This is a genomic window from Rhodococcus koreensis, assembly GCF_900105905.1.
Lineage (GTDB): Bacteria > Actinomycetota > Actinomycetes > Mycobacteriales > Mycobacteriaceae > Rhodococcus_F > Rhodococcus_F koreensis.
In genome coordinates this window covers 5,956,713-6,014,383 of sequence record NZ_FNSV01000005.1, presented here as the reverse complement: position 1 = coordinate 6,014,383, position 57,671 = coordinate 5,956,713, and the positions used below count along the sequence as shown (strand labels likewise).

The 57,671-nt window shown below is 67.8% G+C and carries 49 protein-coding genes and 1 riboswitch (2 of these 50 cut by a window edge); of the genes, 28 read left to right on the top strand and 21 right to left on the bottom strand.

All coding sequences use genetic code 11. From position 1 onward, the window contains the following. From BLV94_RS31900 to BLV94_RS31875, 6 genes are all read left to right on the top strand, one after another. On the top strand, window positions 1–232 hold the final stretch of the coding sequence (locus BLV94_RS31900) for a CaiB/BaiF CoA transferase family protein (RefSeq protein ID WP_072936926.1). Its footprint begins 953 nt before the window's first position; 232 of the gene's 1,185 nt are visible here — the last part of the coding sequence; the start codon falls outside the window, past its left edge; its stop codon occupies window positions 230–232. Window positions 233–298: 66 nt separating this feature from the next. Then, window positions 299–1,447: an acyl-CoA dehydrogenase family protein gene (locus tag BLV94_RS31895; protein ID WP_072936925.1), complete on the top strand. Its 1,149-nt coding sequence runs from the start codon at window positions 299–301 to the stop codon at window positions 1,445–1,447. Between the two features lie 2 nt (window positions 1,448–1,449). Then, on the top strand, window positions 1,450–2,214 hold the full coding sequence (locus BLV94_RS31890; protein WP_072936934.1) for an SDR family NAD(P)-dependent oxidoreductase: 765 nt from the start codon (window positions 1,450–1,452) through the stop codon (window positions 2,212–2,214). A gap of 54 nt (window positions 2,215–2,268) precedes the next feature. Further along, the gene (locus BLV94_RS31885) at window positions 2,269–3,426 is read left to right on the top strand and encodes a thiolase family protein (protein ID WP_072936924.1); all 1,158 of its coding nucleotides are present in this window, start codon (window positions 2,269–2,271) and stop codon (window positions 3,424–3,426) included. A gap of 85 nt (window positions 3,427–3,511) precedes the next feature. Then, window positions 3,512–4,495: an NAD(P)H-dependent flavin oxidoreductase gene (locus BLV94_RS31880; RefSeq protein ID WP_072936923.1), complete on the top strand. Its 984-nt coding sequence runs from the start codon at window positions 3,512–3,514 to the stop codon at window positions 4,493–4,495. A gap of 216 nt (window positions 4,496–4,711) precedes the next feature. Then, window positions 4,712–5,170 (top strand): SRPBCC family protein, encoded by a 459-nt coding sequence (locus BLV94_RS31875; protein ID WP_072936922.1) that lies wholly within the window; start codon window positions 4,712–4,714, stop codon window positions 5,168–5,170. Between the two features lie 5 nt (window positions 5,171–5,175). Here BLV94_RS31875 and BLV94_RS31870 read toward each other — a convergent pair whose 3' ends face one another. From BLV94_RS31870 to BLV94_RS31840, 7 genes are all read right to left on the bottom strand, one after another. After that, window positions 5,176–5,928, bottom strand: a complete 753-nt coding sequence (locus BLV94_RS31870) for an SDR family NAD(P)-dependent oxidoreductase (RefSeq protein WP_072936921.1) — start codon at window positions 5,926–5,928, stop codon at window positions 5,176–5,178. Beyond that, complete coding sequence (locus tag BLV94_RS31865) at window positions 5,925–6,233, bottom strand: YciI family protein (RefSeq protein ID WP_072936920.1); 309 nt, start codon at window positions 6,231–6,233, stop codon at window positions 5,925–5,927. Before BLV94_RS31865 ends, BLV94_RS31870 begins: the two co-directional genes overlap by 4 nt. A 1-nt stretch (window position 6,234) precedes the next feature. Then, complete coding sequence (gene chcC2, locus BLV94_RS31860) at window positions 6,235–7,968, bottom strand: 4-oxocyclohex-2-ene-1-carboxylate 5-dehydrogenase (protein WP_072936919.1); 1,734 nt, start codon at window positions 7,966–7,968, stop codon at window positions 6,235–6,237. A 172-nt stretch (window positions 7,969–8,140) separates the two neighbouring features. Next, a complete protein-coding gene (locus BLV94_RS31855) occupies window positions 8,141–8,902 on the bottom strand; it encodes an IclR family transcriptional regulator (protein ID WP_072936918.1) in 762 nt (253 codons plus the stop codon). A gap of 18 nt (window positions 8,903–8,920) precedes the next feature. Beyond that, on the bottom strand, window positions 8,921–10,273 hold the full coding sequence (locus BLV94_RS31850) for an MFS transporter (RefSeq protein ID WP_072936917.1): 1,353 nt from the start codon (window positions 10,271–10,273) through the stop codon (window positions 8,921–8,923). 167 nt (window positions 10,274–10,440) lie between these two features. After that, window positions 10,441–11,718, bottom strand: a complete 1,278-nt coding sequence (locus BLV94_RS31845) for a hypothetical protein (RefSeq protein ID WP_072936916.1) — start codon at window positions 11,716–11,718, stop codon at window positions 10,441–10,443. A gap of 96 nt (window positions 11,719–11,814) precedes the next feature. After that, window positions 11,815–12,462: a TetR/AcrR family transcriptional regulator gene (locus BLV94_RS31840; protein ID WP_072936915.1), complete on the bottom strand. Its 648-nt coding sequence runs from the start codon at window positions 12,460–12,462 to the stop codon at window positions 11,815–11,817. A gap of 76 nt (window positions 12,463–12,538) precedes the next feature. On the opposite strand from BLV94_RS31840, the gene BLV94_RS31835 reads away from it, so the two are divergent. The 3 genes from BLV94_RS31835 to BLV94_RS31825 all read left to right on the top strand — a co-directional run bounded on the left by BLV94_RS31835 (window position 12,539) and on the right by BLV94_RS31825 (window position 16,460). Continuing rightward, the gene (locus BLV94_RS31835; RefSeq protein ID WP_072936914.1) at window positions 12,539–13,432 is read left to right on the top strand and encodes an SDR family oxidoreductase; all 894 of its coding nucleotides are present in this window, start codon (window positions 12,539–12,541) and stop codon (window positions 13,430–13,432) included. A 30-nt stretch (window positions 13,433–13,462) separates the two neighbouring features. Then, complete coding sequence (locus tag BLV94_RS31830; protein WP_072936913.1) at window positions 13,463–14,956, top strand: flavin-containing monooxygenase; 1,494 nt, start codon at window positions 13,463–13,465, stop codon at window positions 14,954–14,956. 151 nt (window positions 14,957–15,107) lie between these two features. Next, window positions 15,108–16,460, top strand: coding sequence for an MFS transporter (locus BLV94_RS31825; RefSeq protein WP_072936912.1), 1,353 nt, complete (start codon window positions 15,108–15,110; stop codon window positions 16,458–16,460). Window positions 16,461–16,481: 21 nt separating this feature from the next. Here BLV94_RS31825 and lpdA read toward each other — a convergent pair whose 3' ends face one another. Next, a complete protein-coding gene (gene lpdA / locus BLV94_RS31820; RefSeq protein ID WP_072936911.1) occupies window positions 16,482–17,855 on the bottom strand; it encodes a dihydrolipoyl dehydrogenase in 1,374 nt (457 codons plus the stop codon). 34 nt (window positions 17,856–17,889) lie between these two features. Next, window positions 17,890–18,819: a lipoyl synthase gene (gene lipA, locus BLV94_RS31815; RefSeq protein WP_072936910.1), complete on the bottom strand. Its 930-nt coding sequence runs from the start codon at window positions 18,817–18,819 to the stop codon at window positions 17,890–17,892. Between the two features lie 293 nt (window positions 18,820–19,112). Beyond that, window positions 19,113–19,204, top strand: a riboswitch (glycine riboswitch). A 122-nt stretch (window positions 19,205–19,326) separates the two neighbouring features. Between lipA and gcvP the strand changes: the two genes are divergently transcribed. Genes gcvP through BLV94_RS31790 form a run of 5 tightly spaced genes read left to right on the top strand, consistent with a single transcriptional unit; the run spans window position 19,327 to window position 26,512 of the window. Next, the gene (gcvP, locus tag BLV94_RS31810) at window positions 19,327–22,308 is read left to right on the top strand and encodes an aminomethyl-transferring glycine dehydrogenase (RefSeq protein ID WP_072936909.1); all 2,982 of its coding nucleotides are present in this window, start codon (window positions 19,327–19,329) and stop codon (window positions 22,306–22,308) included. Beyond that, the gene (gene gcvT / locus BLV94_RS31805; RefSeq protein WP_072936908.1) at window positions 22,305–23,420 is read left to right on the top strand and encodes a glycine cleavage system aminomethyltransferase GcvT; all 1,116 of its coding nucleotides are present in this window, start codon (window positions 22,305–22,307) and stop codon (window positions 23,418–23,420) included. Before gcvP ends, gcvT begins: the two co-directional genes overlap by 4 nt. A gap of 37 nt (window positions 23,421–23,457) precedes the next feature. After that, window positions 23,458–23,862, top strand: coding sequence for a glycine cleavage system protein GcvH (gcvH, locus tag BLV94_RS31800; RefSeq protein ID WP_072936907.1), 405 nt, complete (start codon window positions 23,458–23,460; stop codon window positions 23,860–23,862). Beyond that, window positions 23,859–25,127 (top strand): serine hydroxymethyltransferase, encoded by a 1,269-nt coding sequence (gene glyA / locus BLV94_RS31795; protein ID WP_072936906.1) that lies wholly within the window; start codon window positions 23,859–23,861, stop codon window positions 25,125–25,127. Before gcvH ends, glyA begins: the two co-directional genes overlap by 4 nt. A gap of 2 nt (window positions 25,128–25,129) precedes the next feature. Beyond that, window positions 25,130–26,512 carry an L-serine ammonia-lyase gene (locus BLV94_RS31790; protein WP_072936905.1) on the top strand — a complete coding sequence of 461 codons (1,383 nt, stop codon included), beginning with the start codon at window positions 25,130–25,132 and terminating at the stop codon, window positions 26,510–26,512. Window positions 26,513–26,552: 40 nt separating this feature from the next. On the opposite strand, the gene BLV94_RS31785 is transcribed toward BLV94_RS31790, so the two are convergent. The 3 genes from BLV94_RS31785 to BLV94_RS31775 form a co-directional block, all read right to left on the bottom strand. Further along, the gene (locus BLV94_RS31785) at window positions 26,553–28,061 is read right to left on the bottom strand and encodes a carboxyl transferase domain-containing protein (protein ID WP_072936904.1); all 1,509 of its coding nucleotides are present in this window, start codon (window positions 28,059–28,061) and stop codon (window positions 26,553–26,555) included. Beyond that, window positions 28,061–29,257, bottom strand: a complete 1,197-nt coding sequence (locus BLV94_RS31780; RefSeq protein WP_072936903.1) for a CaiB/BaiF CoA transferase family protein — start codon at window positions 29,255–29,257, stop codon at window positions 28,061–28,063. The genes BLV94_RS31785 and BLV94_RS31780 overlap by 1 nt, the downstream gene beginning before the upstream one ends. 153 nt (window positions 29,258–29,410) lie before the next feature. After that, the gene (locus BLV94_RS31775) at window positions 29,411–30,775 is read right to left on the bottom strand and encodes an SLC13 family permease (RefSeq protein WP_072936902.1); all 1,365 of its coding nucleotides are present in this window, start codon (window positions 30,773–30,775) and stop codon (window positions 29,411–29,413) included. 193 nt (window positions 30,776–30,968) lie between these two features. On the opposite strand from BLV94_RS31775, the gene BLV94_RS31770 reads away from it, so the two are divergent. The 3 genes from BLV94_RS31770 (at window position 30,969) to BLV94_RS31760 (ending at window position 34,256) form a co-directional block, all read left to right on the top strand. Further along, window positions 30,969–31,664 (top strand): FadR/GntR family transcriptional regulator, encoded by a 696-nt coding sequence (locus BLV94_RS31770; RefSeq protein WP_072936901.1) that lies wholly within the window; start codon window positions 30,969–30,971, stop codon window positions 31,662–31,664. 156 nt (window positions 31,665–31,820) lie between these two features. Beyond that, window positions 31,821–32,249 carry a RidA family protein gene (locus tag BLV94_RS31765; RefSeq protein ID WP_072936900.1) on the top strand — a complete coding sequence of 143 codons (429 nt, stop codon included), beginning with the start codon at window positions 31,821–31,823 and terminating at the stop codon, window positions 32,247–32,249. A gap of 36 nt (window positions 32,250–32,285) precedes the next feature. After that, a complete protein-coding gene (locus tag BLV94_RS31760) occupies window positions 32,286–34,256 on the top strand; it encodes an oxidoreductase (protein WP_072936899.1) in 1,971 nt (656 codons plus the stop codon). An 11-nt stretch (window positions 34,257–34,267) separates the two neighbouring features. Here BLV94_RS31760 and BLV94_RS31755 read toward each other — a convergent pair whose 3' ends face one another. From BLV94_RS31755 to BLV94_RS31745, 3 genes are all read right to left on the bottom strand, one after another. Continuing rightward, complete coding sequence (locus BLV94_RS31755; protein ID WP_072936898.1) at window positions 34,268–35,758, bottom strand: PucR family transcriptional regulator; 1,491 nt, start codon at window positions 35,756–35,758, stop codon at window positions 34,268–34,270. A gap of 15 nt (window positions 35,759–35,773) precedes the next feature. Then, entirely contained in the window at window positions 35,774–37,264 is a 1,491-nt protein-coding gene (locus BLV94_RS31750; protein ID WP_072936897.1) for a PucR family transcriptional regulator, read from the bottom strand. 64 nt (window positions 37,265–37,328) lie between these two features. Next, a complete protein-coding gene (locus tag BLV94_RS31745; protein WP_072936896.1) occupies window positions 37,329–38,294 on the bottom strand; it encodes a quinone oxidoreductase family protein in 966 nt (321 codons plus the stop codon). Between the two features lie 201 nt (window positions 38,295–38,495). Here BLV94_RS31745 and BLV94_RS31740 point away from each other — a divergent pair, with 201 nt between their 5' ends. The 3 genes from BLV94_RS31740 (at window position 38,496) to BLV94_RS31730 (ending at window position 41,226) form a co-directional block, all read left to right on the top strand. Beyond that, window positions 38,496–39,881 carry an LLM class flavin-dependent oxidoreductase gene (locus BLV94_RS31740; RefSeq protein WP_072936895.1) on the top strand — a complete coding sequence of 462 codons (1,386 nt, stop codon included), beginning with the start codon at window positions 38,496–38,498 and terminating at the stop codon, window positions 39,879–39,881. Between the two features lie 24 nt (window positions 39,882–39,905). Beyond that, on the top strand, window positions 39,906–40,700 hold the full coding sequence (locus BLV94_RS31735; protein WP_072936894.1) for a 2-keto-4-pentenoate hydratase: 795 nt from the start codon (window positions 39,906–39,908) through the stop codon (window positions 40,698–40,700). 229 nt (window positions 40,701–40,929) lie between these two features. Continuing rightward, window positions 40,930–41,226 (top strand): WhiB family transcriptional regulator, encoded by a 297-nt coding sequence (locus BLV94_RS31730; RefSeq protein WP_072936893.1) that lies wholly within the window; start codon window positions 40,930–40,932, stop codon window positions 41,224–41,226. Window positions 41,227–41,356: 130 nt separating this feature from the next. On the opposite strand, the gene BLV94_RS31725 is transcribed toward BLV94_RS31730, so the two are convergent. The 4 genes from BLV94_RS31725 to BLV94_RS31710 form a co-directional block, all read right to left on the bottom strand. Continuing rightward, window positions 41,357–42,532 carry an NAD(P)-dependent malic enzyme gene (locus BLV94_RS31725; RefSeq protein WP_072936892.1) on the bottom strand — a complete coding sequence of 392 codons (1,176 nt, stop codon included), beginning with the start codon at window positions 42,530–42,532 and terminating at the stop codon, window positions 41,357–41,359. A 43-nt stretch (window positions 42,533–42,575) separates the two neighbouring features. Beyond that, window positions 42,576–43,298, bottom strand: coding sequence for an SDR family NAD(P)-dependent oxidoreductase (locus tag BLV94_RS31720; protein ID WP_072936891.1), 723 nt, complete (start codon window positions 43,296–43,298; stop codon window positions 42,576–42,578). A 103-nt stretch (window positions 43,299–43,401) separates the two neighbouring features. Then, window positions 43,402–44,652, bottom strand: coding sequence for a bifunctional 3,4-dihydroxy-2-butanone-4-phosphate synthase/GTP cyclohydrolase II (locus tag BLV94_RS31715; protein WP_072936890.1), 1,251 nt, complete (start codon window positions 44,650–44,652; stop codon window positions 43,402–43,404). Window positions 44,653–44,773: 121 nt separating this feature from the next. After that, the gene (locus BLV94_RS31710) at window positions 44,774–46,111 is read right to left on the bottom strand and encodes an MFS transporter (RefSeq protein WP_072936889.1); all 1,338 of its coding nucleotides are present in this window, start codon (window positions 46,109–46,111) and stop codon (window positions 44,774–44,776) included. A 561-nt stretch (window positions 46,112–46,672) separates the two neighbouring features. Here BLV94_RS31710 and BLV94_RS31705 point away from each other — a divergent pair. From BLV94_RS31705 to BLV94_RS31685, 5 genes are all read left to right on the top strand, one after another. Continuing rightward, entirely contained in the window at window positions 46,673–48,028 is a 1,356-nt protein-coding gene (locus BLV94_RS31705) for a flavin monoamine oxidase family protein (RefSeq protein ID WP_072936888.1), read from the top strand. 12 nt (window positions 48,029–48,040) lie between these two features. Further along, window positions 48,041–48,541, top strand: coding sequence for a flavin reductase family protein (locus tag BLV94_RS31700; protein ID WP_072936887.1), 501 nt, complete (start codon window positions 48,041–48,043; stop codon window positions 48,539–48,541). Between the two features lie 46 nt (window positions 48,542–48,587). Further along, entirely contained in the window at window positions 48,588–49,691 is a 1,104-nt protein-coding gene (locus BLV94_RS31695) for a mandelate racemase/muconate lactonizing enzyme family protein (protein ID WP_072936886.1), read from the top strand. Window positions 49,692–49,772: 81 nt separating this feature from the next. Beyond that, window positions 49,773–51,302, top strand: a complete 1,530-nt coding sequence (locus BLV94_RS31690) for an aldehyde dehydrogenase (NADP(+)) (protein WP_072936885.1) — start codon at window positions 49,773–49,775, stop codon at window positions 51,300–51,302. 141 nt (window positions 51,303–51,443) lie between these two features. After that, entirely contained in the window at window positions 51,444–52,247 is an 804-nt protein-coding gene (locus BLV94_RS31685) for an IclR family transcriptional regulator (protein ID WP_072936884.1), read from the top strand. Window positions 52,248–52,331: 84 nt separating this feature from the next. Here the strand turns inward: BLV94_RS31685 and BLV94_RS31680 are convergent, their stop codons facing one another. Beyond that, window positions 52,332–53,714, bottom strand: a complete 1,383-nt coding sequence (locus BLV94_RS31680) for an MFS transporter (RefSeq protein ID WP_083395740.1) — start codon at window positions 53,712–53,714, stop codon at window positions 52,332–52,334. 495 nt (window positions 53,715–54,209) lie between these two features. Between BLV94_RS31680 and BLV94_RS31675 the strand changes: the two genes are divergently transcribed. The 3 genes from BLV94_RS31675 (at window position 54,210) to BLV94_RS31665 (ending at window position 57,042) form a co-directional block, all read left to right on the top strand. After that, window positions 54,210–55,097, top strand: a complete 888-nt coding sequence (locus BLV94_RS31675) for a fumarylacetoacetate hydrolase family protein (protein WP_083395739.1) — start codon at window positions 54,210–54,212, stop codon at window positions 55,095–55,097. Window positions 55,098–55,165: 68 nt separating this feature from the next. Further along, on the top strand, window positions 55,166–56,245 hold the full coding sequence (locus tag BLV94_RS31670) for an alcohol dehydrogenase family protein (protein ID WP_072936883.1): 1,080 nt from the start codon (window positions 55,166–55,168) through the stop codon (window positions 56,243–56,245). 53 nt (window positions 56,246–56,298) lie between these two features. After that, window positions 56,299–57,042, top strand: a complete 744-nt coding sequence (locus BLV94_RS31665) for an HpcH/HpaI aldolase family protein (RefSeq protein WP_241031347.1) — start codon at window positions 56,299–56,301, stop codon at window positions 57,040–57,042. Between the two features lie 94 nt (window positions 57,043–57,136). Here the strand turns inward: BLV94_RS31665 and BLV94_RS31660 are convergent, their stop codons facing one another. Further along, window positions 57,137–57,671 carry the end of a mandelate racemase/muconate lactonizing enzyme family protein gene (locus tag BLV94_RS31660; RefSeq protein WP_244163714.1) on the bottom strand. The gene runs 608 nt beyond the window's last position, so the window shows 535 of its 1,143 coding nt (coding positions 609–1,143); the start codon falls outside the window, past its right edge — the gene reads right to left on this strand; its stop codon occupies window positions 57,137–57,139.

Sequence of the window (57,671 nt, the reverse complement as noted above, 5' to 3'; positions counted from 1 at the left end):
CCGCAAGAACCCGGATGTCGAGGCAACCGGCATCTTCATCGACGTCACCGACCCGGACGGCGTCGAGCACACCACGCTCGGCTCGCCCTGGCACCTCGGCAGCGTCCCCCGATTCTCGACCGCCGGCGCTCCCGCGCTGGGCCAGCACACCACCGAAGTGCTCACCGAATTCGGTTACGCCACCTCCACCATCGACGCCCTCACCGACGCGGGCGTCGTCCACTGCCGATAGAACACGACAACTCGCGAGACGCCTGGACGCGCGTCCGCTCGATCACTGCAAAGGATTGGTACAACCATGCAACGCAACATCTTCGACTCCGACCACGACGCGTTTCGGGATACGGTGAGGCAGTTCATCGGCAAGGAGGTCGTGCCCCACATCGGGGAGTGGGAGGCCGCCGGACTCGTCCCCCGCGAGCTGTTCACCAAGACGGCGGAAATCGGGATCAACGGCCTCCAGGTGCCCGAAGAGTTCGGCGGCGGCGGAATCGACAGCTTCCTGTTCAACGCGATCGTCATCGAGGAAATCGGATATGCTGCAGCCACACTCGGCGGACTGCAGGTCCATCTCAGCACCGTGCTTCCGTACTTCTTCGAATACGCCGACGCCGATCAGAAGTCGAGGTGGTTCCCGGGATTCGCGGACGGCACCCTGGTGTCGTCGATCGCGATGACGGAACCCGGCACCGGATCGGATCTGGCCGGCATGGCAACCAGCGCCGTGCGGGACGGTGGCGACTGGATCCTCAACGGAGCCAAGACGTTCATCACCGGCGGTATCAACGCCGACCTGGTCATCGTCGTCGCCCGCACGAATCGCGACGTCGCCAACCGGCGTGACGGGCTGTCGCTGCTCGTGGTCGAGGCCGGTATGAACGGTTTCACCCGCGGCCGCAACCTCGACAAGCTCGGCCTCAAAGCTCAGGACACGGCCGAACTGCTGTTCGACAACGTCCGGGTTCCTGCCCGCAACCTGCTGGGCGAGGAAGGCGCCGCCTTCTCGATGCTCGCCCGTAACCTGCCCCAGGAGCGGCTGACGATCGCCGTGAACGCGCAGGCCACGGCGACGGCTGCGCTGAACCTCGGCTCCGACTACGTCAAGGACCGCAAGGTCTTCGGGCAACGGGTCGCCGACTTCCAGAACACCAAATTCGTCCTCGCCGACTGCGCGACCGAACTCGAAGCCGGGCAGGCCCTCGTCGACCGAGCGCTCGTCGCCCTCGACGACGGCACCCTGTCGGTGGCCGACGCCGCGAAGGTGAAGCTGTTCTGCACGGAGATGCAGGCCCGGGTGATCGATCGCTGCCTGCAACTGCACGGCGGATACGGCTACATGCGCGAGTATCCGATCACCCGGCTCTACGCCGACGCCCGGGTAACCCGAATCTTCGGTGGTACCAGCGAAGTGATGAAGAGCGTCATCTCCCGATCCCTGGGCTTGTGACCGTGGACGTCAAGGGAATCAATGCGGTCGTCACCGGCGGAGCGTCAGGTCTCGGACTGGCCACAGCCACCCGCCTGATCGACGGCGGGGCCACCGTCACACTGGTCGATCTGCCCACCTCGGACGGTGCGGTCCGCGCCGAAGAACTCGGCCCCGGTGCCCGATTCGTCGCGGCAGACGTCACAGACGCCGACAATGTGTCCGCGGCCTTCTCCGCCGCCACCGAGCAGGGGCCGTTGCGTGCCGTGGTCCACTGCGCCGGGCGTGGCCGTCCCATGCGGGTGCTCGACAAGTCGGGTACGTCCGCCGAGCTCGAGCCGTTCGAATCGGTGATCCGGCTGAACGTGATCGGCAGTTTCAACGTGCTGCGGTTCGCCGCCCAGGCCATGGCCGGCAACGAACCTCTCGACGGTGACCGCGGTGTGTGCGTACTCACCGCATCCGTCGCCGCATTCGAGGGACAGATCGGCCAGATCAACTACGCCGCAGCCAAGGCCTCCGTCGTGGGGATGACCTTGCCCGCGGCACGCGACCTCGCCGGCGTGGGAATTCGAGTCTGCACCATCGCCCCTGGCACGTTCGACACTCCGCTGCTGGCGAAGGCACGCGACGATGTCCGGGCATCGCTCGCGGCCTCCGTGCCGCATCCGCGCAGGCTGGGCGACCCCTCCGAGTTCGCCGCTCTGGCCGTGCACATCGTCGAAAACGGCATGCTCAACGGAGAAACCATTCGCCTCGACGGCGCCATCCGAATGGCTTCGCGATGAGCACCGGTCCGGCGAGACCGAACATCCACCGACCATCCAGTAAGGGCAATTGTCATGCGTGACGCAGTCATCGTCGAAGCCGTACGCACACCCGTCGGACGCCGCAACGGCGCCTTGAAGGACATCCATCCCGTGGACCTGTCCGCGGTGGTGCTCACCGCGCTGGCCGAACGCACCGGGCTCGACGTCGCTGCCGTCGACGACGTCGTGTGGGGATGTGTAGGCCAGGTCGGGGAACAATCGGCGAACATCGCCCGCAGCGCGGTCCTTGCCGCCGGCTGGCCGGAACACGTTCCCGGCACCACCGTCGACCGTCAGTGCGGCTCGAGCCAGCAGGCGATCCACTTCGCGGCCGCCTCGGTCATCGCGGGCCACGCCGATGTGGTCGTCGCAGGTGGTGTCGAATCGATGTCCCGGGTGCCGATGGGCTCGGCCCGGAAGGCCGGACCGGGTGTCCCGTTCGGCCCCGCAGTGTTCCGTCGTTACGACAACGTCGATTTCAATCAGGGCACAGGTGCCGAAATCCTGGCGAAGCGGTTCGACCTCAGCCGTACGCGACTCGACGAGTACAGCCTCGAATCACACCGTCGCGCAGGGCAGGCCGTCGACGACGGCCGATTCGTCAAACAGGTCACCCCGGTCGGGCTGCCCGACGGCACCACCCTCACGGTCGACGAGGGCATCCGGCGGGACTCCACCCTCGGCGCACTCGGCTCCCTCTCACCCGCCTTCGCGACCGACGGCCGCATCACCGCAGGTAACGCTTCCCAGATTTCCGACGGTGCCGCCGCACTGCTGGTCACCACGAGCGACCGAGCACGACAACTTGGCTTGACTCCCCTGGCACGCGTGCACACCGCCACCGCCGTCGGCGACGACCCGATCACCATGCTGGCCGGACCCATCCCGGCAACGCGGAGGGTGCTCGAGATGGCCGGACTGGATCTCGACGACATCGACGCGTTCGAGGTCAACGAGGCATTCGCCAGCGTGGTCGAGGCCTGGCTCGCCGCGACCGGCGCGCGCCGCGAACGGGTCAACCCCCTGGGTGGCGCCATCGCCCTCGGGCATCCCCTCGGCGGTTCCGGTGCCCGGCTTGCCACCACCCTCGTGCACCACCTGCACACCGAGGGCCTGCGATACGGGCTGCAAACCATGTGCGAGGCCGGTGGCATGGCCAATGCCACCATCTTCGAATCTCTCCCGGCGTAACCGGCAACGCACCGCATCCGGGGCGGCGCCGCCGTCGACGGCACGGCGTCGCCCCGCGTTTCCCGACACTCGAGGAGAATTCCCTATGACCTTGCCCCCGATCCTGCAAGACCGGCTCCGCCTGCCCGTGGTGGCGTCGCCGATGTTCATCGTCTCGGGTCCCGACCTGGTGATCGCCCAATCCACCTCCGGCGTCGTCGGATCCTTCCCCTCCCTCAACGCCCGCCCGCAGCCCGTGCTGCGCGAATGGCTCACCCGCATCACCGAGGAACTCGCCAAGCACGACGCCAACAACCCCGAAACGCCCTCGGCCCCGTACGCGGTCAACCTCATCGTCCACAAGAGCAACGACCGCCTCGACGAAGACCTCGCCACCATCGTCGAATTCGAGGTCCCGATCGTCATCACCTCCCTCGGCGCCCGCGCCGACGTCAACGACGCCATCCACAGCTACGGCGGCATCGTCCTCCACGACGTCATCAACAACAAGTTCGCGAAGAAGGCCGTGGAGAAGGGTGCCGACGGCCTCATCGCCGTCGCCGCCGGCGCGGGCGGACACGCGGGCACCCTGTCGCCGTTCGCGCTGATCCAGGAGATCCGCGAATGGTTCGACGGACCGCTCCTGCTGTCGGGCTCCATCGCCCACGGCCGCTCGGTCCTCGCCGTGCAGGCCGCCGGCGCCGACCTCGCCTACGTCGGCTCCGCGTTCATCGCCACCGAAGAGGCCAACGCCGATCAGGGCTACAAGCAGATGATCGTCGACTCCACCGCCTCCGACATCGTCTACTCCAACCTGTTCACCGGCGTGCACGGCAACTACCTGCGCGGCAGCATCGAAGCCGCCGGACTCGACCCGAACAACCTCGCCGTCTCCGACCCCTCCGCCATGAACTTCGGCGTCGGTGAGGACGCGGACACCGCCGCGAAGTCCGAAGCCAAGCCCTGGCGCGACATCTGGGGCGCCGGGCAGGGCATCGGCGCCGTCGACGCAGTCGTCCCGGCAGCGCAGATCGTCGAACGCCTCGATCGCGAATACACGGATGCGCACCAACGCCTCCGCCGCATGTGAAGTCCGGAGAACGCCGGTGCCGTCATCATCAGGCTTCTGACCTCCGACCGCCTCATCCGCGTCGGGTGAGGCCACGGACGGTCGGTGACCACCAGCATCAGAGGCGGACGAACATACGCACCTGCCCTCAGATGGCAGCGGCTCCAGACAGGCGAATAGTCACATCCAGCAGCGAGCCCGTTGCACCCCGGCGTGCGAGGCGACGATGATGGGGCGGTGATCATCGAACGCAGCTCGGTCGTCGGCGCGCCGATCGGGCAGGTGTGGGCGAGGGTCGTCGATCCGGAGGGGATCAACGACGAGATGCGTCCATGGATGACGATGAGCATCCCGCGCGGTCAGGAGTCGATCAGCATCGACTCGGTCGCGGTCGGTGAACCGCTCGGCCGGGCGTGGCTGCGACTGTTCGGGCTGGTCCCGTTCGAGTACGACGATCTGACCATCGCGGAGCTGGAACCGGGCCTGCGGTTCCACGAGAAGTCGACGATGCTCAGCATGCGCCGGTGGGAGCACGAACGCACGCTCCGGCCGTTCGACGACGGCAGCACAGGCGTCTACGACCGGATCACGTTCGAACCGAGGCTTCCGCTGGTGCCGCTGACGCCGGTGCTGGCCCGCGTGCTGGGCGCGTTCTTCGGGCACCGGCACCGGCGTCTGGCGCGACACTTCGGCTGACGGCCTCAGTGCGCCGTGTAGCCACCGTCGACGACGAGTTCGGTGCCGGTGGTGAAGCCGGACTCGTCCGAGGCGAGGTAGAGCACCCCGTACGCGATCTCGTCCGGTTCACCCTGCCGCGGAAGGGGGTTGCCCGACACGAGTTGGCGGTAGTACTCCTCCGGCCCGAGCGCGCTGCCCTCCGCCGACCGCCGGCTCATCGCCGTCCGCATCGACCCGGGATGGATCGAGTTGACGCGAATTCCGTCCGGCCCGTACGTGACGGCGTCGGATTTGCTCAGCAGCCGCACCGCGCCCTTCGACGCGTGGTACAGCGGGACGTTGGAGCCTCCGGTCAGCCCGTGGATCGACGAGAAGTTCACGATGCTGCCCTTCTTCCGGCCGATCATGTGGGGCACCACGTGTTTGGTCATCAGCCAGACGCCCTTGACGTTGACGTCGAAGATCTGGTCGAACTCGGCGACCGACGCCTCGTGTGACGGTGCGGGCCTGCCGATGATGCCGGCGCAGTTGACGAGAACGTCGGGGACGCCGACGGTCTCGACGATCGCTGCGACGGCGTCGGCGACACTGGTCTCGTCGGTGACGTCGACGGCGAACGGCGTGATCGACTCCGAATCCCACGGTGCGTCCGGGAGTTTCAGGTCGAGCGCGGCAACCCGCGCCCCTTCCGCGGCGAGCATCCGGGCGGTCGCGCCGCCGAGATCACCGTTCGCCCCCGTGACGACGGCGACCTTCCCTGCCACTCGACCTGTCATGACCTGCCTCCCACTGCTGCGACGGCCCACGGGCCGATCATCGGAATCCATTCGGTGATGTCGTACGACGCGACGTATCCGTGCGTCTGGAACGGGTCGCCCTCGACGACGTCGACGACGTCCTGCCGGTCCGCGGCCTCGTAGACCATCGCGGCGCCGGGATCTTCTCCCGCGGCGAACGGTCCCGACCCGAGGATGAGTCCGCGGTCGGCGGCGGCCTGCAGGTGACTCTTGTGTTCGGGACGATGCGTGTCCCGGCCGGCGGTGTCGCCGGTGTATGCGTAGCGGACGAGGTAGAACGGCACGTCAGACCTCTTCCAGAACGGTCGGCGTGGTGGATTCGCTGCGCAGCGACGCGAGGATCTCGGCGTCCCGGCCGATGGTGTATCCGAAGACGAGGGCGGGCCCGATGTTGGCGCCGTAGCCCGGGTATCCGCCGCCGAAGATGCTGACCGCCGCGGAACCAGCCGCGAAGAGACCGGGGATCGGCTGGTTGTCGTCGTCGAGGACCTGACTGTGCCGATCGACGGCGAGGCCGGAGTAGGCGCCGAGGTCGCCCATCTCGATCTTCGCCGCGTAGTACGGTCCCTTGTCGAGCGGCTCGAGGTTCGGATTGGGCTGGTGCTCCATGTCGCCCTTGAAGTGGTGGAACCAGTTGGATCCGCGATTGAACTTCGGGTCCTCCCCCTTGGCGGCACCCGCGTTGAACTCGGACAGGGTCTTCTTCAGCCCGGCGGCGTCGACACCGATCCGTCGAGCGAGCTCCTCGACCGTATCGGCCTTGTGGAGGAATCCGGTCTTCTTGAAATAGCCCTGCGGGATGGGCCGCGGCTTCGCGTAGCCGATTCCGTACTTGTTCATGGCTTTCGAGTCGGCGATGATGTAGCCGAATGTCTCGTCCTGGCCGGCGTTCTCCTGAATCATCGCCATGCCGAAGTCGTGGTACGAACTCGACTCGTTGGCGAAGCGTTCACCCTTGCGGTTCACGGCGATCAGTCCCGGGAGCCCGAACGCCCGCAGGTGCGGGAAGATCCGCTGCTGTCCGCGCAGACCGGTGAACACCGTGACCGGCGCCCAGGCTGCCGGCTCGTGGACGTCGGTGTCGACGTGCCCGCCGAGCGGTGCCGCCAGGCGCACGTTGTCGCCGTCGTGCCCGACGGTGGGCGTGAAGTGGTTGTCGCCGTGCGGATCATGACCCCAGTACTCGGCGCGCAGGGAGGCGTCCGCGGAGTAGCCGCCTGCCGCGATGACGACACCGAGCCGCGCCTCCACCGTTGCCGCGTGAACTCCCCCGAGCACGGCGCCGGTGACGACCCCGTTCTCCGACTGCAGGATCTTCGTGACGGGTGTCTCGGTCCACATCCGGATGCCGAGCTTGGCCGCGGACGACACCATCCGGACCATCAGCGAGTTGCCGTTGGTCCGGTCGAACGACCGGCGGCAGAGCACTGTCTCGACCCACGTCTTGAGGAGCTTCTTCGACACGTAGGCAAACGATTTCCACGACTGGTTGGCGTGCAGGAACTGCGCGATGTCGGGTCCGACCTCGGGCATGTACCCGAACACGGTGTACGTGTCGAGGTAGGGGCGCAACCGGAGCCGGTTCTCGCCGAGTGTGCGCGCGTCGACGACCTTGCCGGAGATCGCGCGCCCCGACGGCTTCGCACCCGGGGCGTCCATCTGGTAGTCCGGAGCCATTTCCGGATAGACGAATTCGACGTCGGTGTCGCGTTCGAGCCAGTCGATCGCCTCGGGGACCTCGTCGAGGAAGGTGTCGACCATCTCGGCCTTGTAGCAGTCCTTGGCGAGTGCCCGAATGTACGTTTCGATCTCCTGACGGGTGTCGCCCTGCGCGACGCCCTGCTTGTTTCCCGGCACCCACGCCCAGCCGCCCGAGATGGCGGTGGTGCCGCCGAGCCACTTCGACTTCTCGGCGACGATGACACTGTGGCCTTCGCTCGCGGCCTTGAGCGCGGCGGCCATGCCCGCGGCCCCGGACCCGATGACCAACAGGTCGCATTTGACGGATTTCGAGCTCATATGTGGACCTTCCCTGGAGAGTCGGCACTCGATCGCGGCGCGCGAAGGCACTGCTGTGCAGCATGTTTGGAGGCACACTGCGCGATCGGTGACGGTGTGTTCGTGTCACCCACTCTGACCGACCCGAGACCCGAGTCACAGCGCGACTCCAATGGATGGAAAAGGGATTCTGTCAGTGCCGCGACCCGCGCGTCATGGCGCGAGTGATGCCGCGCGACGCCGTCGTCAGCGCCGCGACCACCGACTGCGGGTTGGCCTGATCGTGCGGGATGACGACGGACAGAGCGGCAATCACCCTGCCACCGTCGCTGTCCCGCACGGGCACAGCGACTCCCGTCGCACCCGGGGTGATGAGACCGGCGGCCACCGCGAAGTGCTGGTGCCGCACCTCGGCGAGGAGACGCCGCATCTGGTCGGGGTCGGTGACGGTGGCGTCGGTGTACCGTTCGAGCGGTTGCGACAGCAATTCGTCCTGCACGTCGCGGGAGGCGTTCGCCATCAGAACCAGACCGGACGAGCACGCATGCACCGGCAGCCGTCCGGCGATCTTGGTGACGTTGACGACGGACCCGCGGGTGGAGAGCCGTTCGACGAACAGCACCTCGTTGCCGTCGAGGACGCCCAGCTGGGTGTGCTGTTTGATCGCGGCGTTCACGTCTTCCATGAACGGCATCGCGGCCTCGCGCAGGCTGAGGGTGTGCGAACCGCGGGACCCCAGCTCCCACATCCGGACCCCGATGCTGATGCGGGTGTCGTTGCGTTCGAGGAGGCGGAACTTGACGAGTTCTCCGACGATGCGGTGCGCCGTCGCGACGGGGAGGTCGGATCGACGCGCAATGTCGGACACCGACAGCGACGGTGTGTCCGCGTCGAAGGAAGACAAGACCCTCACGACGCGGGCAGTGACCGATTCTCCTGTCGGTGTCCGTGACATCGCCCCATTGTCCTCCGGTTACTCCCGCGAGGTCGACGGACGCCCGAGTTCGGCCAGCGGCACCCGGTACGTCTCGCGGGCGGTGAAGGCCGCGACGGACGAGACCAGCATGCACAGTGCAGTGAACACCGCGACCGGGACCCACGCGTTCGCCCCGGTTCCCAGCAGTGCCCAGCCGATCGCCGGGGCGAAACCGGCGATGAGGAAACCGATCTGCGTGCCGACGGCGAAACCGGAATAGCGCACGGGCGCGGCGAACATCTCGGTGAAGAAGCTCGGCCACAGGCCGTTCACCATCGAGTAGAACAGCGTCATCGTGAGCAGTGCGGCGACGAAGATCAGCGGAATGGAGCCGACCGAGATGGCCCAGAAGTATCCGAAGATCGTCACGCCGCATCCGAGGGTGCCGGTGATCCATACGGGGCGGCGTCCGACGCGGTCCGACAGCTTGGCGAGCAGAGGTATCGCGACGATGGAACCCGCGATCGACGCCGACGACGCCCACAGCATCGTGGTGCGGTCGATGCCGACGTCGGGTCCGGTGGCGTAGGCGAGCCCGAAGACGGTGAACACCGTCTGCCCGACGGCGAACAGCGAGCACAGGGCGATCCGCAGGACGTCCCGCCACTGGGTGGTCACGACGGTGACGACGGGCAGTTTCTGCACCTCTGCGTGCTCACGCGACTCCTCGAACACCGGAGTCTCGTCGAGCTTGGTGCGCACGAAGTAGGCGACCACGAGCATCACGGCGCTGCACCAGAACGGGATTCGCCAGCCCCAGCTGTCGAGTTGCTCCTTCGGCAGCGCGGCCACCGGGATGAAGACGAGGGTCGCGAGGACCATCCCGGCCGCGTAGCCGGTCATCGTGAAGCTGGTGAAGAACGCCCGCCGCCCCTCGGGTGAGTGCTCGAGCGTGAGAGTGCTCGCGCCCGCCGCCTCTCCGCCCGCGGAGAATCCCTGCGCGAGGCGGCACAGGACCAGCAGGATCGGGGCGGCGATGCCGATCTGCTCGTACGTGGGCAGGAATCCGATCGCGAGACTCGACAGTCCCATGATGAGCAGCGTCAGCAACAGAATCTTCTTGCGGCCCAGCTTGTCCCCGAAGTGTCCCAACACGATTCCGCCGACTGGCCGGGCCACGTAGCCGACGCCGAACGTCGCGAGCGCGGCGACCGTGCCGATCGCGTCGTTGCCGGCCGGGAAGAACGTGTGCCCGAAGACGAGGGCGGCGGCGGACCCGTAGATGAAGAAGTCGTAGTACTCGAGCGCGCTCCCGAGGAACGACGCGAGCGCCGCCTTCTTCGGCGTCTTCGCGACCTCGACGGGTGGCGCGGCGGTCGGGCTGTCGTGCGTCACGGCGGATACGTTCATCGACTCTCCTGCGATCGGGCCTGGCGTGGTGTGACACAACGTGCCAACCGCGACCGCGCGTGCGCAACGTCACATCCATCCATTGGAAAGCCGGCACCGTGCCGTCCCGGACGAACGGGACGCCCGTTGCGTCAGATCGAACGAGCGTCCCGTTCGTCCGAGACGCGCTACGGCTGCGGCGGGGACAACTCCCAGCCGGTGCTCATGTCGCGGGCGAGGTCGGGCACCCGCCGCAGCACCCGCTGGCCCTCGACGAAGTCGCGGAACGGGATGGCCAGCAGGGCCCGCAGCTCGCCCGGACGGCCCTCGGCTAGCCGCTGGTAGGACGACGCGATGTCGCTGACGATGTACTGCCAGCGCGGTTCGCGGTCAGCCCAGTTGAAGCCGGGCAGGGGTGTCCGGAGACGGTAGGCCGAGCCGTTCACGTCCCCGTCGACCGCCATCGGCGACACCTGTCCCGGGGCGCGCGAGCCGGGAACCGAGGGTTGCGCCGCGAGGGTGGTGGCGTAGGTGAGCGCCCGGCCGACACCGTCGCGCGCGGCCGCCGTGACGTCCCACTGGTCGGCGATGATCTGATTCTGCTCACGCGACGCCATCCGGAACAGGGCGTCCGCGTATCCCGCCGGGGTGCCGGAGAAGATGCCGTTCCAGGCGATCTCGGCGTTCTCGTCGAGCAGTCCCGCGGCGGCCATCTCCTCGACGCCGCCCCGGCCGCCGTTCAGGTATGCCTCGTGCATGGGCACCATGTCGAAGTAGATGTGTTTCTGCATCATCAGCAGCCGTTTCTGATACCAGTCCACGTCGCCCGCCGTCATCGCCGGACCGACGGTGGCGAGATTTCTCAGGTCCGGCGGCAGGAGCGTCGTCGCCTCGCCGGGCAGTCCGCGGACCGTGGACGCGACGGCGTTGCCGAGCGCGTGGACGGCGTCGACTCCGAGCACGGTCCGGCCGAGGTCGAGGTCCCAGAAGCCGGCGGCGAACGAGCCTCCCGCCAGCCCGGCCATTCCGGACCAGTAGAGCTCGGCCCGTTGGAGTTGATACCGGCCGTAGTTCTCGTAGACCCGGTCGACCACCGCCGCGTTGGCGATCAGCCCGGCGTTCGGATCCCACCCGGCAAGGTCGATGCCGGACGCCTCGGATCCGCGTGCCAGCCAATATTGTTGCAGCAGGGCGGAATACCTGGTCGGCGCGACGCCGTCGGAGCGGGCGGCGGCCAGCGCGGCACCGAGTGCGGTGGAGTCGGTGGGGAGACGGGGGTCGAGCCCGCCGATCGACTCCGCCGCCGCGTTCGCAGGCGTGATGTCGAGGAGGCCCTCGTAGCCGGTGGCGTGCGCGACGTTCGGCGCCGGACCGGCCAACGCGAGGGCCCCGAGCAACGCGACGAGCACCCCGCGGATCGTCGTGTTGCGGACCCGAGGTGATTGGCAGTGCACAGCACCGGGCATGTCAGGTATTTAACAACATATATGTGATGGCGTCAGGGGTTTGCCCGGATCCACCCCCACGTGAGCGCTAAGGAGTGCCCCGGCACACGACGCCACTCACGTGGGGCCGAGTTCACCCAGGACGGCCGAGAGAATGGTGTGCGCACTGGCGATGACCGTCTCGATCGGCTGGGGGTTCTCCGACAGCACCCACTGCTGGGCGATCATCAGCACCGCCCCGACCAGGCCGGTCGCGAGGGTGCGGAGGTGGAACTCCGGGAACGCGGTGCGGTCGACGGCCGGACCGATGACGACGAGCACGGCGTCCACGAACGACCGGGTGACGCGGCGATAGGCGATGTCGACTTCCGGGCCGACACCGAGGACCTCCTGGAAGGCGATCCGTGGGATCCGCGGGTCGTCGGCGACGGACCGGAAGAACGCGGTCAGCGCCCCGCGAACCCTGGCGTCCAGATCGGCGCCCCCGCCCCCCGCGCCGCGCAGGACGTTGTCCCGGAGGCGGTCGGTCACGCTCGCGTACGCCGCCAGCAGCAGGGCCTCGCTGTCGTCGAACGACTCGTAGAAGTAGCGCTTGGTCAGCCCGGCGGTCGCGCAGATCTTCTCGACGGTCGCGGACCGGTATCCGCTGGTCCCGAACACTTCGACGGCGGCGTCGACGAGACGCGCGCGGCGATCTTCCTGACGCTGGCGAGGGCCCGCACCGCGGTAGGTGCGGCCCGTCTCGTCGAGCCTGGGCGAACTCACTCCCCAATATTGACACCGCACAGTTCCAGATACAAACTGACACTGAACGGTGCCAGATCACACGCCAGGAGATCCCATGCCCACGCTCAGGAACAAAGTCGCACTCGTCACCGGAGCCGCACGGGGCATCGGAGCCGAGACGTCCCGCGCCCTCGCCCGCAAGGGCGTCAAACTGATCCTGATCGACCTGGACGCCGAACCACTGAAAGCCCTCGCTGCCGAACTCGGTGACGACGTCGCGCTCGCCGTGGCCGCCGACGTCTGCGACCTGCCCGCCATGCAGAAGGCCGTCGACTCCGGCGTCGCGAAGTTCGGGGGCATCGACCTCGTTCTCGCGAACGCCGGCATTGCCAGCTACGGCTCGGTGATGCAGGTCGATCCCGCCACGTTCAAGCGGGTCGTCGACGTCAACATCCTCGGGGTCTTCCACACCGTCCGGGCTGCGCTTCCGTCCGTGATCGAACGCAAGGGCTACATCCTGATCGTCTCGTCGCTCGCCGCGTTCGCACCCGCGCCCGGTCTGGCCGCGTACTGCGCGAGCAAGGCCGGCGTCGAGCATTTCGCCAACGTCCTGCGTCTCGAAGTCGCGCACCGTGGCGTTGCCGTGGGCTCGGCCCACATGTCGTGGATCGACACCCCGCTCGTCCAGGACGCGAAAACCGACCTCACCGCATTCAACCAACTTCTCGCGGTCCTGCCGGGACCGGTCGGCAAGACGTCGTCGGTGGGTCCCTGCGTCGACGCATTCGTCGATGCCCTGGCAAAGCGGAAACGCCGGGTCTACGTGCCGCGGTGGGTCGCGCTCGCCGGCTGGCTGAAGGCGGTGGTGACGTCGCGCGTCGGCGATCGCAACACGCTGCCCCACGTACCCCGCATTCTTCCGCTGATGGACGAGGAGGTCGCGAAGCTCGGCCGCTCCACCAGCGCACGTAATGTCGCTCTCGACGACGTCGCCGTAGACCCGAAGTAGCCACCCGTCCCACCCAGCGAGAGAGTCTTCATGTCACACACCGATACCGCCGCCGACACCACCGGCGCGAAGGCTCCCGTCGAACACCTCGACGTGCTGATCATCGGGGCCGGACTGTCCGGGATCGGTGCCGCGTACCACCTGCAGGACAGCTTCCCCGGCCGGACGTACGCGATCCTGGAGAGCCGTGAGACGATCGGCGGCACGTGGGACCTGTTCCGCTACCCCGGCATTCGGTCCGACTCCGACATGTACACGCTGGGCTACCGCTTCCGGCCGTGGGAGAACGACAAGTCGATCGCCGACGGTCCCGCGATCCTCGAGTACGTCAAGGACACGGCGGCCGAGCACGGGATCGACCGGAACATCCGGTTCCGGCACAGGGTCGTTCGCGCCGAGTGGTCGACCTCGAACGCCCGTTGGACGATCGACGCCGAGCGCACCGACACCGGTGAGACCGTCCGGTTCACCGCCGATTTCCTGATGTCCTGCAGTGGGTACTACCGCTACGACGAGGGCTACACCCCCGAGTTCCCGGGCATCGACCGGTTCGCCGGGCAGGTCGTGCACCCACAGAAGTGGCCCGAGGACCTCGACTACGCCGGCAAGCGGGTGGTCATCATCGGCAGCGGCGCCACCGCGGTGACGCTGGCACCGTCGATGGCCGCCGAGGCCGCGCACGTGACCATGCTGCAGCGCTCGCCCACGTACATCATCTCGATGCCGGCCAAGGACAAGCTGGCCAACAAGCTGCGGCGCCACCTGCCCACGCGGCTCGCCTACGCGCTGACCCGGCTCAAGAACGCGTCGGTGGCGACGGCGATCTACCAACTGTGCCAGCGGTACCCGGAATTCATGAAGGGCCGCATCCGGCAACTCCAGGAGAAGTGGCTGCCGAAGGGCTACGACATCGACAAACACTTCACGCCCCGCTACAACCCGTGGGATCAGCGACTGTGCCTCGTGCCCAACGGGGATCTGTTCCGCTCCATCCGCAACGACGAAGTGTCGATCGTGACCGATCACATCGACACGTTCACCGAATCCGGGATCACGCTGAAGTCCGGCGACGAGCTGCGCGCCGACGTCGTCGTCACCGCAACGGGTTTGAACCTGCTCGCGTTCGGCGGGATGACACTCGCCGTCGACGGCCGCGACATCGACCTCACCGAGACCATGGCATACAAGGGGATGATGCTCAGCGGGGTGCCCAATTTCGCCTTCGTCATCGGCTACACCAACGCGTCCTGGACGCTGAAGGCCGACCTGGTGTGCGAATACGTCTGCCGTCTGCTCGCGCACATGGACGCGAACGGATTCGCGCAATGCTCCCCGGAGCGGGACAGCGCGGTCGACGAGGAGCCGTTCCTCGACTTCGCCGCCGGCTACGTGCTGCGGTCGGTGGAGTCGTTCCCGAAGCAGGGTTCGAAAGCACCGTGGCGGCTGCGGATGAACTACTTCCGCGACCTGGTGACACTGCGGCACGGCAAGATCGTCGACGATGCGATGGTGTTCCGCCCGTGAGTACTTGTTAACCGCCCGCGGTTAACAAGTACTCACGGGTGCTGTCTTCCGACATTCGGAATCGGAGTTGGAAACGGGTGACCTGTCAGCCACGGTAAGTGGGTCGTGAGCCACATCACAGCCCACCTCCGAGGAAGAGCAGGTCCCGCGCATGCAATTCGACCTACGCGAACGCATCGACAGCAGTCCGATGACGCGCTACCAATGGGGCGCCATCGCCATCTGCGGTCTACTCAACGTGCTCGACGGCTTCGACGTTCTCGTCATGGCGTTCACCGCGCAGTCGGTGTCGCAGGAGTGGGCTCTGTCCGGCTCCGTCGTCGGCCTCCTGCTCAGCGCCGGGCTGTTCGGCATGGCCGCGGGGTCGCTGTTCCTGGCGCCGTGGGCAGACACCATCGGTCGCCGCGCCATGATCCTGCTGTGCCTGGCGCTGGCGTCGTCGGGCATGCTGCTGTCGGCGGCCAGCCAGAACGCGATGCAACTCGGTCTGCTCCGCGCGCTCACCGGGGTCGGAATCGGCGGAATCCTCGCCAGCAGCAACGTCATTGCCAGTGAGTACGCGTCGAACCGCTGGCGCGGGCTGGCCGTGAGCCTCAATTCCACCGGGTACGCCGTCGGCGCCACCCTCGGCGGCATCATCGCCGTCGTGCTGCAGAACTCGCTCGGGTGGCGCTCGGTGTTCCTGTTCGGCGGTGTGTGCACGGCCGTGATCATCCCCGTCGTCTATGCGCGGCTCCCCGAATCGATCGACTTTCTGCTCGTGCGTCGCCCGGCCAATGCCCTCGACCGGATCAACGCGTTCGCGCAGCGGGTCGGGCAGCCGCGACTCGACGAACTGCCCGCACCGCGCGCCGCCGCCACCGCCGATGCAGGATTCGCGATGCGCGTCCTGCTGTCCCCGCAGCGCCGCCGTAGCACCCTCCTGGTGTGGTTCGCGTTCTTCACGGCGATGTTCGGCTTCTACTTCGTCACCAGTTGGACGCCGAAACTGCTGGTCGAGGCGGGCATGTCCGCGAACCAGGGCGTCACCGGCGGCGTGCTCCTCAACCTCGGCGGCATCTTCGGCGCCACCTTGCTCGGCGCGCTGTCGGCGCGGTTCGCCCTGAAGCGGGTGCTCATCGCCTACCTGGCGATCGCGGGGGTGCTCCTCCTCGTCTTCGTCCCCGCCACCGCATCCATCGTCGTCGCGTTCGGGCTCGGCGCCCTCATCGGCGTCTTCGCCAACGGCTGCATCGCCGGGCTGTACGCGATCACCCCGTCGGTCTACTCCCCGGCCGTCCGGGCCACCGGAGTCGGCTGGGGCATCGGCATCGGACGCGTCGGCGCCATCGCGTCCCCGATCGTCGCGGGCGCCCTCCTCGACCGCGACTGGTCGCCCACGCAGCTGTACATCCTCGTCGCCGTGTCCTTCCTGCTCGCCGGAATTGCCGTGTCGCGACTGCGATTCGAGAAGACCGGCGGCTCCTCCACCCGTGAGTGGTTGACGAGTGCAGAGACTCGTTAACCACTCACGGGCCCGGAGGGCCTAGGCGTGGACGTGCAGCGGTTTGCCGGCCACCGCCAGCAGTGCCTCGCCGAGGGCCTCGCCCTGGGTGGGGTGGGCGTGCACGAACTTCGCCGCCTGGGCGGCGTCGACCCCGAAGTTGTACAGCATCTGCGCCTCGCCGATCAGCTCGCCGACGCGGTCGCCGACCATGTGCACACCGACCACGACGCCGTCCGGCGCCACCACGAGTTTGACCGCCCCCGACGTCTTGAGGATCTGACTCTTGCCGTTGCCGGCGAGGTCGTAGACGACCGTCCGGATCTCGTCGCCGAACTGCTCCCGCGCCGCGGTCTCGGTCAACCCGACCGACGCGACCTCGGGGTGGGAGTACGTGACGCGGGGGATGCCGGTCTCGTCGATGACGTCCGGACGGAGCCCGGCTATCTCCTCCGCCACGAAGATGCCCTGCTGGAAGCCGCGGTGCGCGAGCTGGAGTCCGGGCACGATGTCGCCGACGGCATAGACGTTCGGCACCGTGGTGTGCAGCCGGTCGCTGGTCACCACGAATCCCCGGTCGAGGACCACCCCGGTCTCCTCGTACCCCATCGAGGCGGTGTTCGGACCGCGGCCCACCGCGACCAGTACGACGTCGGCGTCGAGCACGTCGCCGGAGTCGAGGGTGACGGTCACCGCGTCCTCGTCCTGCGCCACCTCGGTGACCCGCACCCCGGTCTTCGCGGCGATCTTGCGACGACGGAACGCCCGCTCGAGGTATTTGGAGACCGTCTCGTCCTCGTTCGGGACCAGCCTCGGCATCGCCTCGACGATCGTCACCGACGCACCGAACGACGCCCACACACTGGCGAATTCGACGCCGATGACGCCGCCGCCGAGGATGATCGCCTTCTTCGGGACCGTCGGCAGCACGAGCGCCTGATCGCTGGTGACGACCCTGCCGCCGATGCTGATGCCCGGCAACGTCTTCGGAGACGAGCCCGTCGCCAGGACGACAGCCCCGCCGGTGATCATCTCGCCGTCGACCTCGACACCGTTGGGACCGACCAGCCGTCCGCGTCCGTTGACGACGGTGATGCCGTGGGAGTCGACGAGACCTTGCAATCCCTTGTGCAGGCGGGTGACGATGGCGTTCTGATAGCTCAGCACCTTGTCGAGGTCGACCCCGCCGAACGTGACGTCGACCCCGAACTGCGCGGCCGTGCGGGCACTGTCGGCGACCTCGGCGGAATGCAGCAGCGCCTTGGTCGGAATGCACCCCTGGTGCAGGCAGGTGCCGCCGAGTTCGTTCTCTTCGATCAGAATGACCGAACGGCCCAGTTCGGCCGAGCGGATCGCGGACGCATAGCCGCCGGAACCGCCGCCGAGGATGACGACATCTGCAGATCGGTTGGACATGGGGACTCCTTGCTGAAATGGAAGAGAATGGGATTCAGTGAATTGCGGTCGCGGCGACCGCTTCGGCGTGCAGGCGGCCCGCCCGGTAGGACGACCGCACGAGCGGGCCGGACAGAACGCCGAGGAATCCGATCTCGCGGGCGACCCCGTCGAGCATCACGAACTCCTCCGGTTTCGCCCACCGCTCCACCGGATGATGCCGGGCCGAGGGCCGGAGGTACTGCGTGATCGTGATCAACTGGCAGCCGGCGGCGTGCAGGTCCCGGAGTGCCTGGATCACCTCGTCCGTGGTCTCCCCCATCCCGAGGATCAGGTTCGACTTGGTGATCAGACCGTCCTCCCGCGCGCGTGTGATCACGTCGAGGGAACGCTCGTAGGTGAAGGCAGGCCGGATGCGACGGAAGATCCGGGGAACGGTCTCCACATTGTGCGCGAGTACCTCCGGGCGGGTGCCGAACACCTCGCGCAACTGTGCGGCGTCGGCATTGAAATCCGGGATCAGCAGTTCGACGCCGGTCCCCGGACACAGTTCGTGAATCTGCCGGACCGTCTCGGCGTACAGCCAGGCGCCGCCATCGGGCAGATCGTCGCGCGCCACGCCGGTGACGGTGGCGTACCGGAGGCCCATGGTCTGCACCGATTCCGCGACCCGCCGGGGTTCTCCCCGATCGAGGGCCGCGGGACGTCCGGTGTCGATCTGGCAGAAGTCACACCGTCGGGTGCATTGGCTGCCGCCGATGAGGAACGTGGCCTCGCGGTCCTCCCAGCATTCGAAGATGTTGGGACATCCAGCTTCCTGACAGACGGTGTTCAGGTTCTCGCGTTCGACGAGGGCGGCGAGATCACGGTATTCGGGGCCGGTCCGCATCTGCACCTTCATCCACGACGGTTTGCGTTCGACCGGGGTCTGGGCGTTGCGGACTTCGAGGCGGAGCAGGCGGCGGCCCTCGGGGTGTGCAGTCATGTTGGGAGAACTCCTGTGACCGGACGAGACCGGTCGGTATGCGACCCCCGGCAGCACGGCACGAGGGAAAGTGAGGGGGAAGGCGAGCACACGGCGACAACCGTTGCACTCGAGGCTGTCTGGGCTCTCACCGAGCGGCGTGGCGGTCACGTCCGAGCGAGGATGAATCGAGGATGCCAAACGACGAGGCGTTTTGGCAACATCGTCGCCCGCTCGGCGACCGGGACGGAGCCTGGGGAGACAAACCCCCCACGCCTGTGTACTGTTTGGCCAACCACAACTGAATACGCCGTTGACGCGCAGCGGGAGAACCTCCTTTTCGGAGGCGCCGTAGGAGCAACTTCCTCCCCGGGAATCTCTCAGGCCCCAGTACCGCAGCGTAGAGGCAACTCTGGAGAACAGAATCGGCCGCAGGCCGGTACTTACCGAAGGTGAAGAGCACGCCGCTCATGCGGTGCGCCCAAACTCTCAGGTTTCAGGACAGAGCGGGGAGGTGCCCCCTTGTCGATGTCCGGTGCGGTCCGGACTCAACGAAACCGGAGTCACCTCGTGTCAGTCGAATCCCGCCACGCGCATCGCAGCGCGCCTCTCACCAGCGATTTTCCGTCACGCCACATCGGCCCCGACGCTTCCGCCACCCAGCGCATGCTCGGCGCCCTCGGTTACGACACGCTCGATCAGCTCATCGATGCCGCGGTGCCTGATCAGATCCGCAGCTCGGAGGCCATGGACCTGCCGGTGGCGCGGTCCGAGCAGCAGGTGCTGTCCGACCTGCGGACGCTGTCGGAGCGCAACGAGACCCGCGTCCAGATGATCGGCCTCGGTTACCACGACACCATCACCCCCGCAGTTCTGCGCCGCAACATGCTCGAGTCGCCGGCCTGGTACACCGCGTACACGCCGTATCAGCCGGAGATTTCCCAGGGCAGGCTCGAGGCGCTGCTGACGTTCCAGACGGTCATCGAAGACCTGACGGCCCTCCCCCTCGCGGGCGCGTCCCTGCTGGACGAGGCCACCGCGGTGATGGAGGCGGTGCTGCTGATGCGGCGCGCGAACAAGGCGAAGTCGGGGACGTCCCGCGTCGTCGTCGACGCCGACTGTCTGCCGCAAACCCTCGCGGTGGTGTGCGGCCGGGCCAAGTCGGTGGGCATCGACGTCGAGGTGGCCGACCTGACCGGCGGTCTTCCGGACGGTGACCTGTTCGGCGTCGTGTTCCAGGCGCCCGGCGCCAGCGGCCACGTGCGCGATCTGGCCCCGCTCATCGCCGCCGCCCAGGAGCGCGGCGCGCTGACCACGGTCGCGGCCGACCTGCTGTCGCTGACGCTGCTGACGCCGCCCGGCGAGCAGGGTGCCGACATCGCGGTGGGATCCGCCCAGCGTTTCGGTGTGCCGCTGTTCTTCGGCGGGCCGCACGCCGGGTACATGGCCGTGCGCGGCGGACTCGAGCGCATGCTCCCCGGCCGGCTCGTCGGTGTGTCCGTCGACGTCGACGGGAAGACCGCCTACCGGCTGGCACTGCAGACCCGCGAACAGCACATCCGGCGTGACAAGGCGACGAGCAACATCTGCACCGCGCAGGCGCTCCTCGCGAACGTCGCCGCCATGTATGCCGCCTATCACGGCCCGGAAGGGCTGCGTGCCATCGCGACTCGGGTACACGGACATGCCACGTCCGTCGCGGGCGGCCTCCGCACGGCGGGACACTCGGTGGTCCACGACAGCTTCTTCGACACCGTGCTGGTGCACGTTCCGGCCGGGGCGCGCGACGTCGTCGACCGCGCCGACCGCGCCGGCATCAACCTGAGGCTGGTCGATTCGGACCACGTCGCGGTCGCCTGCGACGAGTGCACCACCGACGAGATCGTCGACCGGGTCCTGTCCGCGTTCGGCGCACGAGCCCAGGCGGGAACGGTCTCCGCGCTGCCGCAGTCGCTGCTTCGCACGTCGAACTACCTGCAGCACCCCGTGTTCCACGAGCACCGGTCCGAGACGGCGATGCTGCGCTTCCTGCGCGCACTGTCGGACAAGGACCTCGCACTGGACCGCACCATGATCCCGCTCGGCTCGTGCACGATGAAGCTCAACTCCGCCGTGGAGATGGAGCCGATCAGCTGGCCGGGGTTCGCGTCCATCCACCCGTACGCCCCGGTCGAACAGACCAGCGGCTACCTGCAGCTCATCCGCGGCCTCGAGCGGTGGCTGGGTGAGATCACCGGATACGACCGGGTGTCGTTGCAGCCCAACGCCGGATCGCAGGGCGAGCTGGCCGGACTGCTCGCCATCAACGGCTACCACGACAGCCGCGGCGACCATGGACGCGACATCTGCCTCATCCCGCAGTCCGCGCACGGCACCAACGCCGCATCCGCGGTGCTCGCCGGCATGCGGGTGGTCGTGGTCGCGACGGCGACCAACGGCAACATCGACCTGGGCGACCTGCGCGCGAAGATCGCCGCCCACGAGGGCACGATCGCCGCGATCATGCTCACCTACCCGTCCACCCACGGTGTGTACGAGAACGACGTGCGGACGGTGTGCGATCTCGTGCACGAGGCCGGCGGCCAGGTGTACGTCGACGGCGCCAACCTCAACGCGCTCGTCGGCCTGGCCCAGCCCGGGAAGTTCGGCGGCGACGTGTCGCACCTGAACCTGCACAAGACGTTCTGCATCCCGCACGGCGGCGGCGGACCCGGCGTCGGACCGGTCGCGGTGCGTAAGCATCTGGCGCCGTTCCTGCCCGGCAACCCGCTCGGCGGAGACCAACTCGGCACTCCGGTGTCGGCGGCCAACTACGGCTCCGCCGGCATCCTGCCGATCACGTGGGCGTACATCGCCCTGATGGGCCCGGACGGGCTGACGGAGGCCACCAAGTCCGCGGTGCTGGCCGCCAACTACGTCGCGAAGGCGCTCGACGCGCACTTCCCCGTCCTCTACACCGGACCCTCGGGTCTGGTGGCGCACGAATGCATCCTGGACCTGCGACCCGTCACGAAGGCCACCGGCGTGACCGCCGAGGACGTGGCAAAGCGGTTGATCGACTACGGTTTCCACGCCCCCACCCTCTCGTTCCCCGTCAGCGGCACCCTGATGGTGGAGCCCACCGAATCCGAGGATCTGGCCGAACTCGACCGCTTCATCGAGGCGATGATCTCGATCCGCGGCGAAATCGACCTGGTCGGCGACGGCGTGTGGCCGCTCGAACGCAGCCCACTGCGTCAGGCCCCGCATACCGCGGATCAGGTCACCGCCGACAACTGGGATCTGCCCTACCCGCGGCACCTGGCGGCCTTCCCCGTCGCGTCGCTGCGTGCCGGCAAGTACTGGCCCCCGGTTCGCCGCATCGACGGCGTGCACGGCGACCGCAACCTCGTGTGCTCGTGCCCCGCGCCCGAGGCCTTCGAGAACACCACCGACATCGAACTGCCAATCAAAACCGCAGCAGCAAATTCCGGGGCGCTCGCCGAGGCCCCCGAGGAGGCCTTCGCATGACCGTCACCACGACACCCGTGTCCCCGCTACTGGACGAGCACGGCGCTCTCGGAGCGCATTTCACCGACTTCGCGGGCTGGCAGATGCCGCTGAAGTACGACAGCGAACTCGCCGAACACCACGCCGTCCGTAAGTCCGCCGGACTGTTCGACCTCTCGCACATGGGTGAGATCGCCGTCACCGGAACAGAGTCCGGCGCACTGCTGGACTACGCCCTGGCCGGCGAGCTGTCGAAGATCGGTGTCGGACGGGCCAAATACTCGCTCCTGTGCAACGCGGACGGCGGCGTGATCGACGATCTCGTCGTCTACCGGCTCGCCGACGAGCACTTCCTGGTGGTCGCGAACGCCGCGAACGCCCCGGCCGTGTACCGCGAACTGGCCGCACGCGCCGACGGTTTCTCGGCGAACGTCGACGACCAGTCCGCGGAGACCGCGCTGATCGCGGTGCAGGGACCGGCCGCGCAGAACATCGTGCAGTCCCTCGTTCCCGCCCTGCAGTTGGAGACCGTCGCGGAACTGAAGTACTACGCGGTCACCCGCGCGGTCGTCGCCGGCATCGACGTCCTCCTGGCCCGCACCGGCTACACCGGTGAGGACGGCTTCGAGCTGTACGTGCCGAACGCACAGTCGGTGGCGTTGTGGCGCGCACTGCTGGCCGCCACCACGGAGCGGGACGGCATCCCCGCGGGTCTCGCGTGCCGCGACACCCTGCGGCTCGAGGCCGGAATGGCGCTCTACGGGCACGAACTGACCCTCGACACGAACCCGTACGAGGCCGGTCTCGGCAAGGTGGTCCGGCTGAACAAGGAGTTCGTCGGCCGCGACGCCCTGCAGACGTTGTCGGAGCAGGCCCCGCAGCGGGTGCTCATCGGTCTCGCAGGCACCGGACGCCGCGCCGCCCGCGCCGAATACACCGTTCACGACGCGACCGGCGGAGCGGCCGTCGGCACGATCACGTCCGGCGCCCTGTCCCCGACGCTCGGACATCCGATCGCGCTGGCGTTCGTCGACATCGCGTTCCGTGAGCCCGGCACCGAGCTGACCGTCGACATCCGCGGCAAGAAGGAACCGTTCGTGGTCACCCCGTCGCCGTTCTACCGCCGTTCCTGAACCATCCCACTCCCTTCGGCCCCGAAAAGGTACCGCCATGTCTTCAGCAGCCTTCCCCGACGACCGCAGCTACACCGACGACCACGAATGGGTCCTGATCGCGCCGGGCGCCGATCTCCCCGACGAGCCCGTCCGCGTCGGCATCACGTCCGTCGCCGTCAACTCGCTCGGCGAACTCGTCTTCGTCGACCTGCCCGAGGTCGGGACGACCATCGTCGCCGGCGAATCGTGCGGCGAGGTCGAGTCCACCAAGACCGTCTCCGAGCTGTACCCGCCGGTGAGCGGCCGGGTGACCCTGATCAACACTGCCGCCGTCGACGACCCCGGCCTGGTCACCTCCGACCCGTACGGGGAGGGCTGGCTGTTCGCCGTCCAGCCGTCCGCGGCCGGAGAGCTCCTCACCGCCGCCGAGTACGCCGAGAAGAACGGAGCGAACGCATGAGCGTCCTGAACCGTGACCTCGCGGACTTCGACCCGGACGTCGCCGCTCTGATCGGCAAGGAACTCGATCGTCAGCGCACCGGCCTCGAGATGATCGCGTCGGAGAACCACGCGCCGCTCGCGGTCATGCAGGCGCAGGGTTCGGTGCTGACCAACAAGTACGCGGAGGGCTACCCGGGGCGCCGCTACTACGGCGGCTGCGAGCACGTCGACTCCATCGAGCAGCTCGCCATCGACCGTGTCAAGGCCTTGTTCGCCGCGGAATACGCCAACGTGCAACCGCATTCCGGCGCCACCGCGAACGCGTCGGTGATGCACGCGCTGATCAAACCGGGCGACACCATCCTCGGCCTGTCCCTCGCCGACGGCGGCCACCTCACCCACGGCATGCGCCTCAACTTCTCCGGCAAGCTCTACAACGTGGCCGCCTACGGGGTGTCCGAGCAGGACTACCTCATCGACATGGACGAGGTCGCGAAGGCCGCGCGCGAACACCGGCCGCAACTGATCATCGCAGGCTGGTCGGCCTACCCGCGCCAGTTGGACTTCGCCCGCTTCCGGGAGATCGCGGACGAGGTCGGCGCCTACCTGATGGTCGACATGGCCCACTTCGCCGGCCTGGTGGCAACCGGTTTCCACCCGTCCCCGGTGCCGCACGCGCACGTGGTGACGTCGACGACGCACAAGACGCTCGGCGGGCCCCGCGGCGGGATCATCCTGACGGGCGACGCGGCCATCGCGAAGAAGATCAACTCGGCGGTCTTCCCCGGCCAGCAGGGCGGGCCGCTCGAGCACGTGATCGCAGGTAAGGCAACGGCATTCAAGATGGCCGCCGAACCCGAGTTCGCGGAACGTCAGGAACGCTGCCTCGACGGGGCGAAGGTCCTCGCCGAGCGGCTCAGCCGCCCCGACGTCAAGGAAGCCGGCATCAGCGTCCTCACCGGCGGCACGGACGTGCACCTCGTCCTCGTCGACCTCCGAGATGCCGACATCGACGGGCAGCAGGCCGAGGACCGCCTCGACGCGATCGGAATCACGGTCAACCGCAACGCCGTTCCGTTCGACCCGCGGCCGCCGATGGTGACGTCCGGTCTGCGCATCGGCACACCGGCACTCGCGGCGCGCGGTTTCGGCCGGGCCGACTTCGTGGCGGTCGCCGATCTGATCGCGCAGGCCCTCGTCGCCGCCGAAGGTGCCGACACGTCGGCACTCGCGGCCCAGGTCCGAGCGCTCGCCGACAAATACCCCCTCTACCCGGAGCTGTAGGGATGACCATCAGCGTCTTCGACCTCTTTTCCGTCGGCATCGGCCCCTCCAGTTCACACACGGTCGGGCCGATGCGGGCGGCGGGGACGTTCGTCGACGACCTCGGCGCACTCGACGTTCTCGGGGACGTCGCCGGTGTCCGTGTCGACCTGTACGGCTCACTCGCAGCGACCGGCGCCGGCCACGGCACCATGTCGGCGATCCTCCTCGGCCTCGAAGGGTATCGGCCGGAAACCATCGCCACCGAGGAGCTGGAGACGCGGCTCGACGAGGTGCGGGCGAGCCGGCGGATCCGCCTCGGCGGGACGGTCGACATCCCGCTCGCCGAGGACGAGATGGTGCTGTATCCGTTGACGGTGCTGGATTTTCACCCCAACGGGATGACCCTCACCGCCACCGGGGTGGACGGTCGCGAACTACATGCGCGGACGTACTTCTCGATCGGCGGCGGCTTCGTCGTCACCGGCGCCGAACCGGCGATGTCCGTCGGCGCCGGCGCGAACGCGCTGTCGTTCGGGTCGGCTCGCGAATTGCTCGAACTCAGCGAGCACTACGGACTCGGGATCAGCGAGGTAATGCTCGAGCACGAACGGGCCCTCCGGCCCGAGTCGGAGGTCCGGGCGCGACTGCTGCACATCCGGGACGTGATGGTCGAGTGTCAGCAACGCGGAATCAGCCGGGACGGGTACCTACCCGGCAATCTGCAGGTGCGCCGACGCGCCCGCGGCTGGTACGAGCGGCTCAATGCGGAAGACCCGTACCGTGATCCCGCGTTCGCCGAGGACTGGGTGAATCTGGTGGCCCTCGCCGTCAACGAGGAGAACGCGTCCGGTGGGCGGATCGTGACCGCCCCCACCAACGGCGCGGCCGGCATCATCCCGGCGGTGCTGCATTTCGCACTGCACTACACCCCGGCGGGCAAGGCGGATCCGGACGGCACGTCGGTGCGATTTCTGTTGGCGGCAGGCGCAATCGGATCCCTGTACAAGGAGCGGGCCTCGATCTCCGGGGCGGAGGTGGGCTGCCAGGGCGAGGTCGGCTCCGCGGCGTCGATGGCCGCCGCCGGTCTCGCCGAGATCCTCGGCGGCACCCCCGCGCAGGTGGAGAACTCGGCGGAGATCGCGATGGAACACAGTCTCGGTCTGACGTGCGATCCCATCGGAGGTCTGGTGCAGATTCCGTGCATCGAGCGCAACGCCATCTCGGCGGGCAAGGCGATCAACGCCGCCCGTATGGCACTGCGCGGCGACGGCACCCACCGCGTCAGCCTCGACCAGGTGATCGAGACGATGCGGGCCACCGGCGCCGACATGAGCTCGAAGTACAAGGAGACGTCTACCGGTGGTCTGGCCGTCAACGTGTCGGTGAACCTCGTCGAATGCTGACACGGTGCCAGGGATCCGATCGGGATCCCCGGCACCGCGGTCATGCAGGTGCGGGCTGCAACAGACCGATCCGGTCGAATCGCGCCGCACGTTCGGAGAGTCGCTCGGTGGTGTCCGCCGCATCGAGGAGCGCCAGCTCGCGGTGGAGCACCGCACCCACCCGGGTGCAGAAGGCCGTGGATTCCTCGGCTGCATCGGGGAATTCGGGGATCACCTCGTCGACGATGCCGCTCGCGAGGAGATCGGACGACCGGATGCCCTGCCGGGCGGCCATGTCCGGCGCGTGCGCGATGTCGTGGTGCAGGATCGCGCTTGCACCCTCGGGCGGCAGCGGCGAGAGCCAGCCGTGCTGGGCCGCGAGCACCCGATCGGCCGGAATCAACGCGAGCGCGCCGCCGCCGGTGCCCTGCCCGAGCAGCAGGGAGATCGTGGGAACGTCGAGTGAGACCATGTCGGCGATGCAGCGCGCGATCTCGCCGGCGAGCCCGCCCTCCTCGGCCTCCTTCGACAATGCCGCTCCCGCGGTGTCGATGACCGTCACCAGCGGCAGGTTCAGTTCCGCCGCCAGCCGCATTCCCCTGCGCGCTTCCCGCAGGGCGGCCGGGCCGAGCGGCGACCGTGTGGTCTGCCCGCGACGGTCCTGCCCGAGCAGGACGCAGGGCATGTCACCGAACCGGACGAGCGCGAGGATCAGACCCGGATCGATCTCTCCCTGACCGGTTCCGTTGAGCGGGAGAACATCCGAGGCCGAATGGAACATCACGTCGCGCACCCCGGGCCGGTCCTCGCGTCGCGACGCGAGCACCGACTCCCACGCGGGAACGTCCGGCAGACTCTCGTGCACGGCGGGGTCGGCGGGAGCCGGTCGGCCACCGCGGCTGGAGGTGATGATGCGCAGCGCGCGGTCGACGATCTCGGCGAGCTGGTCCGGCGGCCGCACCGCGTCGATGAGTCCGTGCGCGTGCAGGTTCTCGGCGGTCTGGACACCCGTCGGGAACGGCGCGTCGTACAGCGCCTCGTACACGCGCGGCCCCAGGAATCCGACGAGCGCTCCCGGTTCCGCGATGGTGACGTGGCCCAGCGATCCCCAGGACGCGAACACCCCGCCGGTCGTGGGGCTCCGGAGGTAGACGAGATACGGCAGGTGCGCCTCCTTGTGCTTGATCACCGCCGCCGTGATCTTCACCATCTGCAGGAAGGCGGTCGTCCCCTCCTGCATGCGGGTCCCACCCGATGTGGGCAGGGCGAGCAGCGGAAGCCGCTCGTGGGTGGCGCGGCGGATCGCGGCGACCAGACGCTCCCCCGCCGCCACGCCGATGGAGCCGCCGAGAAAACCGAACTCACAGACGAGGATTGCGGTTCGGCGGCCGCGGATGGTGGCGACTCCGGTGAGCACCGCCTCGTCGAGGCCGGTCTTCTCCTGCGCGCGGAGAAGCTCGTCCGCGTACTCGGAGTCCGCCGCGACCTGGATCGGTGGGGTGTCCCACGACTCCCAGGTGCCGGCGTCGACCACCAGATCGAGCAGTTCGGGAGCGGTCAAGCGCGCCATCAGCTGCATTCCTTCAGCCACGACATCACGGTGTCGTTGTCCGCGCCGAGGACCGGCGGTGCGGTGTGCCGGGTTTCGGTGACCTCGGTGCCGTCCGGTTCGAAGAACCGCAGGGGCGGGCCGGGCAGCGTGATGTTGCCGAGTGTGCGGTGGTCGACGTCGACGAGCAGCCCCTGCGACTTGGTCTGCTCCCATTCGTAGACCTCGGAGATGGTCCGGACGCGTCCCGCGGGCACCCCGATCCGGTCGAGTTCGATCAGGAGTTCGTCGCTCGTGTACGCGCCGAACGCGTCCTCGACCAGTTCGAGGACCTGCTTGTGGTTCTCGACGCGTTCGGGATTGGTGGCCATGCCGGGGGCGTCGGGGTCGAGGTGGAAGCCCGCGCAGAACCGCTTCCACAGCCCTTCGCTGCCGACCGAGATCTGCACGGCGCCGTCGGCGGTGCGGAACAGCCCGTACGGGGAGATCGAGGGATGATGGTTGCCCTGCGCCTCGCCGACCTCGCCGGCGACGGTCCACTTCGTTCCCTGGAAGGCGTGCACGCCGACGACGCTGGCCAGCAACGACGTTCGGACGACGCGGCCCCGTCCGGTGCGTTCACGTTCCTGCAGGGCGGCGACGACGCCGAACGCCCCGTACATGCCGGCGAGCAGGTCCGCGATGGGCACGCCGACGCGCTGGACCTCGTCGGGATTGGGTCCGGTCAGCGACATCAGTCCGGCCTCGCCCTGCGCGATCTGGTCGTAGCCTGCGCGTCCGCCTTCGGGTCCGTCGTGACCGAAACCGCTGATGGACAGGACGACCAGGCGCGGGTTCAGTTCGGCGAGACGCTCGGTGGTGAACCCGAGCCGGTCGAGGACCCCGGTGCGGAAGTTCTCCATGAGGACGTCGGCGCGCCGGATGAGGGACTCGAGGGTGTCGCGTCCGTCTTCGGCCTTGAGGTCCAGGGTGATCGACTTCTTGTTCCGGTTCGTGGACAGGAAGTACGTCGATTCGCGCGGCGCGTCGGCGGGTTCGACGAACGGCGGCCCCCACCCGCGGGTGTCGTCGCCGCCGTGGGGGGTTTCGACCTTGATGACGTCTGCGCCGAGATCGCCGAGCATCATCGCCGCGTGGGGACCCGCCAGTGCGCGCGTCAGATCGACGACGACCACTCCTTGCAGCGGACCCGTGCGCTCCATCGTTTTCGTGGACATGTGAAACCACCGTTACTTCCTGGCGAGAGCCGCGATAGCTGGACTGTTGGTTCGGTGACCTAGTGGACTAGCCAATTAAATGAAACATCTGATTCGACCGATGTCAAGAGCCGAGTTTTCGAGGTGGCGGGCCGGACGCCTACCCGCCGGCGGTCAGAGCCAGCCGGGCACCACGAGAATCGCCCAGGCCGCGAGCGGCCCGATGGCAACGACGAGGGCGCTGTACTTCAGGATCTGCTTGTAGAACCGGTCTCGATCGACGTTCTGCGCGTTCGCGAGGACCAGCGCTCCGTTGGTCGAGAACGGGCTGACGTCGACGATGGTCGAGGAGATGGCGAGCGCGACGATGACACCCACCGCACCCACCTCACCGGCGAGAAGGAACGGCACCGCCAGCGGAATCGTCGCGCCCAGGATCGCCGTGGACGAGGCGAAGGCGGAGACGATGGCCCCGATGTAGCAGAGGAGCAGGGCGACGAGGAGCGGCATGCCCAGACTCGCGACCGCGTTGCCGACGTACTCGACGGTGCCCGCCTCCTGCAGGACGCCCACGAAGGTGAGGACGCCGCCGATCAGCAGCACCGTCGACCAGCTGATCTGCGCGATCGCACCCTTCTGCGCCTTCGGCGAGGCGAGCGCCAGGACGACGGCCACCGTCATCGAGATGAATCCCACGTCGAGATCGAGGATCAGCGAGAACACGGCGAGCGCGGCGAGACCCACCAGAGTGAGGGCCTGATCGAACGTGACGCCGGGGCGCGCAGGTGAGCCCGCGAGGGTCTGCGCCGGACGCACCTTGGTGGCGGTGGCCCCGCCCGACCCCGCGTCGCCGCCGGTCGTCGGCGCTCCACCGCCCGAGCCGCCGGCACCGGTTCCCGCCGTCTCCTCGACACCGTCGTCGTGCACGCTGCGCCCGATCAGGTCCCGCCCGCCGAGGAACACGAACAGCAGTACCCCGATCGCGGCGTTGAACAGGAGACTTCCGAGGAAGAGGGTCAGCGGACTGTTGGTCAGTCCTGCCTTGGACGCGATGTCGTTGACCGTGACGCCGTAGATGCTGATCGGCGAGAATCCGCCGGCCTGGGCCCCGTGCACGACCATCATGCCCATCAGGAGGGCGTTGATCTTGTACCGCGCGGCGAAGCCGAGAGCGATCGGCGCGACGATCGCCACGGCGGCGGGGCCGAGCGCACCGATCGCGGTGAGGACCGCCGTGATCCCGAACATCACCCAGGGGATCAGGGCGACACGACCGCGGACCAGCCGGACCGCCCCGCGGACCATCAGGTCGACGGTGCCGTTGTTCTGGGCGATCGCGAAGAGGTAGGTGATGCCGACCAGCGTGAGGAACAGGCTGCTGGGGAATCCGGCGATGATGTCGTCGCTGCTCATGTGCAGCGACAGGGTGCCGACGAAGAAGGCGGCAACGAAGCCGAGGGCGCCCATGTTCACGGGCAGCACGGTCGCCGCCAGGAACATGACGGCAAGCGCGAGGATGGGGATCAACTCGGTCGACATGAAAGTCTCCGGTTCTGTGGCAGTGGCAACTGGTACCGGCCGACGCTCCGAGAATTGACTCAGTGGCAAATTGGCCTAGCCACTTCATCGAAGCAGTGTTGTGGATCACTGTCAACAGCAACTGTGCGTGCGGTTACCCGCCTCCGGGAGATACCGTGGAGTAGTTTCAGTGGAATGGAGAGTGGGTGGCCCAGTGGCTGAGCAACTGCGTCCGGTAGCGCGACCGCGGCTGTACGAGGTGATCGTCGAGCAACTCTGCGCCCACATCGCCGAACACGAGATGACGCCGGGCGACCGCCTCCCCGCCGAGCGCGAACTCGCAGCTCAACTGGGGGTGTCCCGCGCGTCCCTGAGTCAGGCCCTCGTCGCCCTCGAGGTGCAGGGCGTGGTGTCGGTGCGGCACGGCGACGGCGCCGTCCTCGTCCGACAGCCCATCGAGGAACGCGCGGTCAAGGCCCTGCGGGAACACGCCGATCGCCTGCCCGAGGTGATCGAGGCCCGCGAGGCACTCGAGGTCAAACTTGCCGGGCTCGCCGCCGAGCGCCGGACCGACGCGGAGATGGCGGCGATCGATTCCGCCCTCGCGACGATGGAGTCCGAGATCGCCGCGGGCGATCGCGGCGTCGTCGGCGACGAGCAGTTCCACGAGGCCATCACCGTCGCGGCGCACTCGTCACTGCTGGCCAAGCTGATGCACGAGATCTCCGGGCTGATCCGGGAGACCCGGATCGAATCCCTCTCCCAGGCCGAACGCCCGCGGGCCTCGCTCGAAGGGCACCGTCGCATTGCGACGGCGATTCGCGACCGGGACTCCGCGGGCGCCTCCCGTGCGATGGCCGATCACATTCGGATGGTGTCCGACGTCGCGCTGCTGCGCGAGGGCGGGTAGGGCCCGCACAGGACGCGGAAACACGTACGCCTGACTAAAGCGGTGATACGGGTTTGTCCAACAGTACGGTTACGCCCTGGTGAGCCGTGCCATAGCGTTCCCTCTCGTCAGCCACCGCGGTCCCGTACTCCCGGGACGTCTACCGAGAGGATCACCATGACGACCACCGAGAACATCGTCGAAACCCGCCCCGCCCCCTTCACCTGGGCGCAGTCCGCCCAGTACAGCCAGGGCGCCAAGGCCGGGGACCTGGTGTTCACGTCCGGTCAGGCCGGCTACGACGACGCGGGCAACCTCGTCGACGGCGGCTTCGAGGCGCAGGCCCGCCAGGTGTTCCGCAACATCGAGAAGATCCTGACCCAGCACGGCGCGTCGATGTCGTCGGTGGTCAAGCTGACCGCCTACCTGGGCGACCGCGACGACTTCGACACGTTCAAGAAGGTTCGCGCCGAGTTCTTCTCCGCCCCGTATCCCGCCGTGACCGCGGTGCAGAACTCGTTCCTCGTCGAGGGCATGCTCTTCGAAGCGGACGCCGTCGCCGTGGCCGGTGCCCAGCGAGTCCTCGCCGACACCGACGCCAGCTAGCCACCCTTCCACCACCAGTACAGAACTGGGATTTCCATGTCTGAGACCCTCTTTCCGACGCTGTTCTCCCCCCTGCAGGTCGGCGACGTCACCCTCAAGAACCGGATCTTCTCCTCCGGGCACGACACCGTGATGGTGCACGACGGCGCGGTCACCGACCAGCTCGTCGAATACCATCGCGCCCGGGCGGCCGGCGGCGCCGGACTGATCGTCATGCAGGTCGCCGGGATCCACGAGACCGCGCGGTACACGTACCACGTCCTCATGGCCACCGACGACAGCTGCATCGAGGGCTACCGGCGCGTCGCCGACGCCGTCCACGAGCACGGGTGCGCGCTGTTCGGTCAGGTGTTCCACCCGGGCCGGGAGATCATGGAATCCCAGGACGGTGCACTTCCGGTCGCGTACGCCCCGTCGGCCGTGCCGAACGAACGATTCCGGGTCATGCCGCGGCCGATGTCCCAGGCGATGATCGCCGAGGTCGTCGCCGGATACGCGGCCGGGGCGCGCCGGCTCCGGCAGGCCGGACTCGACGGTGTCGAGATCGTGGCCAGCCACGGCTACCTGCCCGCCCAGTTCCTCAACCCCGAACTGAACCTGCGCACCGACCAGTACGGTGGCGACCTCGACAATCGGATGCGGTTTCTGCGCGAGATCATCGCCGCAGTCCGCGAGGCGGTCGGATCGGGATTCGCGGTCGGCGTCCGCGTGTCCGGCATCGAGCACTCCTCGGTGGAGGACGAACCCACCGACATCGTCGAGGTCTGCCGACGGCTCGACGCGGACGGGCTGCTGGACTTCCTGAACGTCACCGAGGGCACGTCCGCGAGTCGGTCCGGGTCCATGCACATCGTTCCGCCGATGAGCGAGGAGGCCGCCTACACCGCGCCCGCCGCGGCGAAGATCAAGGCGGCGGTGTCGATTCCGGTGCTCGTCGCCGGACGGATCAACCAACCGCAGGAAGCCGAGATCGTCGTCGCCAAGGGTCAGGCCGACGCCTGCGCGATGACCCGAGCCCTGATCTGCGACCCGGACATGCCGGCCAAGGCCCTCGCCGAGCGGCCGGACGACATCCGGGCCTGCATCGGCTGCAACCAGGCGTGCATCGGCCACTTCCAATCCGGCTACCCGATCTCCTGCATCCAGCGACCGGAGACCGGACGCGAACGCGAGTTCGGCACGCTGGTGCTCACCCCGAAACCGACGGACGTCATGGTCGTCGGCGGCGGACCCGCCGGGATGAAGGCCGCCGTGGTCGCCGCCCAGCGCGGGCACCGGGTCACCCTCTACGAGGCGAGCGGCCGGGTCGGCGGGCAGGTACTGCTCGCCGAGAGGCTGCCCGGCCGGTCCGAGTTCGGCGGCGCCGCAACCAATCTGCAGTCTGAACTCGACCGCTACGGGGTGATCGTGAAGACCCGCGTCGAGGTCGATGCGGCGATGATCACCGCGGAACGACCCGACCACGTCATCATCGCGACCGGCGCCACCCCGTACCGGCCGCACCTCGAACTGGACGGCGACATGCCGGTGCTCGAGGCGTGGGACGTGATCGGCGCGAACGGCGGCAACACCCCCAAGGGTGAGATCGTCGTGGCCGACTGGCGCGGAGACTGGACCGGGCTCGGGGTCGCGGAAATGCTTGCCCGCGAAGGGCGCAAGGTGACCCTGTGCGTCAACGGCTACGCGGCCGGCGAGAACCTGCAGCAGTTCACCCGGGTGTCGATGCTGCGCGCGGCCACCGAAGCGAAGGTGCGCATCGTCCCCCACGCCCGCCTGTTCGGGGCGGACGACGACACCGTGTATCTGGTCAACACCCTGACCGGCGAACCGATCATCCTCGACGGCATCGACGGCCTCGTCCTCGCCCTCGGCCACCAGCAGAACGACACCCTGCTCGCCGACGTCGAATCCACCGGCATCCCGTTCACCGGAGTCGGTGACTGCCTCGCCCCGCGCACCGTCGAAGAGGCCGTCCTCGACGGGTTGCGCGCGGCCGCCGCCGTCTGACAGACCCTGAATCAGTCGGTCAGCGCCCTCGCGTGGGCGCGGGCGCGGAGCGCCAGCCACAGCATCGCGATGTCCGAGGACGCCTTGAGATTGCGACCTGTCACGGACTCGATCTTCCGGAGACGAAAGGCAAGAGACTGCCGGTGAATTCCGAGCTGCTCGGCAGTCACCGTCCAGCTTCGGTTGTGTGTGAGGAAGGTTTCGAGCGTCTCGACGAGGTGTGACTCGTGTCCCCGGTCGTACAGCAGGAGATCTCCGAGGATCGCGTCGGTGGCGTGCCGGGCGTCGGTCAGGGTGCGCGGCACGAACAGTGGTGCGTCGGTGGAGTATCGGGTGACGGGTACGCCGGTCGATCGGGCGGTGTCCAGCGCCCAACCCGCCTGACGAGCGCTGTCGGAGATCTGCCCGATCGTGGTCGCCGAGGGTGACACTCCCATCGCCCGGGTTCTGCCGCTCAGCACGTCGATGGTCTCCGGGCTCCGGCCGGTCGGAATCAGCATGTACGCGTGTTCGTCGAGTGTGCCGGTCACGTGGGGAACGCCCCGGTCGCCGGTTATCGTCCGCGCTGCCGGCAGGAAGTCGGTTCCGAAGCTCAGCACCGTCCATTCGGGTTCGGCGAGGTCGAACTGTTCGAGCAGTGGTGTCACCGCCTCGGCGGCGTCGGTTCCGGCGAGAATTCTCCGCAGCAGGCCCTCACCGGCCTCGTCGGCGTGCTCCCGCTCCCTGGTGACCTTTTCGACTTCGACGCCGATCAGGGTTCGCACATGCAGCAGGGCGAAGGCATCGACGTCCGTGGCCGGGCTTCCCTCCATCACCAGCATGCATTTCCGGTGAGTGGGAAGGGCATGGGCGGTCATCACATAGTCGGCACCGTCCATCAGCGTGAGGTGGGCGGGAAGACGATCGAGGGTTCCGGCGACCCGCGCGGCCAACGCGCGGATGGTCTTGTCGGACAGTGCATTGTCGGTGGGGAGAACTTCGGTGCCGTACTCGACGTCGACGACGTGCAACGTGTAGCGAAGCTCGCGGGACAGCCGGACAAGGAGACTCGTCTCCGCCAGTGACGTCGAGCGTGCGTGTTCGTAGAGTCGGCTCAGCCGTGCGACCCTGCTGACCTGAACACTCTGACTGGCCAGGGCCACCGTCCGTCCGATGGCCGCGAACGGGGTGGTGTGGCTGCACCGAAGGATGGGGAAACCCAGTCGGTCGGCAACAGCGAGCATCGCGGCCGTGAGCGGTGGCGCTGTCGCGTCGTCACCGATGATGACGCCCGCCAATCCCTTTTCGTGGAGGCGCTCGACGAACGTGCACTGTGCCGGCTCGTCCGGCGGCACGCACAACCCGGCGGTCATCAGCAGCTCGTCCGCTCCCAGCCAGTCCCAGGGGTCGAGTTCCGAGGTGTGTGCCCACACGATCCGGCGATCGAGTCCCGCCACACCGGCGACGGCAGCGCACCCGAGCTGATCCATGGCGATGAGGTCGCCGACGGTGAGTCTCGACATCGTCTTCCTCTCGTCTCAGTCCCGGACGCTACTGATCCGGCGGGTGATCAGCGCCATCCAGAAGTCGGCGATGTCTGCGGAGCTCTTCATGCTTCGGCCGGTGAGGCCCTCGATCTTGCGTAGTCGGTATCCGAGCGTCTGGCGGTGAATGACAAGCTTTTCCGCGGTTGCCGACCAGTTCCGATCCATGGACAGGAATACGTCGAGCGTCTCGACGAGATCACTGTGATTGGCCGCGTCGTAGTCGATGACCTTCCCCAGCACGGCCCGCGTCGCGAAATGTGCCTCGGTCAAGGTTCGGGGAAGGAACAGGGGGGCCGCGGTCGAATACTCGGCAAGACCGCCGCCCGCCGCCCGCGCGGCCTGGAGAGCCCACCGGGCTTGACGAACGCTGTCCGGGACCCGTCGAGTCGTCGCGTTACGGGCTGACATTCCCATCGCATCGATGTGGCGGTCGAGGAGATCCGCCGTCAGGTCGGCGTCGGCGCTCGGGACCATCAGGTACCCCTCGTCCCCTACCGAGCACGACAGGTACGGGACTCCGCGGTCCCCGATGAGCGTGCGGGCCGTCTGGAGGTGAGATGCGTCGAATCCGATGACGCACCAGTGGGTATCGGCCAACTCCAGTTGTCCGAGGCGAGGTGTGGCAGCTTCCGCGCTGATCGATCCGGTGATCATCTGCTCGAGCAGCTCCGCCCGCACCACATCGGTGCGTTCACGTTCCCGGGTCACCCGCTCCACTTCCACGCCGACGAGGCTCTGCGCATGCAACAACACGAACGCGTCGACCTCGATGTCGGCGTGCTCGGCCGCGACGAGCATGCACCTGCGGTGGGTGGCGAGGGGGAACGCTGTCGCCACCGTCCCGGCGCCGGCGTCGATCGATACCCTCGACGGAAGACCGTCGAGCCGGCCGCCGACGCTGCGGCGGAGTTCGTCGACGAGATCGTCGCCGAGCGGACGGGCGTCGCGCAGCACCTCGCTGCCGAGTTCGACGTCCACGACGTGGAGTCGGTGTCCGAGTTCCGCCGACACCCGATCGAGCAGCGACGTCTCGTCCTCCGGTGCCGCCTGCGTGGCGTCGTAGAGCCGGCTCAAGCGGGCGATTCGACTGACCTGGACGCTCTGGGCCGCGATGGCGACGGTACGGCCGATCGCGACGAAAGGTGTTGCATGACCGACCGAGACGACGGGGAAGCACTGCTCGTCCGCCTCGGCCAGCATGTCCTGCGTCAGCGGGGGCGCGAGCAGGTCGTCGCCGATCGCGAGACCGGCCAAACCCGCCTCGCTGAGACGTCGCACGAACTCTCGCTGTGCGTCCGCCGCTGCCGGCAGGCTCATACCGGTGGTCATCAACAGGTCGTCCTTACCCAGCCAGTTCCACGGGTCGGGCAGTTCGCACACCTGCGCCCACACCACGATCCGGCCGGTACCGGCAGCGCCGGCCACCACGCTGCACGCGAGTTGCCGCATGGCCACCAAGTCGCCGACTGTCAGGTTCGACACGAATCACTCCGTCGATGCGGGTATGAACATCGCCAGCAGAATTGTACGTCCGTATGGCTCGGGGTCAGGGGACGAGGACGACGGCACCGGTGGTCTTTCTGGCCTCGAGGTCTCGGTGCGCGTCGGCGGCGTGTTCGAGCGGGTAGTGCGCGCCGACGCGAACGTGCAACGAGCCGTCCGCAACGGCCGCGAAGACCTCGCCTGCCCGCCAGGTGAGTTCCTCACGGGTGCGGATGTAGTGCGCGAGTGTGGGACGGGTGAGGACCAGGGACCCTGCGGGATTGAGCCGTTGCGGGTCGAACGGCGGTACCAGGCCGCTCGAGGCGCCGAAGAGGGCAAGGGTGCCACGGACCCGGACGGACGCGAGGCTCGCCTCGAACGTGGCCGCGCCGACCCCGTCGTAGGCGACGGCGACGCCCTCCCCGTCGGTGAGTTCGCGGACGCGGGTGGCGATGTCGTCGTCGTAACGGAGCACCTCGGCGGCGCCGGCCTCGCGCGACAGCTTCTCCTTCACATCCGACGAGACAGTGGTGATCACCCGCGCGCCCAGCTTCGTGGCCAGTTGGGTCAGCAGCAATCCGACGCCGCCGGCCCCGGCGTGGACGAGCACGGTGTCGCCGGACTGCACCGGGTAGGTCGAGTACGCCAAGTAGTGGGCCGTCATGCCTTGCGCCAGTGCAGAAGCCGCCTGCGGGGCGGGTACGCCGTCCGGTACCGCGATTGCGACTGCGGCGGGCACCACCACCCGTTCGGCGTAGTTGCCGGTTGCCCCGCACCACGCGACTCGGTCACCGGGCGCGAAGCCGCGCACCCCGGCACCGACCGACTCGACGACACCCGAGCCCTCGTCGCCGGGAACGTACGGCAGCGGATGCGGGTACATCCCGGTCCGGAAATAGGTGTCGATGAAGTTCACGCCGATCGCCTCGGTCCGGACGAGCAGATCGTCCGGACCGGGCCGAGGATCGGGGACCTCGGTGAGTTCGAGAACGTCGGGACCACCGAGACGAGAGACCTGAATGGCACGCATGGACTATGTTCTACACGCCCATCCACTATTTGAACATGCCGACCATAAAGTGAATGCGTCGTGAAGTGACGGGGATGCGAGCATCGACAAGTTCCGGGGGGCACTTCTTGCGAAATGCACTATTGACGCCCACTTATTCCACCTCTTACAGTGTTGTTCAACACATGAACTACGTGTTCAAAAAGTGAACGGAGATAGACAATGGCGTCTCAGCGCATGCGGATCTTTGCCTTCGACTACCAGGGCCCGGCGCACCTGTCGGCCGGCCTGTGGCGGCACCCGAAGGATCAGGGCGCGAACTACAAGAACCTCGCCTACTGGACCGAGTACGCCAAACTGCTCGAACAGGCCCGGTTCGACGGCATCTTCTTCGCCGACAACGTCGGCTACCACGACATCTACGAGGGCAACGCCGACGCGGCCCTCGCCGATGCCGCGCAGATCCCCGCGCAGGATCCGTTCATGGCCGTCTCCGCGATGGCTGCGGTGACGAAGAACCTCGGATTCGGGTTGACCGGGTCGACCTCCTACGAGCACCCGTACGCGCTGGCCCGCAAGTTCAGCACCCTCGACCACCTCACCGACGGCCGGGTCGGCTGGAACCTGGTGACCTCCTACTCCGACAGCGCAGCCCGCAATCTCGGTACCGGACAGCAGGTTCCGCACGACGAGCGGTACGACATGGCCGCCGAGTACCTCGAGGTCTGCTACAAGCTGTGGGAGGGATCCTGGGACGACGACGCGGTCGTCCGGGACGCCGAGCGGGGCGTGTACATCAATCCGAGCCGCGTGCACAACATCGAGCACAAGGGTAAGTACTTCTCCGTTCCCGGCTTCGCGTTGTGCGAGCCGTCCCCGCAGCGCACCCCGGTGATCTTCCAGGCCGGCGGTTCGTCCAAGGGCCGCGCCCTCGCCGCCGCCAGCGCCGAGGCGGTGTTCGTCAACGCCGTGTCCATCCCGGCGCTGAAGAAGCAGGTCGACAGCCTCCGCAGCCTCGCCGCCGAGGCCGGCCGCGACCCGGCCAACGTGCACGTCCTGCAGATGCTCAACGTCGTCTGCGCACCGACCGACGAAGAAGCCCACGCGAAGTACGAGAGCTACCGCAAGCTCGTGAGCTACACCGGGGCGATGGCCCGCTACAGCGGCTGGACCGGATTGGACATGTCGCAGTTCGACCCCGACGTGCCCCTCAAGCACGTCAAGACCAACGCCGGACAGACCATGGTCGACCTGTTCTCGAAGATGGACCCCGACAAGGAGTGGACCCCGCGCGACATCGCCGAATTCGTCGGTATCGGCGGCACCGGCCCCACCATCGTCGGCTCCCCCACCACCGTGGCCGACGAACTGACCCGGTGGATGAACGAGACCGGTATCGCCGGCTACAACCTCGCCAACGCCATCAAGTACCAGGACATCGCCGACTTCATCGAACTCGTCGTCCCCGAACTGCAGCGCCGCGGCACCATGTGGAGCGAATACGAAGGCTCCACCCTGCGCGAAAAGCTCTACGGCCCCGGCGCCGTCCGGCTCCGCGACGATCACCCCGGTCTCCGCTTCGGCAACCGCACCGTCGACGCCGTCTGACCCACCGACCCGACAAGGACACCCATGCAGACCACCGAACTCCACGACGTCGCGGCCACCCTGCGTACGGCACGCGTGAACGGGGCACCGATCACCGCGCCGACCAAGACCTGGCCCGCCCTCGACGCCGACTCCGCCTTCGCCGTCCAGCGCATCAACGTCGAACACGCCGTCGCAGGCGGTGACCGCCTGGTCGGATACAAGCTCGGCAACATCGCGAAGGTCATGCAGGAAGCCTTCGGCCTCGGCCAGCCCGACTACGGATTCCTGCTCGCCAGCATCTTCGCCTACGAAGGCACCACCCTCGAACGGGAAGACTACATCGAACCGTTCGTCGAACTCGAACCCGCATTCGTGCTGAAGAGCAGTCTGCACGGGCCCAACATCACGGTCGCCGACGTCATCAACGCCATCGACTACGCCGTGCCCGCCATCGAGATCATCGACTCCCGCGTCCAGGACTGGGCCATCGACCTCCCGGACACGCTGGCCGACAACGGATCCACCGGCGCGGTCATCCTCGGCGGCACCCCCCGCCGCATCACCGACCTCACCCTGCGCGACATGAACGGCTCCCTGCACTTCAACGGGCGCGAGGTCATCGCCGGCAACACCCGCAACATCCTCGGCAACCCCCTCGCCGCGGTCGCCTGGCTGGTCAACCGCCTCGCCGCCTACGACGTCGAGTTCCAGGCCGGCCAGGTCATCCTCCCCGGCAGCTGCCTGCAGGCAGTTCCCATGAACCAGGCCGGCCGCTGGGTCGGCGACTTCGAAGGCTTCGGCACCATCGAGTTCGACGTGTCCACCGCGACCAACTGACACCACGAAAAATCTTCGCGGGGAACATATTCCCTGCGGCAATACGTTCGTTCAGGAATCAGGAGCGCCTTCTTGACTGAACGAACTGCGCGGGTGCCTGACCTGATGTGTCGGCGTCAGGCACCCGCCCTCCACGTGCGCGACGCACCGCCGTACCGGCCACGCTTTGTCCCGGTTACGGCGGTGCGTTTGTCGTAGGAGTACCGAAACGTCGACCCCGGGAAACCGAATGACCATCACCGAGCATCCATCCGACCGTCCGTCCGGCTGGGACTGGCGACATGAGGGATCGTGCCGCGGAACCGACACCGCCACGTTCTTCTCGCCCGACGATCGCGAGCAGCGAACCGTCCGCACACGGCGCGAACGCCGCGCCAAACAGATCTGCCAGGACTGCCCCGTGCTCCGCGAATGCCGAACTCACGCCCTTACCGCCGCGGAACACCACGGCATCTGGGGCGGCATGTCCGAGACCGAACGCGCCCGCCTCGGCCGGCGGCGGCACACCCATCGGTGTGCCCCCTGACATCCACGGGCACGACGAACACCCCGTCCGAACCTGGGTGCGGGTTCGGACGGGGTGCGGGGGCGGCTCCGCCGCCCGTGCGTGGTTGACGAGTGCAGAGACTCCTTAACCACGCACGGGTGCGAAGCGCCTATCGCGCAGCGGCGGCGACTGCCTCCGCGACAGCGGGGGCCACGCGAGGATCGAGCGGGCTGGGAACGATCTTGTCCACAGCCAGCTCGTCACCGACGACCGAGAGGATCGCCTCGGCGGCGGCGAGTTTCATGCCCTCGGTGATGCGCCGGGCACCGGCATCGAGCGCGCCCTTGAACACACCGGGGAAGGCCAGCACATTGTTGATCTGGTTCGGGAAATCCGAGCGTCCGGTCGCGACGATCGCCGCGTGCCTGCGGGCGACGTCGGGGTGGATCTCCGGGTCCGGGTTCGACAACGCGAACACGATGGAGTTCTCCGCCATGGTCGCGATCAACTCCTCCGGGACGGTGCCCGCGGACACCCCGAGGAACACGTCCGCGCCGTCGAGGGCCTGGGCGACGCCACCGCGGCGACCGGCCGGGTTGGTGCGCGCGGCCAGATCCACCTTCACCGCGTTCAAATCCTGACGATCCACGGAGACGATGCCCTTCGAGTCGAGGACCGTCACGTCCGCGATCCCGGCGGCGAGCAGGATGTTCGCGCACGCCACACCGGCGGCGCCGGCACCGGAGATGACCACGCGCAACCCACGGATGTCCCGGTCCTGGACCTTGACCGCACCCTTCAGCGCAGCGAGGACGACGATGGCGGTGCCGTGCTGGTCGTCGTGCATGACCGGGCAGTCCAGGGCCTCGATGACGCGCTGTTCGATCTCGAAGCAACGCGGCGCGGAGATGTCCTCCAAATTCACGGCACCGAAGCTCGGGCGCAGCCGGATCAGGGTCTCGACGATCTCGTCGGGGTCCTGGGTGTCGAGGACCAGCGGGATGGAGTTCAGGCCCGCGAAGTTCTTGAACAGGGCCGACTTGCCCTCCATCACCGGAAGGGAGGCACGCGGGCCGATATCCCCGAGACCGAGGACCGCGGAACCGTCACTGACGACGACCACCAGGCGACTGGTCCAGGTGTAGCGGTCGGCGAGGGTCTCGTCGGCAGCGATGGCGCGGGAGACCTGCGCCACCCCCGGGGTGTAAGCGATCGACAGATCCCGCTGAGTGTCCAGCGGGGCGGTCAGCTCGACCGAGAGCTTGCCGCCGAGATGGCCGGCGAAGATCTCCTCGTCGGTCAGCTCGACCTTCTGCGGCGTGGTGGATTCGGACACGACAGTCACGGCTTCAACTCCAAAGGTGTTGGACGGAAACGGGGATGGGTTGTCAGTGCACGGCAGCCGGCAGGGCCGCGTGCGCGGTGAGAACCCTGCCGGACCAGCCGCCGTGGTGGACGGGGTCGGCGAGTAGGACGAGTGCGGTGTCGAAATCCGGTGCGCGGCGCTCGTCCGGGTGTTCGAGTGTCGGAAGTTCGTCGACCAAGCGGATGCTGGTGACCTGTACGCTGCAGGCGCCGAGGTCGCGCGCCGCCGCGACGGTGAAGGCCTCGATTGCGCCGTCGATCACCTGCCGGGCCAGCGTGGAATCGCCTGTTTCAGTGGCTGATCGGCCAATGCCGACGACGGTGACGATGGATCCCGCCCGGCCGCTTGTGTTCATCGACTGCATCGCCCGCCGCACGGTCGTGAAGACCATGCCGAGGTGAGCGTGGACGAATCGATGCCAGTCGTGGGGATGGATCGTCTCGAGTGACGTGCCGGTGGATTCGGGTCCGGGAATCCAGGCGGCGTGTACGACCGTGTCGACGTGGCCGTGGATGTCTTCGACGGTGGTGAAGAGCCGGTCGACCTCCCGGTCGATGGTGAGATCGGCGACGACGGCGGTCGCGCGGCCACCGCCGCTCGTGATGTCCCGGGCGATCCGTTCGGCCGCCTCCGGAGTGAAACTGTGTGCGACGACGTCGAATCCATGCTCGGCGAGAGTGCGGGCAGCGTGAGCACCCTCCGGGTGTTCGACACCGGTGACCAAGGCCGGCCTGCCGTGTCGCATGGGCGGGGTCTGCGGGTTCAATCGAGGGTCTCGGTGGTCGTCATCGGCATGTCGCCCTTTCGTGTCAGGCCCCGATGCGGGACCGGGTGGGTGACGCGGGGTATCAACCGAGCCGCTGGAGGGTGTGCCCCATGCGGTCGCGTTTGGTTGTCAAGTAGGACCGGTTGTAGGCGGTCGGTGAGGACTCGTGTGGGATCTGTTCGGCAACGGTGATGCCGTGGTCGCTCAGGGCCCGGACCTTGTCGGGGTTGTTCGTCATCAGCCGCACTCGGCCGACTCCCAGGTCGTCGAGGATTTCGCAGGCGACGCGGTAGTCGCGGCTGTCGACGGGCAGGCCGAGGCTGACGTTGGCGTCGATGGTGTCGAGGCCCTCGTGTTGCTGGAGTTCGTAGGCGCGCAGTTTGTGCCCCAGGCCGATTCCGCGGCCCTCGTGTCCGCGGAGATAGATCAGGATGCCGGCGCCGGCCTCGGCGATGGCGCTCATGGCGGATCGGAATTGGGGTCCGCAGTCGCAGCGCAGGGAGCCGGCGAGGTCACCGGTGATGCACTCGCTGTGCATCCGGACCAGCGGCGCGTCGGTCGTGGCCACGTCGCCCATCACCAAGGCCAGGTGCTCGACGCCGTCGCCGGGTGCCTGATAGGCCAGCGCGTCGAACGTGCCGACCTCGGTGGGCAGGGTGCTGCGACCGGACCGGAGAACGATGTCCCCGGGGCGTGCGGCACTCTGGCGGAGCGGGGTCACCGTTCCATCCGTGCGTGAGCGCCATGCGCGCAGTTCGGCGATGGAGATCATCGGGATCGAGTGCTGTGCGGCGAGTTGTTCGAGGTCGTCGCGTCGCATCATCTCCCGCCGATCGGGGGTGACGATCTCGCAGAGCAGGGCGGCGCCGCTGAGCCCGGCCATGCGGCACAAATCGACTCCGGCTTCGGTGTGCCCGGGGCGCTCGAGGACGCCGCCGGGCTTGGCGAGCAGCGGCATGACGTGGCCGGGCCGGGCGAGGTCGGCGGGCTGCAGGGCCGGGTCGGCCAGGGCCCGGATGGTGGCGCCGCGGTCGCCCGCACTGATTCCCGTGGTGGTGCCGTGCCGGTAGTCGACGCTGACCAGGAAGGCGGTGTTGTGGGCTTCGGTGTTGTCGGGGACCATCAGGTCGAGGCCGAGTGTGTCGGCGCGGGCCTCGTCGATGGCGACGCAGAGAAAGCCGGATGTGTGTTCGAGGAAGAACGCGACCGCATCGGTGCTCGCGTATTCGGCGGCCATGATCAGGTCGCCCTCGTTCTCGCGGTCTTCGTCGTCGACGACGAGGACCATTCCCTTGTTTGCCAGTGCGGTGACCGCGTCCGAGATGGTCGACATGATCGCTGGCTCCTTCCTTGGCGAACACACGGAGTGTGGTGGGACGTTCTGGGGGTCGAGGCGGAGTCACGGGGCTGACATCGTTGTCGGTCCGGCGACTCCGCGCTCGGGATCGGGGTGGTTACCGTTGGTGTGGAGCGGACGTTTCGCTGAGACTGCGGCCCATCGTTTCCGGGGCGAGGACCTGGGAGACCGACGCGCCGACGACGCAGATGCCGGCCGCGATGAGCATCGTGGTGCCCGCGCCGAGGTTGTGCATCGACCACGGCAGCAGGAACGTACCCAGACCGGCTCCGACGCGACTGAACGCGGTCGCGAAACCGGTTCCCAGGCCGCGGATCTCGGTCGGGAAGATCTCGCCCGGGTAGACACCCGTCAGCGCGGTGCACATGGCGTTGGCGAACGCGAAGACCAGGAAGCCGATGAGCACCAGCACCGGCGGTGCAGAGGTCCAGAGCCCGATCGCGGCCAGGACCGCGGCGCACACCCACTGCTGCGGGATGGTCAGCTTCCGGCGGCCGATCCGTTCGATGAGGATCACCGAGATGACGACACCGGCCAGTGCGAGGCCGTTGATCCCCAGGGCGCCGACGAGTCCGTCGCCGAGACCGTAGTCGGCGAGCACGCTGGCAGCGAACGTCGCGATCGCGAAATACGGTGCCACCACACAGAACCAGAAGACGGAGATGAAGATCGTCGCCCGCCGGTAGGACGGCGAGAACAGCATCCCGAACGTGCCCTTACGGGTCGGTTCGCTGGTGGTGTCGAGGACGTCGGCAGGGTCTTCGAGGTAGGTGTGGGCGATCTCGGTTGCCTCTTCGGTGCGGCCCTTGTTCATCAGCCAGCGCGGGGATTCGGGCATACCCAGCCGGGCCAGGAGCAGGATGACGGCGGGCAGGGTGCTCGAGCCGAGCACGATGCGCCAGTCCAGGGACCACACGGCTGTCATCAGGAAGCCGGCGACGAAGGCCGTCATGAATCCGAGGTACCAGGCGACCTCGGAGAAGGCCATCAGCCTGCCGCGCAACCGCCTGGGGGAGAACTCGGCGAGCAGTGGCCAGCCGACGGAGTAGTCGGCGCCGATCGCGATGCCCATCAGCAGCCGGACGAGGAAGAGGTGCCAGGCCGAGTCGACGAAGAATTGCAGGACCGAACCGACGGTGAAGATCAGCAGGTCGATCGTGAACAGCGGCTTGCGGCCGAGTTTGTCGGCGAGCCAGCCGCCGAGGGGGCCGCCGATGAAGATGCCGATCAGCGCGGACGCCCCGATGAGCCCCTCCCAGTACAGCGACATGCCGAGATCGAGGGTGATGGCACCGATGACGGTGCCGATGATGCCGAGGATGTAGCCGTCGATGAACATTCCGCCGGCGATCACACCGGTCAGCTTGACCAGGAAGCGCTTCTTGTCGACCGACTGCTGGTCGACGTCCACGAGTTCGTTGTTCGTGATGGTCATCGGCCCTCCTCGCTCGTGCGCGTCGACGTGGCGATCACGACCGACGACGGTGGGCAATCACCGTGCGCAGGGGCGGATAGGCGGGAAGCAGATGTTCGCACGTGATGTCACAACCTTCGTGAAGTGGTGCACGGCCGCGGAATCCGAGAGATCTCTGGCGACTGCGGGTCGTTGGGATGGGCTCGATCGCTGCAGCTCAGCCACGCTACGTGTTCATTAACTGAACGATGTGGTCAAAAGTGTGACATGGGACTCACGGCGCGTCAAGACCCGCTCCGAAACTCGCGATGGATGCCGACGCGACGCCTCACCATCGACACCAGCGGGCCTCACCTCGCCCTCGGCGTCATCTGCGGGTTCCCGTACCGCGGGGTGAACTCACCCGCACCCGGGCGGGCGCGGTCACGGGATCGATGCTCACACCACCACTCTTGACAGATTGTGATCTACAGCTCAGGATCATTGTCGATCTATATTGAACAACACGTTCACAATATGAACAGCAAGCGTTCGCAGGGGTCTGACGCCCTTCCCCTGAGTTCACGGCGGTGAGGAGACACCATGGCGGACAGCGCCCACCAGCATCAGGAAGCCGATGTCGTCGTTGTCGGCGGCGGCATCGCCGGGTTGATCACCGCCCGGGAGCTGTCCCGTACCGGACTGAGCGTGGTCGTGCTCGAGGCGCGCGACCGGCTCGGCGGACGGGTGTGGACCGACCACCGCCTCGGCAGGGACCTCGAGATCGGCGGCACCTGGATGCACTGGGTGCAGCCGCACGTGTGGGCCGAGATCACCCGATACGGACTCTCGGTGACCCGTGGCCCGCGCGCGGAGCAGGCGTACTGGCTCGCCGGCGACCGGGTCCGCACCGGAACACTCGAGCAGTTCATGGAATTGATCGATCCCGGAATGCGCCGGCTGCTCGCCGACACCATGAACATCGTCCCCCGGCCCGATCTGCCGCCCGCATCACCCGAGTTCGCGAACATCGACCGGTACAGCGTGCAGGACATGCTCGACCGGCTGCAGCTGAGCGAGGACGAATACCAGGCGAACGAGGCGGCCTGGGTCGGGCACTTCAACGGCCCACTCACCGAGGGGGCCTTCATCACCGCGTTGCGATGGACCGCCGCCACCGCGGGCTCGTGGCATCTGATGCACGAGGCGTCCGCGGTCTTCCGCCTCGCCGACGGCACCCAATCGCTGGTGGCGGCGATCGCCGCCGACACCACCGCGGAGCTGCGCACCGGCGCGGAGGTTTCCCGCATCGAACACGACACCGAACGCGCTCGCGTGCACCTGAGCGACGGCCAGGTGATCACGGCGCGTCGAGTGGTACTCACCGTGCCCCAGAACATTCTCGGCGACCTCGCCGTCACGCCACCGCTCAACGACGGCAAACTCGCCGCAAGCAGGGAGAAGGCCGCCTCCCAGGGCGTCAAGTGCTGGATCCGGGTGCGTGGCCCGATCGCCCCGTTCTTCGCGTACTCCTCCGCCGCCCACCCGCTGTCCGTCGTGCGCACCGAATACCTCGGCGACGACGATGCAGTTCTGGTTGCCTTCGGGGCCGACTCGACGCGGCTCGACCCCAACGACCGCGATGCCGTTCAGCGGGCGTTGACCGTCTGGCGGGACGATCTCGATGTCCTCGAGGTGACCGGACACGACTGGATGAGCGACCAGTACTCGCAGGAGACCTGGATGATGCACCGTCCGAACCAGGTCACTCGTTACCTGGGCGCGCAGCAGGCCACCGAAGGCGTTCTGCACTTCGCGAGCAGTGACATCGCGAATCTGTGGGCCGGATTCATCGACGGCGCCATCGAGAGCGCACTGCGCGCCGCACGGGACATCGCCACCGAACTGCACCCCGACCACTCCTCCTACACCGCTGCCGGGTCCGGCACCACGATCTGACAAGGAGCCACCATGCTTACCTCCACCATCGACCAGGCCCACTACCGCACCGTCATGGGACACCTGCCCACCGGCGTCGTCGCCCTCTCCGGCATCACCCCCGACGCCGAACACCCCTGCGGCCTCGTCGTCGGCACCTTCCAATCACTGTCCCTGGACCCACCCCTGGTCAGCTTCAGCGTCGCCCACACCTCCACCAGCTGGCCCAAGGTCCGCGCCGCCGGCCGACTCTGCGCCAGCATCCTCGCCGCCGGCCAGGAACCGATCTGCCGCGCCCTCTCCAGCAAACAACCCAACAAATTCGCCGACATCGACTGGACCCTGTCCCAGACCGGATCACCCCGAATCACCGGCGCCCACGCCTACGTCGACTGCGAAATCACCCACGAACTCGACGGCGGCGACCACACCATCGTCATCGCCCGCATCCTGCACATGGACACCGGACACGGCGAACCCCTCGTCTTCCACCAAGGCCGACTCGGCGGAATCCGGCAACTCACCGCCGCCTGACCCACAACTGGATACGCCTGACCGAGCCCACGAAAGAGGTAAAGCGTTGCGCATCGCCGAGATTCACGTGTATCAGATGGATCTGCCGTTCAGCGGCAAGGCCTACCGGATGTCCGAGGGCTCCTACACCGCCCTGGACTCGACGATCGTGCAGATCGTGTCCGATGCGGGTGTCTCCGGGTGGGGTGAGACGTGCCCGGTCAGCCCGACGTATGCGCCGGAGCACGCCCTGGGCGCGCGGGCGGCACTGAACCAGATGTCGGCGGGCCTGATCGGCATGCCGGTGACGGGTCCGCTGGCCGTGCGCCGCGCACTGGACCGGCTCCTCAACGGACACAACTACGCCAAAGCCGCGATCGACATCGCAATTCACGACCTGATCGGCAAGACTCACGGAATCCGCGTGTGCGACATGCTGGGTGGCGCGACCACCGATCGGGTGGACTCCTATTACGCGCTGTCCATCGGCGAGCCGGACGACGTCGCCCGGACCGCCGTCGAGAAGATCGCCGAGGGGTATCCGCGGCTGCAGATCAAGGTGGGCGGACGGCCGGTCGAGATCGACATCGAGACCGTTCGCAAGGTGTGGGAAGCAACCGGATGCACCCGCCTGTCCCTGGATGCCAACCGCGGACTGTATGCGCGCGACGTCCTGCGAATCGGCCGGGAGTGCGCCGACATTCCCTTCGTCTTCGAGCAGCCCTGCAACACGATGGAGGAGATCGCCGCGATTCGCGGCCAACTGCACCACGCGGTCTACCTCGACGAGAACACCGAGGATCTCGGCGACGTGCTCCGAGCGATCTCACTCGGCGTATGCGACGGATTCGGACTGAAGGTCACGCGACTGGGCGGTCTCGGTACCCTCGCGACCGTGAGGGATCTCTGCGAGGCACGTTCCATGCCCCACACGTGCGACGACTCCTGGGGAGGGGACATCATCGCGGCCGCGTGTGCCCACATCGGCTCGACGGTTCAGCCGCGCCTGCTCGAGGGCGTGTGGATTGCCGAGCCCTACATGGACATTCACTACGACTCGGACAACCCGGTCCGGATCGAAGGGGGGCGCATCCGGGTACCCACCGGCCCCGGTCTCGGCGTCGTCCCCGACGAAGGCGTCTTCGGCGAGCCGGTCGCATCCTTCGAATAGACAACCGCGAGCCCGACCCCCACACCCCGGCTGCGCCGCACCCGGCGCGAGCCTCGACTTCCGAAAGGGATCCCGCACTTCATGACTGACACCACGCATTCGATCGAACCGGACACCACCGACGCACAACTCGACCGCCTCCTCGACGCCGCGGCCGCCGCCGCACCGCTCTGGGAGGACCGCACCCCCCACGACCGCGCCGCTGTACTCGTCGCGATCGCCGACGCCCTCGAGGCGCACGCCGACGGGCTGGTCGCCGAGGCCATCATCGAAACCGGGCTTCCCCAGGCCAGATTGAGCGGGGAACTGAACCGGACCTGCGTGCAGTTGCGGATGTTCGCCGAGGAACTGATCGACGGCACCTTCCTCGACGTGATCATCGACCGCGCAGATCCCGACTTCGTCCTCGGCGCCCGCCCGGACCTGCGCCGGTACCAGATCCCCGTGGGCCCGGTCCTGGTCTTCGCCGCCAGCAACTTCCCCTTCGCGTTCTCCGTCGCCGGCACCGACACCGCCTCCGCGCTGGCCGCCGGCTGCCCGGTGGTGCTCAAGGCCCATCCCGGCCATCCCCGCACCTCCGCCGCCACCGCCGACGTCGTCGCCGGGGCACTGTCCGCCGCCGGCGCCCCCGACGGCACGTTCGCCCTGATCAGCGGTTTCCGGGCCGGCACCCGCGCCCTCGAGGACCCGCGGATCGCCGCAGCCGCCTTCACCGGGTCCGTCGCCGGTGGCCGCGCCCTGTTCGACATCGCCGCCGCCCGCCCCAACCCGATCCCCTTCTTCGGTGAACTCGGCAGCGTCAACCCGGCCGTCGTCACCGCCGGTGCCCTCGACGAGCGCGCCGAGGCGATCGCGTCCGGATTCGTCGGCTCGTTCACCCTCGGCGCCGGACAGTTCTGCACCAAGCCCGGCATCCTGCTGGTGCCCGCCGGATCGCCGATCACCGATCAGATCACCACCCTCGCCCAGCAGGTGCCCGCGGCGCGGATGCTCACCGCGAAGATCGCCGAGGGCTACCACAACCGGATCGAGGAGGCCGCCGCAGCACCCGGCGTCGAGGTCCTCGTCAAGGGCACCGCATCGACCGGCGAGAGCGGAGTCCCCGAGGTCACCCCGACACTGCTGCGCACCACAGCCGAACAGCTGGTCGCCCAGGCGGACACCCTGCTCGAGGAGAGCTTCGGCCCCGCCGCGATCATCGCCGAATACGGCACCGAAGACGAGGTGAACCGCGTCCTGAACGGTGTCGACGGCACCCTCACCGTCACCGTCCACACCCGCACCGAACCCACCCCCGACGAACGCGAGCAACTCCGCAGCCTCACCCGGATCGCCGCCACCCGCGCCGGCCGACTGGTGTTCAACGGCTGGCCGACCGGCGTCGCCGTCACCCCCGCCCAGCACCACGGCGGCCCCTACCCCGCCACCACCGCGGTCTCGCACACCTCGGTGGGCACCACCGCGATCCGCCGATTCCTGCGCCCGGTCACCTACCAGGACGCCCCGGAGGTGCTCCTGCCCGCACCGATCCAGGAGCGCAATCCCCTCGCGATCCCCCGCACGGTCAACTCCGCCGGCCAATCGTCCACCTGGGGCCGCGCCCAGTCCTGACAATCCAGGAGCGCGGTGTGCGCTCGACAGTTCCCACACTCTGCCGCCCCAGCGTTCACTATATGAACGCTGGGGCGGTAGAGTGGTCGTGCAAGCGCGTACCCGAGGATGTGGTGCGCACCGACACGACGAAGGGGTGGCATGAGCGAAGTACCCGAACCGACGGAGATGACGAACAAGTCGGTGACCAAAGCGGTTCGGCTGCTACGGGAGTTGGCCGCGCACCCGCGCACCGGTGCCACCGTGACCACGCTCGCGAAGGGGGTCGGGATCTCCCGGCCCACCGCGTTCCGTCTGCTCTACAGTCTCGAACGCACCGGGCTCGTCGACCGGATCGACAACAACTACATCCTCGGATGGGAAATGGCCCGGCTCGGGCGGCGCGCCGACCCGTACGCCGGCCTGGTCGCACGCGCCCAACCGCTGCTGCAGGAGTTGGCCGACAAGTTCAACGAATCGGTGACCCTGTCGGTGCCGAATTCGCACGACGGCCTGGACCTCATCGCCGAGGCCGCCGGCTCGCACGTGGTCGGGATCATGAGCCGCATGTCGACCCACATGGTCGGCCAGCAATATCCGCTGCATGCCAGCTCCACCGGCAAGGTACTGCTCGCCGAGATGCCGCTGGAGAAGGTGCTCGCGCTGCTGCCCGAGAAGCTCGAGGCGTACACGTCCCACACCATCACCGACCGTGCCGTTCTGCTCCGGGAACTCGACCAGGTCCGCGAGCAAGGGTTCGGCATCATCGACAACGAACTCGAAGAGGAACTGATTTCACTGTCCCGGCCGGTGCGGGATACCTCGGGCAGTCTGGTGGCGATCCTGACGCTCAACAGCCCCCGCTACCGCTTCGGGCGCGACCGCATCCCCGAAGCGCTCCAGCAGATGCAGGCCATCGTCGAGCGCCTCGTCGAGGTGTTCTGGCAGGACGCGGCAGGCGAATAGTCCCGCCCGACGGCCACACCGCGTGAAGCACCGGGAACCGGAGCCCTGGTACGGACTCCGGTTCCCGGTGCTGTGCGCGATCGGTCAGGTTCGAACGGGCCGACCGCCGCGCGGGGCCGAGGTTTCACTGAGGTTGCGGCCCATCGTTTCCGGGGCGAGGACCTGGGAAACCGCGGCACCGACGATGCAGATGCCCGCGGCGATGACCATCGTCACCCCACTTCCGAGGTTGTGCATCGACCACGGCAGCAGGAACGTGCCCAGACCCGCACCGACCCGGCTGAACGCGGTCGCGAAACCCGTACCGAGGCCGCGGATCTCGGTCGGGAAGATCTCACCCGGGTAGACCCCGGTCAGGGCGGTGGACATGGCGTTGGCGAACGCGAACACCAGGAAGCAAATCAAGACCACCGCGGGCGGGGCGGACGACCACAATCCGATGATCAGCAAGACCACAGCGCAGACCCACTGCTGCGGGATGGTCAGCTTCCGGCGGCCGACGCGTTCGATGAGCAGGACCGAGACCATGACACCGACCAGGGCGAGGCCGTTGACTCCGATGGCGCCGACGAGTCCGTCACCGAGCCCGTAGCCCTCCAGCACGCTGGCTGCGAACGTGGCGATCGCGAAATACGGTGCCACCGCACAGAACCAGAAGATCGAGATGAAGATCGTCGCCCGCCGGTAGGCCGGGGAGAACAGCATCCCGAACGTGCCCGAGCGGGTGCCCTCGTTGGCGATGTCGACGACATCGGACGGGTCCTCGAGGTAAGCGTGGGCGATCTCGGTGGCCTCTTCGGTGCGGCCCTTGTTCATCAGCCAGCGCGGTGACTCGGGCATACCCAGCCGGGCCAGGAACAGGATCACCGCCGGAACGGTGCTCGAGCCGAGCACGATGCGCCAGTCGAGGGACCACACGGTGGTCATCACGTAACCGATGACGAAGGCGAACATGAAGCCGACGTACCAGGCGACCTCACAGTAGGCCAGCAGCTTGCCGCGCAGCCTCCGCGGTGCGAATTCGGAAAGCAGTGGCCAACCGACCGAGTAGTCGGCGCCGATCGCGATGCCCATCAGCAACCGGACGACGAACAGTTGCCAGGCCGAGTCCACGAAGAACTGCAGGACGGATCCGAGGATGAAAATCGCCAGGTCGATCGCGAACAGTGGCTTGCGGCCCAGTTTGTCGGCCAGCCAGCCCCCCAGCGGGCCGCCGACGAAGATACCGATGAGCGCGGAGGCGCCGATGAGCCCCTCCCAGTACAGCGACATATTCAGGTCGAGGGTGATGGCACCGATGACGGTGCCGACGATGCCGAGGATGTAGCCGTCGATGAACATGCCACCGGCGATCACACCGGTCAGCTTGACCAGGAAGCGCTTCTTGTCGACCGGACCTTGATCGGCCTTCGTGCCGACGGGTCCGTCCTCATACTCTCCGACGGAATCCGTGTTGGTAATCGTCACCAGGTCACTCCTTGCTGGTGCGCGTCGACATGACAGCCGACGTGGACGGTGCGAATGCCGTCCGGGGCGGGGAAAGGCGGGGATGAAGTGTGCACGTGTGCCGGCGGTAGCAGTTCGACCACCAACATCACATTCGTTCAATAAGTGAACGTCACGCTCAAAATTGTGACATGGACCTCATGGGCCGTCAAGACCCCGTCTCGTCACAGCGGCGACCACCCGCGCCGACCCCGGGGCGGGCGCCGGGCCGACGAGGTATCACACGGCGGGCGCTCGACCGGATAGCGCACCTCAGGTACCGATTTCGACAGAAATGCACACGGAGCGCGCCCGCGCACCGGCCCGCGGCCAGGCCCCGCCGAGCGCGTCCCGGCCTTGACAAGCTGTGACCTGGGCCGCACTATCGTCAAACACGCACAATGAACGGACTGTTCAAATAGTGACGATCCGCATGCACCCGTTCCGGTCGCGGGAATCGAACACGCAGCACAGACGATGGGAGAGTTTCCGGTGCGGTTGATCAATTTCGATGGCCGCCTCCAGGTGTCGACGCGCAGCGGCCTCGTCGATGTCGAGGGGGAAAGCCACGGCTATTTTTCCTCCCATCCGCAGAAGATCTACGAGCGGTGGGCGGAGTTCGTCACCTGGTACACGGGCAACCGAGACAGGGTCACCCCGGCGCAACGCGGTGGGATCGACCCGGGTCGACTCGGTTCGCCGGTGCCGGCGCCGCGCCAGGTGTTCGCCGTCGGCCTGAACTATGCCGACCACGCGGCGGAGTCCGGTGTGGAACAGCCCGAGTCGCCGGTGATCTTCACCAAGTTCGCCTCGGCGATCTCCGGCCCGGTCACCACCGTGCCCCTTCCCTCGGACACGGTGGACTGGGAGGTCGAACTCGTGGTCGTGATCGGCCGAGGTGGCCGCAACATCCCGGCCGATCGGGCATGGGAGTCCGTCGCGGGATTGTCTGTCGGACAGGACCTGTCCGACCGCGGGCGACAGTTGGCCGGACCGGTTCCGCAGTTCAGTCTCGCCAAGTCGCATCGAGGGTTCGCCCCGATCGGGCCGGCGCTGGTGACGATCGACGAGTTCGCCGATCCGAACGATCTCACGCTCGAGACCCGCATCAACGGCGAGCTCGTCCAGTTCGGACGCACCGCGCAGATGATCTTCCCGGTGCCGGCGCTGATCGAGCACCTGTCGCACACCCTCGAGCTCTACCCCGGCGACGTGGTGTTCACCGGCACGCCCGCCGGCGTCGGGGTTGGCCGGACACCGCAGCGGTTCCTCGGCCCCGGCGACGTGCTGCGCAGCCGCATCACCGACATCGGCGAACTCACCCAGACGTTCGTCGCACGCGAACCGCTCGCCGCGCCGGTGTGACCGGGATACACCGGCCCACGAACACATCCGATCGAAATCCGAAGGAGCCAACCTTGCTGCCGGAACACATGACCGCAGTTCTCCTGACCGGCCACGGGGGACTCGACAAACTCGAGTACCGCACCGACGTCGCCGTCCCCCGACCAGATCGGGGTGAGGTGCTGATCGAGGTCGCCGCCGCCGGAATCAACAACACCGACATCAATACCCGCATCGGGTGGTATTCGAAGGCGATCGACTCCGACACGAGCTCTGGTGGCGCGAGCGGGTTCGAATCCGTCGACGACGACGATGCCAGCTGGTCGGGCACGACCCTGAAATTCCCCCGGATTCAGGGCGCGGACGTGTGTGGGCGCATCGTCGCGGTCGGTGACGGCGTCTCCCCCGACCGCGTCGGCGAACGGGTCCTCGTGCGCACCATGCTGCGCAGCTACGTCGACTACCGCCCGTACGAATGCTGGACGTTCGGCAGCGAATGCGACGGCGGCTTCGCGCAGTACGCGGTGGCTCCGGCCCGGGAAACCTTCGCGGTCGACTCCGAGTGGAGCGATGCCGAACTCGCGGCGCTACCGTGCGCCTACTCCACCGCCGAGAACATGCTGCACCGCGCCGCGGTCGGTGCCGAACGCGTGCTGATCACCGGCGCCTCGGGCGGTGTCGGACTCGCTGCGGTGCAACTCGCCAAACGCCGCGGCGCCACGGTGATCGCCGTCTGCTCGCCCGACAAGGCGTCCGAGGTGAAGGCGCAGGGCGCCGATCGGACCGTCGAGCGGGGAGTCGACCTGATCGGCGCGCTCGGTGCCGGCTCGGTGGATGTGGTGGTCGATCTCGTCGTCGGACCGCAGTGGCCTCAACTGCTCGACGTGTTGCGCACGGGTGGCCGCTACACGATCGCCGGTGCCATCGGTGGGCCGATCTCCGAGATCGACCTGCGCACGGTCTACCTCAGAGACCTCACGCTGTACGGGTGCACCTTCCAGGACGACGCCGTGTTCGAGAACCTCGTCGGATACATCGAGCGGAATGAAATCCGTCCGGTCGTCTCGGCCACCTATCCGTTGTCCGACATCGTTCGTGCGCAGGAGGATTTCCTCGCCAAGAAGCACATCGGAAAGCTTGTGCTGATTCCACCGACACCCCAGAAGTGACCGGCGGCGTTCACCGACCGCCGCCCGCAGATCCCCGAATGGAGTACCCCGCAATGACCTCGACCTCGACCGCGCCGTCACTCGGAGCGTGGCTGACGCTCGACTCCGTCTTCGCTGCCGAACTGATGGTTCGGACTGGATTCGATTGGGCCGTGATCGATTTGCAGCACGGCGCACTGGGAACCGACTCCGTCGTGCCCCTGCTCTCGGCGGTGCAGGGCGCTGGCGTCGAGGCCTGGGTGCGGACGCAGGCGACGAACTACGCACAAGCCAACTGGGCGCTCGACATGGGCGCCGACGTCGTCGTCGTCCCACAGATCGGGTCGGCCGCCCAAGCACGTGAGGCGGTCGGTTTCTGCCGCTACGCCCCCGAGGGACACCGCTCGTGGGGACCGGTTCGGGCAGCGTTGCGCCCGGCCTCGGCGCCCCGCCAGCGGGTCTACCTGATGATCGAGGACACGAACGGCCTGGCCGAAGCCGAAGCGATCTGCGCGACGCCCGGACTGGACGGGATCCTGATCGGCACGGCAGACCTCACCCTGTCGCTGGCCGGTTCCGCCTCGGACGTCCTGGGGGGAGCTGTTTTCGATGCCGTTCGCACAATCGTGGAGGCGTGCACCCGCCACGGACTGGACGTCGCCGCCTACGGGGGAAGTCAGGAAATGACGACGGCGTGCGCCGAGAACGGAATCCGGACCGTCGCTCTCGCCGCGGACTACGAGCTGCTTCACGAAGGCGCGCAGGCGGCCTTGGCGCTGGCACGCGGCACATTCGCAGCCGAGGGTGTCCGCCTCTGACCTCGTGTTGCCGTGACGGTGTGGGTGCCGGAACAGATACGCCGCGTCGGGGTGAGTCGCAAGACTCACCCCGACGCGGCTTTTCGGTGTTACCTCAGTCGCTCCACACGGCAACCGGGTCGCCGAGCACCGACTCGTCGACCTCGATCCCGAGTCCGGGAGCGTTCGGGGGCAGGATGCCGCCGTCCTCGGTCAGCACGTCGAACCTCGCGGTCGGCAGCGTCACCATGTCCTCGCAATTGAGGACGCAGCGCAGCGTGCGCGGCGGGACGGTGGCGCCGAGTTGCACGATCGCCGCGAACGCGATGGACGAGCCGACCGTGTCCTGCACGCTGACGGTCATCCCCGCGGCGCGCGCGATGTCGCGGTGACGACGGCCGCGGGTCAGACCACCGGCCTTGGAGATCTTCAGTCCGATGCCGTCGGCGACGTCGTGCGCCGAAGCGAACGCGATGTCCTCGTCCTGCTGGGCGAGTTCGTCGACGATGATCGGGTACTGGCAGCGCTGGCGGAGCGAGATCATCTCCCGCCATGTGGCGCAGGGGGCCTCGAGCACGAAGTCCAGACCGGGCGGCAGCATCCGGAGCATCCGCAGCGCGGTCTCCGGCAACAGTCCACCGTTCGCGTCG

Bases quoted from the DNA above. Each gene is read 5' to 3' on its own strand.
- gcvT (WP_072936908.1), top strand. From the start codon at position 22,305: ATGACCGTCACCACGACACCCGTGTCCCCGCTACTGGACGAGCACGGC.
- lipA (WP_072936910.1), bottom strand. From the start codon at position 18,819: ATGACTGCACACCCCGAGGGCCGCCGCCTGCTCCGCCTCGAAGTCCGC.
- BLV94_RS31670 (WP_072936883.1), top strand. From the start codon at position 55,166: ATGACCGCAGTTCTCCTGACCGGCCACGGGGGACTCGACAAACTCGAG.
- gcvH (WP_072936907.1), top strand. From the start codon at position 23,458: ATGTCTTCAGCAGCCTTCCCCGACGACCGCAGCTACACCGACGACCAC.
- BLV94_RS31700 (WP_072936887.1), top strand. From the start codon at position 48,041: ATGCTTACCTCCACCATCGACCAGGCCCACTACCGCACCGTCATGGGA.
- BLV94_RS31885 (WP_072936924.1), top strand. From the start codon at position 2,269: ATGCGTGACGCAGTCATCGTCGAAGCCGTACGCACACCCGTCGGACGC.
- BLV94_RS31735 (WP_072936894.1), top strand. From the start codon at position 39,906: ATGCAGACCACCGAACTCCACGACGTCGCGGCCACCCTGCGTACGGCA.
- BLV94_RS31715 (WP_072936890.1), bottom strand. From the start codon at position 44,652: ATGTCGACCATCTCGGACGCGGTCACCGCACTGGCAAACAAGGGAATG.
- BLV94_RS31690 (WP_072936885.1), top strand. From the start codon at position 49,773: ATGACTGACACCACGCATTCGATCGAACCGGACACCACCGACGCACAA.
- BLV94_RS31760 (WP_072936899.1), top strand. From the start codon at position 32,286: ATGTCTGAGACCCTCTTTCCGACGCTGTTCTCCCCCCTGCAGGTCGGC.
- BLV94_RS31665 (WP_241031347.1), top strand. From the start codon at position 56,299: ATGACCTCGACCTCGACCGCGCCGTCACTCGGAGCGTGGCTGACGCTC.
- BLV94_RS31830 (WP_072936913.1), top strand. From the start codon at position 13,463: ATGTCACACACCGATACCGCCGCCGACACCACCGGCGCGAAGGCTCCC.
- BLV94_RS31710 (WP_072936889.1), bottom strand. From the start codon at position 46,111: ATGACCATCACGAACAACGAACTCGTGGACGTCGACCAGCAGTCGGTC.
- BLV94_RS31785 (WP_072936904.1), bottom strand. From the start codon at position 28,061: ATGGCGCGCTTGACCGCTCCCGAACTGCTCGATCTGGTGGTCGACGCC.
- BLV94_RS31740 (WP_072936895.1), top strand. From the start codon at position 38,496: ATGGCGTCTCAGCGCATGCGGATCTTTGCCTTCGACTACCAGGGCCCG.
- BLV94_RS31730 (WP_072936893.1), top strand. From the start codon at position 40,930: ATGACCATCACCGAGCATCCATCCGACCGTCCGTCCGGCTGGGACTGG.
- chcC2 (WP_072936919.1), bottom strand. From the start codon at position 7,968: ATGAGCTCGAAATCCGTCAAATGCGACCTGTTGGTCATCGGGTCCGGG.
- BLV94_RS31780 (WP_072936903.1), bottom strand. From the start codon at position 29,257: ATGTCCACGAAAACGATGGAGCGCACGGGTCCGCTGCAAGGAGTGGTC.
- BLV94_RS31685 (WP_072936884.1), top strand. From the start codon at position 51,444: ATGAGCGAAGTACCCGAACCGACGGAGATGACGAACAAGTCGGTGACC.
- BLV94_RS31855 (WP_072936918.1), bottom strand. From the start codon at position 8,902: ATGTCACGGACACCGACAGGAGAATCGGTCACTGCCCGCGTCGTGAGG.
- BLV94_RS31775 (WP_072936902.1), bottom strand. From the start codon at position 30,775: ATGTCGACCGAGTTGATCCCCATCCTCGCGCTTGCCGTCATGTTCCTG.
- BLV94_RS31705 (WP_072936888.1), top strand. From the start codon at position 46,673: ATGGCGGACAGCGCCCACCAGCATCAGGAAGCCGATGTCGTCGTTGTC.
- gcvP (WP_072936909.1), top strand. From the start codon at position 19,327: ATGTCCGGTGCGGTCCGGACTCAACGAAACCGGAGTCACCTCGTGTCA.
- BLV94_RS31835 (WP_072936914.1), top strand. From the start codon at position 12,539: ATGCCCACGCTCAGGAACAAAGTCGCACTCGTCACCGGAGCCGCACGG.
- glyA (WP_072936906.1), top strand. From the start codon at position 23,859: ATGAGCGTCCTGAACCGTGACCTCGCGGACTTCGACCCGGACGTCGCC.
- BLV94_RS31870 (WP_072936921.1), bottom strand. From the start codon at position 5,928: ATGACAGGTCGAGTGGCAGGGAAGGTCGCCGTCGTCACGGGGGCGAAC.
- BLV94_RS31720 (WP_072936891.1), bottom strand. From the start codon at position 43,298: ATGCGACACGGCAGGCCGGCCTTGGTCACCGGTGTCGAACACCCGGAG.
- lpdA (WP_072936911.1), bottom strand. From the start codon at position 17,855: ATGTCCAACCGATCTGCAGATGTCGTCATCCTCGGCGGCGGTTCCGGC.
- BLV94_RS31755 (WP_072936898.1), bottom strand. From the start codon at position 35,758: ATGTCGAGACTCACCGTCGGCGACCTCATCGCCATGGATCAGCTCGGG.
- BLV94_RS31745 (WP_072936896.1), bottom strand. From the start codon at position 38,294: ATGCGTGCCATTCAGGTCTCTCGTCTCGGTGGTCCCGACGTTCTCGAA.
- BLV94_RS31825 (WP_072936912.1), top strand. From the start codon at position 15,108: ATGCAATTCGACCTACGCGAACGCATCGACAGCAGTCCGATGACGCGC.
- BLV94_RS31895 (WP_072936925.1), top strand. From the start codon at position 299: ATGCAACGCAACATCTTCGACTCCGACCACGACGCGTTTCGGGATACG.
- BLV94_RS31765 (WP_072936900.1), top strand. From the start codon at position 31,821: ATGACGACCACCGAGAACATCGTCGAAACCCGCCCCGCCCCCTTCACC.
- BLV94_RS31790 (WP_072936905.1), top strand. From the start codon at position 25,130: ATGACCATCAGCGTCTTCGACCTCTTTTCCGTCGGCATCGGCCCCTCC.
- BLV94_RS31850 (WP_072936917.1), bottom strand. From the start codon at position 10,273: ATGAACGTATCCGCCGTGACGCACGACAGCCCGACCGCCGCGCCACCC.
- BLV94_RS31845 (WP_072936916.1), bottom strand. From the start codon at position 11,718: ATGCCCGGTGCTGTGCACTGCCAATCACCTCGGGTCCGCAACACGACG.
- BLV94_RS31675 (WP_083395739.1), top strand. From the start codon at position 54,210: ATGGGAGAGTTTCCGGTGCGGTTGATCAATTTCGATGGCCGCCTCCAG.
- BLV94_RS31880 (WP_072936923.1), top strand. From the start codon at position 3,512: ATGACCTTGCCCCCGATCCTGCAAGACCGGCTCCGCCTGCCCGTGGTG.